Annotated in this window: 54 protein-coding genes (2 of these 54 running past the window's edge); 31 read left to right on the forward strand and 23 right to left on the reverse strand. The window is 71.3% G+C overall.

The genetic code is table 11. The features are described from left to right. The 8 genes in view from AB0C19_RS22145 to AB0C19_RS22180 are tightly spaced (at most 30 nt apart) and all read left to right on the forward strand, a layout consistent with a single transcriptional unit that may run on beyond the window. Nucleotides 1–678: the 3' portion of a contractile injection system protein, VgrG/Pvc8 family gene (locus AB0C19_RS22145; RefSeq protein WP_357188176.1), read on the forward strand. 915 nt of this gene lie to the left of the window's left edge; the window shows 678 of its 1593 coding nt (coding positions 916–1593); the start codon falls outside the window, past its left edge; it ends in the stop codon at nt 676–678. Further along, the gene (locus AB0C19_RS22150; protein WP_357188178.1) at nt 678–1016 is read left to right on the forward strand and encodes a hypothetical protein; all 339 of its coding nucleotides are present in this window, start codon (nt 678–680) and stop codon (nt 1014–1016) included. Before AB0C19_RS22145 ends, AB0C19_RS22150 begins: the two co-directional genes overlap by 1 nt. Continuing rightward, the gene (locus tag AB0C19_RS22155; RefSeq protein ID WP_357188180.1) at nt 1013–1447 is read left to right on the forward strand and encodes a GPW/gp25 family protein; all 435 of its coding nucleotides are present in this window, start codon (nt 1013–1015) and stop codon (nt 1445–1447) included. The genes AB0C19_RS22150 and AB0C19_RS22155 overlap by 4 nt, the downstream gene beginning before the upstream one ends. Then, on the forward strand, nt 1444–4113 hold the full coding sequence (locus tag AB0C19_RS22160) for a putative baseplate assembly protein (protein WP_357188182.1): 2670 nt from the start codon (nt 1444–1446) through the stop codon (nt 4111–4113). The genes AB0C19_RS22155 and AB0C19_RS22160 overlap by 4 nt, the downstream gene beginning before the upstream one ends. Further along, nucleotides 4094–4609 carry a phage tail protein gene (locus tag AB0C19_RS22165; protein WP_091398506.1) on the forward strand — a complete coding sequence of 172 codons (516 nt, stop codon included), beginning with the start codon at nt 4094–4096 and terminating at the stop codon, nt 4607–4609. The genes AB0C19_RS22160 and AB0C19_RS22165 overlap by 20 nt, the downstream gene beginning before the upstream one ends. Further along, on the forward strand, nt 4606–5535 hold the full coding sequence (locus AB0C19_RS22170) for a hypothetical protein (RefSeq protein ID WP_357188185.1): 930 nt from the start codon (nt 4606–4608) through the stop codon (nt 5533–5535). The genes AB0C19_RS22165 and AB0C19_RS22170 overlap by 4 nt, the downstream gene beginning before the upstream one ends. Continuing rightward, the gene (locus tag AB0C19_RS22175) at nt 5532–5993 is read left to right on the forward strand and encodes a hypothetical protein (protein WP_357188186.1); all 462 of its coding nucleotides are present in this window, start codon (nt 5532–5534) and stop codon (nt 5991–5993) included. The genes AB0C19_RS22170 and AB0C19_RS22175 overlap by 4 nt, the downstream gene beginning before the upstream one ends. Before the next feature lie 30 nt (nt 5994–6023). Then, on the forward strand, nt 6024–6806 hold the full coding sequence (locus AB0C19_RS22180) for a hypothetical protein (RefSeq protein WP_357188188.1): 783 nt from the start codon (nt 6024–6026) through the stop codon (nt 6804–6806). A gap of 45 nt (nt 6807–6851) precedes the next feature. Here AB0C19_RS22180 and AB0C19_RS22185 read toward each other — a convergent pair whose 3' ends face one another. From AB0C19_RS22185 to AB0C19_RS22210, 6 genes are read right to left on the reverse strand one after another with little or no spacing between them, the layout of a single operon-like run. Continuing rightward, nucleotides 6852–7718 (reverse strand): PmoA family protein, encoded by an 867-nt coding sequence (locus AB0C19_RS22185; RefSeq protein WP_357188190.1) that lies wholly within the window; start codon nt 7716–7718, stop codon nt 6852–6854. Next, nucleotides 7715–8395: a hypothetical protein gene (locus AB0C19_RS22190; protein WP_357188192.1), complete on the reverse strand. Its 681-nt coding sequence runs from the start codon at nt 8393–8395 to the stop codon at nt 7715–7717. Before AB0C19_RS22190 ends, AB0C19_RS22185 begins: the two co-directional genes overlap by 4 nt. A 4-nt stretch (nt 8396–8399) precedes the next feature. Next, complete coding sequence (locus AB0C19_RS22195) at nt 8400–9299, reverse strand: carbohydrate ABC transporter permease (RefSeq protein ID WP_357188194.1); 900 nt, start codon at nt 9297–9299, stop codon at nt 8400–8402. Then, nucleotides 9299–10282 (reverse strand): sugar ABC transporter permease, encoded by a 984-nt coding sequence (locus AB0C19_RS22200; protein WP_357188196.1) that lies wholly within the window; start codon nt 10280–10282, stop codon nt 9299–9301. Before AB0C19_RS22200 ends, AB0C19_RS22195 begins: the two co-directional genes overlap by 1 nt. Nucleotides 10283–10313: 31 nt before the next feature. Continuing rightward, a complete protein-coding gene (locus AB0C19_RS22205) occupies nt 10314–11663 on the reverse strand; it encodes an extracellular solute-binding protein (RefSeq protein WP_357188197.1) in 1350 nt (449 codons plus the stop codon). 19 nt (nt 11664–11682) lie between these two features. Then, a complete protein-coding gene (locus AB0C19_RS22210) occupies nt 11683–12813 on the reverse strand; it encodes a LacI family DNA-binding transcriptional regulator (protein WP_357188198.1) in 1131 nt (376 codons plus the stop codon). A 236-nt stretch (nt 12814–13049) separates the two neighbouring features. Between AB0C19_RS22210 and AB0C19_RS22215 the strand changes: the two genes are divergently transcribed. The 8 genes from AB0C19_RS22215 to AB0C19_RS22250 all read left to right on the forward strand — a co-directional run bounded on the left by AB0C19_RS22215 (nt 13050) and on the right by AB0C19_RS22250 (nt 23686). Then, nucleotides 13050–14378, forward strand: coding sequence for a Gfo/Idh/MocA family oxidoreductase (locus AB0C19_RS22215; RefSeq protein WP_357188200.1), 1329 nt, complete (start codon nt 13050–13052; stop codon nt 14376–14378). Between the two features lie 25 nt (nt 14379–14403). After that, nucleotides 14404–15834, forward strand: coding sequence for a glucuronate isomerase (gene uxaC / locus AB0C19_RS22220; protein ID WP_238686132.1), 1431 nt, complete (start codon nt 14404–14406; stop codon nt 15832–15834). Nucleotides 15835–15836: 2 nt separating this feature from the next. Further along, entirely contained in the window at nt 15837–17141 is a 1305-nt protein-coding gene (locus AB0C19_RS22225; protein ID WP_238686131.1) for an enolase C-terminal domain-like protein, read from the forward strand. Then, nucleotides 17132–18625 carry a mannitol dehydrogenase family protein gene (locus AB0C19_RS22230; RefSeq protein WP_238686130.1) on the forward strand — a complete coding sequence of 498 codons (1494 nt, stop codon included), beginning with the start codon at nt 17132–17134 and terminating at the stop codon, nt 18623–18625. Before AB0C19_RS22225 ends, AB0C19_RS22230 begins: the two co-directional genes overlap by 10 nt. Further along, nucleotides 18615–19829, forward strand: coding sequence for a Gfo/Idh/MocA family oxidoreductase (locus tag AB0C19_RS22235; RefSeq protein ID WP_238686129.1), 1215 nt, complete (start codon nt 18615–18617; stop codon nt 19827–19829). The genes AB0C19_RS22230 and AB0C19_RS22235 overlap by 11 nt, the downstream gene beginning before the upstream one ends. 52 nt (nt 19830–19881) lie before the next feature. Beyond that, nucleotides 19882–21234 (forward strand): polysaccharide lyase family 1 protein, encoded by a 1353-nt coding sequence (locus AB0C19_RS22240; RefSeq protein WP_357188203.1) that lies wholly within the window; start codon nt 19882–19884, stop codon nt 21232–21234. A gap of 82 nt (nt 21235–21316) precedes the next feature. After that, nucleotides 21317–22042 (forward strand): HD domain-containing protein, encoded by a 726-nt coding sequence (locus AB0C19_RS22245; RefSeq protein ID WP_357188205.1) that lies wholly within the window; start codon nt 21317–21319, stop codon nt 22040–22042. Nucleotides 22043–22192: 150 nt separating this feature from the next. Then, nucleotides 22193–23686: an FAD-binding oxidoreductase gene (locus tag AB0C19_RS22250; RefSeq protein WP_357188207.1), complete on the forward strand. Its 1494-nt coding sequence runs from the start codon at nt 22193–22195 to the stop codon at nt 23684–23686. Nucleotides 23687–23763: 77 nt separating this feature from the next. Here AB0C19_RS22250 and AB0C19_RS22255 read toward each other — a convergent pair whose 3' ends face one another. Together AB0C19_RS22255 and AB0C19_RS22260 are read right to left on the reverse strand one after the other, a co-directional pair. Further along, entirely contained in the window at nt 23764–24129 is a 366-nt protein-coding gene (locus AB0C19_RS22255) for a barstar family protein (protein WP_357188209.1), read from the reverse strand. A gap of 77 nt (nt 24130–24206) precedes the next feature. Further along, on the reverse strand, nt 24207–24656 hold the full coding sequence (locus tag AB0C19_RS22260) for a ribonuclease domain-containing protein (protein ID WP_357188211.1): 450 nt from the start codon (nt 24654–24656) through the stop codon (nt 24207–24209). A 245-nt stretch (nt 24657–24901) separates the two neighbouring features. On the opposite strand from AB0C19_RS22260, the gene AB0C19_RS22265 reads away from it, so the two are divergent. The 3 genes from AB0C19_RS22265 to AB0C19_RS22275 all read left to right on the forward strand — a co-directional run bounded on the left by AB0C19_RS22265 (nt 24902) and on the right by AB0C19_RS22275 (nt 27915). Continuing rightward, nucleotides 24902–25732, forward strand: a complete 831-nt coding sequence (locus AB0C19_RS22265) for a hypothetical protein (protein ID WP_357188213.1) — start codon at nt 24902–24904, stop codon at nt 25730–25732. A 442-nt stretch (nt 25733–26174) separates the two neighbouring features. Beyond that, nucleotides 26175–27272 carry a hypothetical protein gene (locus AB0C19_RS22270; protein ID WP_357188214.1) on the forward strand — a complete coding sequence of 366 codons (1098 nt, stop codon included), beginning with the start codon at nt 26175–26177 and terminating at the stop codon, nt 27270–27272. Nucleotides 27273–27522: 250 nt separating this feature from the next. Further along, nucleotides 27523–27915, forward strand: coding sequence for a hypothetical protein (locus AB0C19_RS22275; RefSeq protein ID WP_238686122.1), 393 nt, complete (start codon nt 27523–27525; stop codon nt 27913–27915). A 611-nt stretch (nt 27916–28526) separates the two neighbouring features. Here the strand turns inward: AB0C19_RS22275 and AB0C19_RS22280 are convergent. The 8 genes from AB0C19_RS22280 to AB0C19_RS22315 form a co-directional block, all read right to left on the reverse strand. Then, a complete protein-coding gene (locus AB0C19_RS22280; protein WP_357188217.1) occupies nt 28527–28703 on the reverse strand; it encodes a hypothetical protein in 177 nt (58 codons plus the stop codon). A gap of 13 nt (nt 28704–28716) precedes the next feature. Then, nucleotides 28717–29433 carry a hypothetical protein gene (locus AB0C19_RS22285; protein ID WP_357188219.1) on the reverse strand — a complete coding sequence of 239 codons (717 nt, stop codon included), beginning with the start codon at nt 29431–29433 and terminating at the stop codon, nt 28717–28719. A gap of 12 nt (nt 29434–29445) precedes the next feature. Beyond that, nucleotides 29446–29709: a hypothetical protein gene (locus tag AB0C19_RS22290; protein ID WP_357188221.1), complete on the reverse strand. Its 264-nt coding sequence runs from the start codon at nt 29707–29709 to the stop codon at nt 29446–29448. A 237-nt stretch (nt 29710–29946) separates the two neighbouring features. Further along, nucleotides 29947–30129 carry a hypothetical protein gene (locus AB0C19_RS22295; RefSeq protein ID WP_357188222.1) on the reverse strand — a complete coding sequence of 61 codons (183 nt, stop codon included), beginning with the start codon at nt 30127–30129 and terminating at the stop codon, nt 29947–29949. Nucleotides 30130–30213: 84 nt separating this feature from the next. Continuing rightward, nucleotides 30214–30471: a hypothetical protein gene (locus AB0C19_RS22300; protein ID WP_357188224.1), complete on the reverse strand. Its 258-nt coding sequence runs from the start codon at nt 30469–30471 to the stop codon at nt 30214–30216. A gap of 206 nt (nt 30472–30677) precedes the next feature. Further along, complete coding sequence (locus AB0C19_RS22305) at nt 30678–31250, reverse strand: hypothetical protein (RefSeq protein ID WP_357188226.1); 573 nt, start codon at nt 31248–31250, stop codon at nt 30678–30680. Between the two features lie 114 nt (nt 31251–31364). Further along, nucleotides 31365–32990 (reverse strand): anibiotic ABC transporter, encoded by a 1626-nt coding sequence (locus tag AB0C19_RS22310; RefSeq protein ID WP_357188228.1) that lies wholly within the window; start codon nt 32988–32990, stop codon nt 31365–31367. Beyond that, the gene (locus AB0C19_RS22315) at nt 32987–33952 is read right to left on the reverse strand and encodes an ABC transporter ATP-binding protein (RefSeq protein WP_357188230.1); all 966 of its coding nucleotides are present in this window, start codon (nt 33950–33952) and stop codon (nt 32987–32989) included. Before AB0C19_RS22315 ends, AB0C19_RS22310 begins: the two co-directional genes overlap by 4 nt. A gap of 109 nt (nt 33953–34061) precedes the next feature. On the opposite strand from AB0C19_RS22315, the gene AB0C19_RS22320 reads away from it, so the two are divergent. Beyond that, a complete protein-coding gene (locus AB0C19_RS22320) occupies nt 34062–34856 on the forward strand; it encodes a TetR family transcriptional regulator (protein WP_357188231.1) in 795 nt (264 codons plus the stop codon). 44 nt (nt 34857–34900) lie between these two features. Here AB0C19_RS22320 and AB0C19_RS22325 read toward each other — a convergent pair whose 3' ends face one another. Beyond that, nucleotides 34901–36694 carry an ABC transporter ATP-binding protein gene (locus tag AB0C19_RS22325; RefSeq protein WP_357188233.1) on the reverse strand — a complete coding sequence of 598 codons (1794 nt, stop codon included), beginning with the start codon at nt 36692–36694 and terminating at the stop codon, nt 34901–34903. 82 nt (nt 36695–36776) lie between these two features. On the opposite strand from AB0C19_RS22325, the gene AB0C19_RS22330 reads away from it, so the two are divergent. Together AB0C19_RS22330 and AB0C19_RS22335 are read left to right on the forward strand one after the other, a co-directional pair. After that, nucleotides 36777–37208 carry a MarR family winged helix-turn-helix transcriptional regulator gene (locus AB0C19_RS22330; protein ID WP_112590140.1) on the forward strand — a complete coding sequence of 144 codons (432 nt, stop codon included), beginning with the start codon at nt 36777–36779 and terminating at the stop codon, nt 37206–37208. A 97-nt stretch (nt 37209–37305) separates the two neighbouring features. Then, complete coding sequence (locus AB0C19_RS22335; RefSeq protein WP_357188236.1) at nt 37306–39090, forward strand: N-acetylglutaminylglutamine amidotransferase; 1785 nt, start codon at nt 37306–37308, stop codon at nt 39088–39090. A gap of 19 nt (nt 39091–39109) precedes the next feature. On the opposite strand, the gene AB0C19_RS22340 is transcribed toward AB0C19_RS22335, so the two are convergent. From AB0C19_RS22340 to AB0C19_RS22350, 3 genes are all read right to left on the reverse strand, one after another. Further along, entirely contained in the window at nt 39110–40243 is a 1134-nt protein-coding gene (locus AB0C19_RS22340; protein WP_357188238.1) for a glutamate--cysteine ligase, read from the reverse strand. 66 nt (nt 40244–40309) lie between these two features. Continuing rightward, nucleotides 40310–41518, reverse strand: a complete 1209-nt coding sequence (locus AB0C19_RS22345) for an RNA polymerase sigma factor (RefSeq protein WP_357188240.1) — start codon at nt 41516–41518, stop codon at nt 40310–40312. 2 nt (nt 41519–41520) lie between these two features. Beyond that, nucleotides 41521–41877 (reverse strand): YciI family protein, encoded by a 357-nt coding sequence (locus AB0C19_RS22350; RefSeq protein WP_357188242.1) that lies wholly within the window; start codon nt 41875–41877, stop codon nt 41521–41523. 313 nt (nt 41878–42190) lie between these two features. On the opposite strand from AB0C19_RS22350, the gene AB0C19_RS22355 reads away from it, so the two are divergent. After that, nucleotides 42191–43513: an FAD-dependent oxidoreductase gene (locus AB0C19_RS22355; protein ID WP_357188244.1), complete on the forward strand. Its 1323-nt coding sequence runs from the start codon at nt 42191–42193 to the stop codon at nt 43511–43513. 108 nt (nt 43514–43621) lie between these two features. Here the strand turns inward: AB0C19_RS22355 and AB0C19_RS22360 are convergent, their stop codons facing one another. Both AB0C19_RS22360 and AB0C19_RS22365 read right to left on the reverse strand, forming a co-directional pair. After that, a complete protein-coding gene (locus AB0C19_RS22360; protein ID WP_357188246.1) occupies nt 43622–46255 on the reverse strand; it encodes a discoidin domain-containing protein in 2634 nt (877 codons plus the stop codon). Between the two features lie 229 nt (nt 46256–46484). Next, nucleotides 46485–47684, reverse strand: coding sequence for an ROK family transcriptional regulator (locus AB0C19_RS22365; protein ID WP_357188248.1), 1200 nt, complete (start codon nt 47682–47684; stop codon nt 46485–46487). Nucleotides 47685–47919: 235 nt separating this feature from the next. Here AB0C19_RS22365 and AB0C19_RS22370 point away from each other — a divergent pair, with 235 nt between their 5' ends. The 4 genes from AB0C19_RS22370 (at nt 47920) to AB0C19_RS22385 (ending at nt 52519) form a co-directional block, all read left to right on the forward strand. Next, on the forward strand, nt 47920–49218 hold the full coding sequence (locus AB0C19_RS22370; protein ID WP_112673017.1) for a sugar ABC transporter substrate-binding protein: 1299 nt from the start codon (nt 47920–47922) through the stop codon (nt 49216–49218). A 70-nt stretch (nt 49219–49288) separates the two neighbouring features. Beyond that, a complete protein-coding gene (locus AB0C19_RS22375) occupies nt 49289–50281 on the forward strand; it encodes a sugar ABC transporter permease (protein WP_357188250.1) in 993 nt (330 codons plus the stop codon). Continuing rightward, nucleotides 50274–51113 (forward strand): carbohydrate ABC transporter permease, encoded by an 840-nt coding sequence (locus tag AB0C19_RS22380; protein ID WP_357188252.1) that lies wholly within the window; start codon nt 50274–50276, stop codon nt 51111–51113. Before AB0C19_RS22375 ends, AB0C19_RS22380 begins: the two co-directional genes overlap by 8 nt. A gap of 29 nt (nt 51114–51142) precedes the next feature. Further along, the gene (locus tag AB0C19_RS22385) at nt 51143–52519 is read left to right on the forward strand and encodes a GH1 family beta-glucosidase (RefSeq protein WP_357188254.1); all 1377 of its coding nucleotides are present in this window, start codon (nt 51143–51145) and stop codon (nt 52517–52519) included. Nucleotides 52520–52578: 59 nt separating this feature from the next. Here AB0C19_RS22385 and AB0C19_RS22390 read toward each other — a convergent pair whose 3' ends face one another. Then, the gene (locus tag AB0C19_RS22390; protein WP_357188256.1) at nt 52579–53142 is read right to left on the reverse strand and encodes an NTP transferase domain-containing protein; all 564 of its coding nucleotides are present in this window, start codon (nt 53140–53142) and stop codon (nt 52579–52581) included. A 126-nt stretch (nt 53143–53268) separates the two neighbouring features. On the opposite strand from AB0C19_RS22390, the gene AB0C19_RS22395 reads away from it, so the two are divergent. The 4 genes in view from AB0C19_RS22395 to AB0C19_RS22410 are tightly spaced (at most 28 nt apart) and all read left to right on the forward strand, a layout consistent with a single transcriptional unit that may run on beyond the window. Then, entirely contained in the window at nt 53269–53766 is a 498-nt protein-coding gene (locus tag AB0C19_RS22395; RefSeq protein WP_357188311.1) for a 2Fe-2S iron-sulfur cluster-binding protein, read from the forward strand. After that, nucleotides 53763–54746 (forward strand): xanthine dehydrogenase family protein subunit M, encoded by a 984-nt coding sequence (locus AB0C19_RS22400; RefSeq protein WP_357188258.1) that lies wholly within the window; start codon nt 53763–53765, stop codon nt 54744–54746. Before AB0C19_RS22395 ends, AB0C19_RS22400 begins: the two co-directional genes overlap by 4 nt. Continuing rightward, nucleotides 54743–56833 (forward strand): xanthine dehydrogenase family protein molybdopterin-binding subunit, encoded by a 2091-nt coding sequence (locus AB0C19_RS22405; RefSeq protein WP_357188260.1) that lies wholly within the window; start codon nt 54743–54745, stop codon nt 56831–56833. The genes AB0C19_RS22400 and AB0C19_RS22405 overlap by 4 nt, the downstream gene beginning before the upstream one ends. 28 nt (nt 56834–56861) lie before the next feature. After that, nucleotides 56862–57181: the 5' portion of a metalloregulator ArsR/SmtB family transcription factor gene (locus AB0C19_RS22410; protein ID WP_357188262.1), read on the forward strand. The gene runs 46 nt beyond the window's last position; only the first 320 of its 366 coding nucleotides appear in the window; it begins with the start codon at nt 56862–56864; its stop codon lies off the right edge, out of view.

Genomic DNA, 57181 nt, shown 5'->3' on the forward strand with positions numbered 1-57181 from the left:
CCCGACCCGGTCGCCGGGACGTACGTGCTGACCGAGGTGGTGCACACGGTGGACGGCAACGGGCACCTGACCCGTTTCTCCACGGTGCCGCCGGCCACCCCGACAACCCCGACCGGCGGCGCGGTGGTCACCCTCGGCAGCGTCACCGACGTCGCCGACCCGGACGGGCTGGGCCGGGTCCGGTTGACCCTGCCGGCGTACGGGGACCTGGACGCCGGCTGGCTCGCCGTGCTCTGCCAGGGCGCCGGGCCGGGCAAGGGTCTGGTGGCGCTGCCCGATCCGGGCGACACCGTGCTGGTGGTGCTGCCGGGCGGCGAGCCGGCGTCGGGCATCGTGCTCGGTTCGCTGTTCGGCGCCGTCGAGCCGTACGACGCGGGCATCGACGACGGAAAGGCCCGCCGCTGGACGATGCGCACCGCCGGCGGGCAGTCGATCGTCGTCGACGACGTGCGGCGCAGCCTGCGCCTGGGCACCCAGGGAGGCAGCTTCCTGGAGCTGACCCCCGACCTGGCCGTCCTGCACGCGGCGTCCGACCTGGTGATCTCCGCACCCGGCCGGGCCATTGTGGTGCGCGCCCGCAGCGTGGACTTCCTGCACGCCGAATCGACCGAGGACCCGACCACAGCGGCGGAGCGGGCCCGTTCGCTCGCCCGCGCCCACCACGAAGGAGGCGGCTGATGCGCTGGATCCACAGTGACTCTGTGATCACCTGCGATCACGACGGCCGGGTCGAGAACCGACCCTCACGGCAGTGGGTGACAGTGACCGGTGTGCCAGTGCTCGTCGACGACGACCCGGAGGGACGCACAATCATCGCCTGCCCGAACTACGGCCCGACCATCAAGCCGTGCACGACGACGCTGACCGTCCGGGTCGGCTACAGCGACTGGGTCCGCGTCGACGGGCACCGGCTGGTGCTGTCGCACCTGGAGGGGTTCACCAACGGCACACCGCCGGGGCTGGTCAAGCACACGGTGCGCGACCCCCGCCAGCAGTTCCTGGGGGCGGACCGATGAGGGCCTTCCGCTTCGTCGGCGCCGGCTTCGACGCCGGCCGCACCGGCGGGTTGGCGCTCACCGCGGCCGGCGGCCTGGCGATGACCGACGGCGACGAGAGCGTCCGGCAGGCGCTGTTCCTGCTCCTGTCGACCACGCCGGGCGAGCGGCTGATGCGACCCGGGTACGGCTCCCGGCTGCACCGGTTGGTCTTCGCGCCCAACGACGACACCACTGCCGGTCTGGCCATCCACTACGTCCGGCAGGCCATCGCCCGGTGGGAGCCCCGGGTCGAGGTGATCGACGTGGACGCCGGGCCGGATCCGGACGACGCGTGGCGGCTGGTGATCCGGTTGGACTACCGGGTGCGGGCCAGCCTGACACCCGGGCAGCTGGTCTTCTCAGTGGATCTACTCCCGGTCGACGAGCCCGCTCAGGGAGGAGCGTCATGACGCTGCCCGTGCCGCACCTGGACGATCGCGGCTTCCTCGACCTGGTCACCGAGGCCCGGGAACGGATCCGCCAGTCCTGCCCGGCGTGGACCGACCTGTCGGCGCACGACCCCGGCATGGCGCTGGTGGAGACGTTCGCGCACCTCACCGAGGTAATGATCTACCGGTTGAACCAGTTGCCGGAGAAGGCGTACGTCTCGTTCCTGAACCTGCTCGGGGTCACCCGGCACGCCCCGACCGCGGCCTGGGCGGACGTCCGTTTCACCCGTACCGGCACCGACCGCGGCGCGGTCCGGATCCCGGCCGGGCTGCGGGTCGCCGCGGCCCGGGGCGCGGACCCCCGGCCGGTCGTGTTCGTCACCACTGAGCCGACGCTGCTGCCCGCCGACGAGTCGTCGGTGACGGTACGGATGCACCACTGCGAGCCGGTCGAGGCGGAGCTGCTCGGGGTGGGCACCGGCCAGCCGGGGCAGGTGCTGCGCGCGGCGCACGCGCCGCTGACGCACACCGCCGAGGCGCTGGACCTGCTGCTCGGGGTGGAGGTGCCGGCCGGCACTGTCGAGCTGGGCGCGGCGGCCCGCGAGCACGACGGTCGCACGTTCGAGATCTGGCAGCCGGTGGACAGCTTCGCCGGGCTCGGCCCGCAGGCCAAGGCGTACCTGGTCGACCGCTGCTCCGGCACCGTCATCTTCGCCCCGGCCCTCGACCTGCGACCCCCCGCCGGGGCGACCCCGCCCGGCGAGGTCACCGCCGACGCGACCGCACCGACGAGCACCGTGCCGCCGGTGACCGTCGCGGCGGTGCCGCCGGCCGGACGGCAGATCCGGCTCTGGTACCGCGCCGGCGGCGGACCCACCGGCAACGTGGCGGCGGGCACGCTGACCAGTCTTCGCGACCCACTACCGGGGGTACGCGTGGACAACCCCGCCCCGGCGGCCGGCGGCCGGGACATGGAGGCGCTGGAGTCGGTGCTACTGCGCGGCCCGTACGAGTTCTTCGCCCAGCAGCGGGCGGTCACCGCCCGCGACTTCGAGGTCCTCGCGACCAGCTCCGGCGCGGTGGCGCGGGCGCGGGCGTTCACCCGCGCCGCGGTGTACAGCTTCGCCCGCCCGGGTGAGGTCGAGGTGGTGCTGGTGCCGTACGTGCCGGAGGCGGCCCGACCGGGCGGGCGGCTGCCGGTGGCGGTGCTGCGCGAGCACGAGGTGCCCGAGGCGCGGCACCGGGTCGAGGCGGACCTGGAGGAGCGCCGGATGGTCGGCATCCGCTCCCGGGCCACCTGGGCACGGTTCAAGGCGGTGTCGGTGCGGGCCCGGGTGGTGGTCCGCCGCGAGGAGGACGTGGACGCGGTCCGTCGCCGCATCCACGACCGGCTGCACCAGACGTTGAGTCCGCTGCCCACAGCGCTCAACCCGACCGGCTGGCCGTTCGGCGAGCCGCTACGGGCGTCAAACGTGTACCGACTGCTGGAGCACGCCGAGCCGGGGGTGCGCTACGTCGAGTCGGTGCGGTTCGTTGTCGACGAGGCCCCCGACGCCGACGTCCGCGCACTCGCCGTGGACCAGTACCAGCCGCGCACCTGGTACGCCGGGCGCGGCCCGGTGCTGTTCCGCTCCAGCAACGGCGGCGCGGGTTGGGAACCGGCCGGTCGCTTCGACGACGAGACGGTGCTGCGGGTGGCGCCCGCGCCCGCGCCGGTACGGCCGGGCATCGTCGCGCGTCCCGGCTCGGTGGCAGTGGTGACGCTGCGCGCCTCGGGCGGCTCCCGGGTGCACCTGAGCACCGACCTTGGCGAGACGTGGTCACTGCTCACCGACCTGGACTCACGGATCTCCGACGTGGCCTGGCTGGATCGCGACGGCGCGGGCGCGCTGCTGGCGGCCACCGACACCGGCCTGTACGAGGTGTCGCTACTGCCCGGGGCGGTGCCGTTGCAGATCCTGGTCGACCCGTCGGACGCCGACCGGGGCTTCTACGCGGTCCGTACGTTCGTCTCCGAGCGGGGCGCGCCGGGGGTGGCGGTGGCCGCGCAGGCCAGCTTCGGGGTGTACCTGTCGACCAGCGGCGGCCGACCCGGCAGCTTCACCCACGTCGGTCTGGCCAACGTGGACAACCGGGTCCTCGCCGTGCAGTACGACGGCCCGGCCACCCTGCTGTGGAGCGGCGCCGGCGAGCCGGATCCGAAGAAACCCGGCCAGGGCTGTCATCGCACCCGGCTGTTCGAGTCCGACGTGAAGTGGCAGTCGATGCAGGCGGGGTGGAGCGGCGGCACCTGCCGGGACCTCGCGTTCGCCGGTCAGCAGGCGGTGGCGGCCACGCAGAGCGGCGGGGTGCTGCGGCTGGACACCCTGGCCGCTCAGCCGCAGTGGCAGGCGGTGTCGGTCAACTGCGGGTTGCCGTTGCGGGACCGCACCCGGTTCGTGCCGGTCGACGCCATCGCGGTGAGCGGCCCGACGGCCGGGAGCGCCGCGCCCGGCACCGGCGCGACGGAGCGGCTGATCCTGGCCAGCGGCGAACGCGGCGTGCACCGCAGCGCCGACGCCGTCACCTGGACGCCCAGCGCCAACCAGGCCACCGCCGACGTGGTGACAGTCCCCGATACCTGGCTGCTCTGCTCCGGCGAGCACGACATCGAGGTGGTGCGCCAGGATGCGACGCTCGGCGATTGAACGGCTGCTGCCCGCCGCCTATCAGCGGGCCTGCGTGCCGGGCAGCGTGCTCTGGGCGCTGCTGGACGTGATGGAGGGGCTGCACGCCCCGGACGAGGCGATCCTCGCCGAGGTGGACGCGCTGTTCGACCCGTACCGGGCGCCGGACGGGCTGGTCGTGCGGTTGACCCGCTGGGTGGCGATGGACCACGTGGTGGCCTCGCCCCGACCGGACACCCCGCTGCCGCTGCCGGTGGGTCGGCTGCGCGACCTGGTGGCCAACGCCGCCCTGCTGGCCCGATGGCGCGGCACCCCGTACGGGATGCGCAGAGCCCTGGAGTTGGCCACCGGGATGTCGGGCTTCGCCATCGACGAGCCCGCCGAGCGGGCCTTCCACGTCGTGGTGCGGGTGCCGGTCGCCGCCGCCGGTCAGCTCGCCGTGATCACCCGCATCGTCGAGGCGGAGAAACCCGCCTCGGCCACTGTCGAGATCGTCCTGGAAGAGGAGTCGTCATGACCACCGAGTGGGCGGTCGTCGCCGCCGCCGAGCAGTTCACAGTCGATCCGCGCAACAGCGGTGAGCTGACGTTCACCGTCTCCAACCCGGGAAACGCGCCGGACACCGTGGTGTTCGACGTGGCGCCCGGTGACGGCTCCCAGCGGGTCTGGTTCACCGTCGCCGAACCCCAACGGGTGGTACCCGGCCAGGGCTCGGTGTCGTTCCTGGTCAAGCTCGCCGTGCCGGCCGGCACCCCGCCCCGGCGCTACGACATGACCGGGTTCGCGTACTCGGCGAACACCGCGCCGGAGGAGAGTTCCCGCTCCAGCGGCCGGGTCACGCACGAGGTGCGGGCGGTCGCGCCGCCACGGCGTACCCCGTGGTTGTGGATCGCCGCCGCGGCGGCGTTGGTGCTTGTGGTGGTCGCCGTGGGGGTGGTGTTGCTGACCCGCGACGGCGAGCCGGCCCCCGGCGAGCCGCGGGTGGTCACCGTCGAGGCGGAGAGCCTGGTGCCAGGGGCGGTGGTGGACTCCCCGGCGAAGAACGGGGCGAAGGTGGAGGCGCAACCCAACTGCTGCGGAGTGACCTGGTCCGGCGACAGGCAGCTGTTCTTCCAGGGGCTTGCCATCGGCGACAAGGTCACCGTGACGGTGCAGATCCCGGCCGACGGCACCTGGCGTTTCGCAGCGGTACGCACCACCTCCCTCGACTACGCCAACACCGTCTTCGCCATCGACGGCAACCAGGTCGGCGGCACGTTCCTCGGCTTCACGCCGACAGTGCGCAAGACGGAGTTCCTGGACGTCGGCACGGTCCAGCTCGCCAAGGGCCCCCACCAGGTCACGCTTCTGGTGGTTGGTAAGACGCAGGGCTCCAACCGCTACTTCGCGGGCATCGACGAGATCCGGTTCACCGAGATCGTGGCGAAGGCCGTGGCGCGATGAGTGGTCGGCAGAAGGCGCTGCTGGGGCTGTTCGCCGTCCTGCTGGTGGCGTTGTTCGTGGTCGCGGTCAGCACGGGTCGCAACCAGCCGGGTGATCCGGAGGCTCGGCACGGGTTCGTCGACCGGTTGGGCGCGCTGGGCGGCGAGCGTTCCGCCGTGGATCCGGCGACGGTCAGCGCCGACTGCGCCGACGAGGCGGGCCGGCTGGAGTTCTCCGGCGGCTGCGTGGTGCGGGTCGCGGACCCCGGCGGGCTGCGCACCCTGGTGCTGCGCAGCGCGGCGCGCTTCACAGTCGTCGCCCGGGCGCCCGGCGACGCCGACCTCACCATCCGCGACGAGGTCGAGCCGGCGGCGGACGGCACCGGCGCGGTGGCGAAGATCGCCGTCGACCAGGCCACCGAGGTGGGCCTGGTCTGCCCCGGCCTGGGCGGCTGCACTGTCGTCGTGGCCACGTCCTGACCCGACCCGGGCTGAGAGGAAGGTGCCGCCGTGGGTGACCTGCGCAAGCCGTTCCTGCTGCTGGCCATGCTCGCCATCGTCCTGGCGATCGGGGTGGAGCTCGGTGCCGGGCTGCTGCTCGGCGGCGCCGACGCCGGCGCGGCCCTCGCCGACACCGCCGGGGCGCTGGACGTGGAGATCGACGACGTGTCCGGGGTCAGCGAACCGTCCGGACGAGGCACCGGCTACCTGGCGTTGATCGACGCGGTGGCGGTCTGGAGCACCGGGCTGTTCTGCCTGGGCCTGCTGCTGCCCGAGCGCGTCCAGGGGCGGGTGCAGGGCGTCGCCAGCCTGATCTTCTCGATCATCCTGATCATCGTCGGGCTGGTCGCGCTGGTCGTTGCGTTCGTGGAGCTGTCCATCATGGTGTCGCTGTTCCTGGCCGTCCCGTTCGGCACGCTGGCGTACCTGGCGCTGTGGGGGTTCTTCCCGGTCGGCGAGGCGGCGGTGCTGCTCGGGCTGGTGCTGCTACTCAAACTGGTGTGGGCCCTGATGCTGGTGCTGGCTCAGCCGCGCTTCCTACAGAACAAGGGTCTCGTCCTGCTCATCCTCACCACCCTGCTGTGCACTGTCGTGCTGGAGTTCCTGCACAACCTGGTGCCGGTGATCCTGGTCAGCATCGTCGACGACGTGGCGGCGCTGGTCTTCGCGATCATCGCGATCATCTGGGGGTTGGTGCTGTTGATCGGCTCCATCCCGGCGATCGTCAAGGCCATCCGAGTCACCGCCGCCCTACCGACCCGTGCCGCGACCACCCGCCCCTCGCCCCGTTGATCATGAAGTTGTTGCCATGACACGCCGGGCGGAGTGGCAACAACTTCATGACCAACCTGAGCGGGTTGGGGCCACCGTCGCGACCAGGGCCGCTACGGCATCCCGGTCGAGGGTTCCGTCGGCCACCCACACCTGGTACCGGCCGTGCCTGCTCCCACCGGCCGGCACCACCGCCGGGCGGTCGAACGCGAACGCCACACAGACTCCCGGATACATCCCGGTCCGCACGAACCACCGGTCGCCGCGGCCGAGGCCCGCGAAGACCAGTGTGTACGCCCCGCCACCCGACCCGGCGCCGGTCAGCGCGAGCCACGGCGCCGCGCTGCCGTTGACAGTCTCCTCCCCGGCCGCATCGGCGGTGAACACCACCGGTTCGCCGTCGGCGACTGCCCGCCAGAAGAACCCGCCGTAGCCGGCCCCGCCCGGGCGGCCGTTGGTGGCCGGGCTGCCCAGCCGGATCTCACGGTCGTCCGGGGCGACGAGGACGGACTCCACATCGAGCCGCCAGGCGTCCGGCGCGACCGCCGACGCGGCGAGCCACCTCCGCTCGGTCAGCAGCACCCCGCCGGCCCGGTCGCGCCACTGGAGATCGTGCGCGTACCGGCCCGGGGACCGTTCCACCTCGCCGGTGTGCGCGATGACGCCGTGGTCGTCCCGCCAGGTGTAGCCGACGTCGCGGACGTAGGTGCGCCCGCCCCAGAGGTTGCTGCCCTCGACGTCCTGCACCGCGAGGGACGCGCCGAGGTGCCACACGTGGTCGGCGGGAAGCGCGTCGGTGACCACAGTTCCGCCGAGCGTGCGTACCGGGTGCAGGTACGGTCGGGGCCCGTGTCGCGCGTCCAGCGCCGGGTCGAGGATGTACTCGGCCACCTCAGTGGTCCCGACCGCCAGCCGAACCGGCTCCCCGCTCACGGCAGCTCCCGACGGCCGGCGACGGCGACCGACACCCGCCGGCGGGCGTTGGGGTCGGCTGGTCTCTGCCGGCCGCCGACGACGGCGACCGACACCGGCCGGCGGACGGTGACGGCGTGCAGGGCGGCCACCGTGTAGCCGGCGAGGATCGGCACCGCGACCGGGGTGACCAGGACGGTGAGCAGCCCGGCCAGCGCGACGACACCGGTGAGCGCCGCCCAGCGGGTGGGCGCGTCGAGGCAGGCGCGGGCGGCGGAGCGGGCCGAGGCCCACCACCGCCCGCCCCCGTTGCCGCCCACCTCGACGACGACCAGCCCGGCGTACCCGGCCAGGCCGGCCGCGATCAACGCCGTCACCAGCAGCGCGACCGGGCCGCCCGGCACCCGGCCGGTGGCCAGCGCCGCCAGGTCGGCGGCGAGCAGCGCGGCGCCGGCGAGCGCGAGCAGGCTCACCGGGACACCGGGCAGCACCGCGCGGCCGAACCGGCGCAGTGTCGTGCGCGCCGACGGCCAACTGCCGGTACGCGTCCAGTCGTGCACCGCCGCGCTGGCGGTGCCCGCCGCCGCGGCGGCGGTGAGCAGGGGCACCGCCGCGAGGGTCAGCAGGATGCCCAGCAGCGCCAGGTCGGCGGCGTCGCGGGCGACGTCGCGCCAGTCCCGCCGCCCGCCGGTGTCCACGGGTTCAGCCCTTGATGCCACTGGTGTTGATCCCCTCGACGAGCATCCGCTGGAACGCGACGAAGAACAGGAAGACCGGCAGCAGCGACAGCACCGACATGGCGAACATCGGGCCGACCGCGCTCTGGCTGGTCGAGTCGATGAACAGGGTCAGCGCGACCGGAACGGTGTAGTCCTCCAGTTGGGACAGGAAGACCAGCTGGCGGAAGAAGTCGTTCCAGGTCCAGATGAACGAGAAGATCGCCGTGGTGACCAGCGCCGGGCGGCTCAGCGGCAGGATGATGTGCCGGAAGATGCCGAACGGACCGGCGCCGTCGATGCGGGCCGCCTCGTCCAGCTCCCGGGGGACGCCCCGCATGAACTGCACCATGAGGAAGACGAAGAACGCCTCGGTGGCCAGGAACTGCGGGATGAGCAGCGGCAGGTACGGCCAGTCACCGCCGACCAGCCCGAGCGTGCGGAACAGGATGTACTGCGGAACGATCAGCACGTGCTGAGGCAGCAGCAGCGTGCCGATCATGACGGCGAACCACATGCCGCGCAGCCGGAACCGCAGCCGGGCGAAGGCGTACGCGGCCAGCAGGCAGGAGAGCCCGTTGCCGATGACGGTGAGCAGGCTGACCATGGCGCTGTTGAGGAAGAACCGACCGAAGCTGACGTCGAAGTTGGACCACCCGGCGGTGTAGTTGCCCGGGGTGAAACGCTCGGGCAGCAGCCCGACGTTGTTGACGATCTCCTCCTGGGACTTCAGCGAGGTGCCCACCATCCAGATCAGCGGGTAGAGCACCACGGCGACGATCGCCACCAGGATCAGCAGTCGCAGCACGGGCCGTCCGCCGGGTCGTCGGCGCGCGGTCGGCGGCGCTGCGGTCGGCGCTGCTGTCGTCGGGGTCACCGTCACCATCACCGGTCCTCCCCGTCGGAGTAGTGCACCCAGAACCGTCCGGTGCTGAAGAAGATCGCGGTGATGACCGCGATGGCGAGCAGGAACACCCAGGCCATCGCCGAGGCGTAGCCCATGTTGAGGTCGGTGAAGCCGGTGATGTAGAGGTTCAGCGTGTACATCAGGGTGGAGTCGACAGGGCCGCCGGTGCCGTTGCTGAGCACGAACGCGGCGGTGAAGCCCTGGAAGCCGTTGATGGTCTCCAGCACCAGGTTGAAGAAGATGACCGGGGAGAGCATCGGCAGTGTGACGTTGCGGAACTGACGGAACCGGCCGGCTCCGTCGACCGACGCGGCCTCGTACAGCTCGGTGGGCACCTGCTTGAGCCCGGCCAGGAAGATCACCATGGGTGCGCCGAACTGCCAGATGGCCAGCACCATCAGTGTCTCGAGGGCCCAGTCGGGGTCGTTGACCCACGGCTTGCCGGTGATGCCGACGAGGCTCAGCAGCGAGTTGAACGCGCCGTCGCGGTTGAACATGTTGACCCAGACGATGGCCAGCGCGACGCTGCCGCCGAGCAGGGACGGCAGGTAGAACAACCCGCGGAACAGCCCGACGCCGCGCCAGGCGCGGTTGAGCAGCAGCGCCACGCCGAGCGCCGCGGCCAGCTTCAGCGGTACGGCGATCAGCGCGAAGGTCAGTGTGACCCGTACCGCGTGCCAGTACGACGGGTCGGCGGTGAACATGCGTTCGTAGTTGGCCAGCCCCACCCACTCCACCTCGGAGAAGGGGGTGAGGATGTCGTAGTTGGTGAAGCTCAGGTAGAGCGACAGCACCATGGGGACTGCCGTGACACCCATCAGGCCGATGAGCCACGGCGACAGGAAGACGTACCCCGCCAGACCTTCGCTGTTCCGGAAGCGTCCGGGCCCACGCCTCTCAGCGTGGGCCCGGTCGGATCCGGGGCCGCGTCGGGTCGGGTCGGGTGCCGTGGTCAACGCCACGAACAGCTCCTCTCCTCGCCTCGCGGCGCGGTCAGGCGATGGCGGACTTGCACGCCTCGATGAACTGGGCGGCGGCCTCGGCGGGGGTCGCCCGGCCGTACTGCGCGTTCTCGGCGGCCTTGATCAGCTCGGACTTCACCTTGCTGTGGCCCTTGATCGGTACCTGCGGCGACTTGCCGAACTTCTGGGTCAGCTCCGCCTCGACGGCGATGGACTGCTTCATGGCCGGGTCGGTGGTGTCGTCGCTGACCACGCGGCGCAGGTCCAGGTTGGACGGCAGACCGCGGTCGGTGCCGAGCAGCTTGACCGCCTCCTGGTCGTTGTTCAGGAAGTTGATCACGTCGACCGCGACGTCCTTGTTCTTGCTGCCCTTGAACACCGACCAGTACATGGAGGCTCGGGCCCACTGCGCGCTCGGGTCACCGGGGTAGGCGATCACGCCCAACTCGTCCTTGGTGTTCTTCTTCAGGTCCGGCATCTGGTTGGCCCAGACCCAGGAGGTCGCCGACTTGCCGGTGACCACCAACTGCTTGGTGACGTCGCTGGAGTTGCCCTCGTGGATGACGTCGGCGCTCGGGGTGGCCTTGCGGTCCCGGGCGCCCTTCCACAGGTCGAACCACTTGGTCACGTCCTCGGCGGTGAAGCCCAGCTCCTTGCCCTGGTAGAGGTCCTTGCCCTGTTGGCGCAGCCAGACCCAGAACGCCTTGTAGTCGGCGCTCGGGTCCTGGGTGCCGGGCACCTTGGTCTTGGCGGTGACCTGCTCGGCCCAGGCGATGTGCTGCTCCCACGTCATCCCGGTGGTCGGCTCGGGCAGGTTGTTAGTGGTCAACAGCGTCTTGTTGTAGACCAGGCCCTGGGTGTTCTCCCCGGCGGCCAGCCCGGCGAGCTTGCCGTCGACAACGCCGTACTGCCAGAGGCTCTCCGGGAACTTGGACGTGTCCAGCTTCCCGGACTCCTGGTACGAGGTCAGGTCGAGCGTGGTGTTGCGGGCCGCGTACTCGGCGAGGTAGTTGTCGTCGATCTGGAACAGGTCCGGCGGGTTGCCGCCGGCGGTCAGCGTGGCCAGCTTGTCGAAGTAGCCCTGGTTGGCCTGCCAGGTCTTCTCGAAGGTCACGTTCGGGTGCTTCTTGGTGTAGAGGGCCAGGGCGTCCTCGGTCAGCTTGGCCCGGGCGTCGCCACCCCACCAGAAGATGGAGAGTTTGACCGGGGCGTTCGGGTCGGCGGCGCCGCCGTCGTCGTCTCCGCAGGCGGCGGCGCCGAACATCAGCGGTGCGGCGACAGTCACGGCGAGCAGGCCACGCAGCAGGCGCCGCCGAGGCAGCGGGGTACGGTGGGCGCGCCCGACGGGCGCGGCAGTGGTGGGGGGCGTTGCGGGGTGCATGTGCGCTCACTCCTCGGCATTAGGAGGCGACGGCGTCACCGGTGGCCGCAGTCGGGATGCCCGGGTCCGCAGGGCAATGCGGGCCCGGGCCACGTGGTGCGGCCAGGGGACGTGCCGGTCGGGCGTACGGGCCCGGGCCGGTCGAGTCGCGGATGACCAGGTCGGTCTGGAGCATTACCTGTGCTGTGGTACGACGGACGCCGAGCGCCGTGCCGGCACCGGACCCCCGCGCACCGCGCGGTGACTCGATGTCCTGTTGCAGCAGCATGTCGACGGCCGTCCGGCCGGCGGCCCCGGTGGGTGTGGCCACCGTCGTCAGTTTGGGGCGGGTCAGCCGGCTCAGGGTGATGTCGTCGACCCCGACGACGCTCACCTCCTGCGGCACCCGAACCCCGAGCGCGTCCAGCCCCTCGATCAGGCCGATCGCCATCAGGTCGTTGTAGGCGAGCACTGCCGACACCCCGCTGCGTCGCACCTGCTCGGCGACGGCGGAGCCGCCGACCTCGGTGGGCGCGTTGGGGCCGAGCATGGTCAGCTCCGCGCCACCGGCTCGGGCGGCCACGCCGGCGGCGCGGCGCATCTCCCGGTTGGTCCACGAGCTGCGCGGGCCACCGAGCAGCGCGATGCTGCGGTGCCCCAGGCCCACCAGGTGCTCGATCGCCGACCGGGCGCCCTGTCCGACGTCCATCAGCACGCAGGGCAAACCGGTCACCTGGCGGTTCACCACGACCAGTGGCACCTCGCGGCTGAGCTGCTCGATCAGGCTGTTGCTCATCCGAGGGCTGCACAGCAGCACCCCGTCCACCTGCTTGGCCAGCGCGTGGACCAGCTCTTCCTCGGCGGTCGGGTCCTCGTTGGTGTCGGCCACGAAGACGTGGTAGTCGCGGTGCCGGGCCTGACTCTCCGCCGCCTTGATCAGCGGCGGGAAGAACGGGTTCGCGATGTCCGCGATGATCAGCCCGATGTTGTGCGTCCGCCCGGTGATCAGGGCCCGTGCGGCGCGGTTGGGCCGATAGCCCAGGTCCTCCGCGCAGGCCAGTACCCGGACCCGGGTCTCCGGGTTGACCAGGTGTGGAGCGGAGAACGTGCGGGACACGGTGGAGATGTGCACACCGGACGCCCGAGCGACGTCCCGAATGGTGACTGGCACGGCGGCCCCTTCGTCCGATGTGGTGGCGGTCACGCAGGTGTGGCCCATTAATGCAAACGGTTGCGCCAGTGTCAACGGTCAATGATTACGGCTTCGTTGCACCCACACTCCCCTTGGTCACCTGCGGCCCCCCAAACGCTGACAAATGACGCCGATCCCGCTGTCGTCGTTGACGCGAACGGATCGATCGTGATTACTTCATTGCAAACCTTTGCAGCACCACGGGAGGCGACCGCATGTCACCGAGAGCCGCCGGACGAGTCCGGTACGCCGTCGTGGGCACCGGCGCGCGGGCCGAGATGTTCGTCCGGGCGCTGGTGCTCGACCACGCCGACACCACCGAGCTGGTCGCCTTCGCCGACGTCAACCAGGCCCGGATGGACGCGCACAACCGCTGGCTCGGCGAGCTGGGTCACCGCCCGGTGCCCACGTACCCGGCCGGTGACTTCGCGGCCATGCTGGACTCCGAGCGCGTCGACGTCGTCCTGGTCACCAGCGTGGACGTCACCCACGACGAGTACGTGGTGGCCGCGCTGCGCGCCGGTCGGGAGGTCGTCACCGAGAAACCGATGACAGTGGACGCGGCCCGGTGCCGGCGGATCCTGGACACCGTCACCGAGACCGGTGGGCGGGTGACTGTCGCCTTCAACTACCGCTACAACCCGCTGCACGAACAGGTTCGCCGGTTGCTCGCCGAGGGCGCGGTCGGCGAGATCGGCTCGGTGCACTTCGAGTGGTTGCTCGACGTCCGCCACGGCGCCGACTACTTTCGCCGCTGGCACCGCGACAAGGCCACCTCCGGCGGGCTGATGGTGCACAAGGCCAGCCACCACTTCGACCTGGTCAACTGGTGGCTGGCCGCCACGCCCGTCGAGGTGTACGCGGCTGGCCGACTCTTCTTCTACGGCGAGGACGGTCGCCGGCACGGCTACGCCCGCGACTACGACAGGGCGCACGGCTCCCCCGCCGCCGCCGACGATCCGTTCGCGCTGCGCCTGGACGCGCACCCCCGGCTGCGTGAGTTGTACCTCGACGCCGAGGCCGAGGACGGCTACCAGCGCGACCGCAACGTCTTCGCGCCCGGGGTGAGCATCGAGGACGACATGGCGGTGCTGGCCCGCTACTCCACCGGCGCCACCATGACCTACCACCTCACCGCCTACGCGCCCTGGGAGGGCTACCGGGTGATGGTCAACGGCAGCCGGGGCCGACTCGAGTTGGACGTGGCCGAGAACGACCACGTCGACAGGGGCACCGCCGGCGCGGTCAAGGGCGCCGCCCTGCACGGCGCCGAGGCGCCGGCCGAGGGTGGTGGTGCGACGCTTACCCTGCGCCCGTTCTGGGCCCCGCCCCGGCAGATCCCGGTGGAGGGTCGCAGTCGGCACGGGCACGGCGGCGCGGACGCCCGGATGACCGGGGTGCTCCTCGGCGGTCAACCCGACCCGTTGGGCCGCGCCGCGACCGCCGACGACGGCGCGTTGGCCCTGCTCACCGGTCTGGCCGCCAACCGGTCCTTCGAGACCGGCCAACCCGTTCGCGTCGCCGACCTGCTCACCCCCCGCTGACACAGGAGACGAGGAGCCCCACTCCGTGCCCACGTTCGACCACACCGACCTGCTCCTGCCACCCGAGCCGGGCCAGCGCGCGCTGGCCCGGGAGCTGTACGCCCTGGCGGCGGAGCAGCCCATCATCTCGCCGCACGGGCACGTCGACCCGGCCCTGCTCGCCGAGGACCGCCCCTTCCCGGACCCGGCGCAGCTGCTCATCGTGCCCGACCACTACCTGACCCGGATGCTGCTCAGTCAGGGCGTACCCCCGGCGGATCTGGGGGTGCCCACCCGCGACGGCAGCCCGGTGGAGACCGACGGCCGGGTGATCTGGCGACGCTTCGCCGCGCACTGGCACCTGTTCCGGGGCACCCCGTCGCGGCTCTGGCTGGAGCAGACCTTCCGCACCGTGTTCGGGGTGCACACCCCGCTTCGCCCGAGCACCGCCGACGCCCTCTACGACGAGATCGCGGCCCGGCTCGCCGAGCCGGACTTCCGACCCCGGGCGCTGTTCGAGCGATTCAACATCGAGGTCCTCGCCACCACCGAGTCGCCGCTGGACGATCTCGCGCAGCACGCCAAGCTCGCCGCCGACGGGTGGGGTGGGCCGGGCGGCCGGGTGGTCACCACGTTCCGCCCGGACGACGTCGTGGACATGGAGTTCGAGGGTTGGTCGACGAACGTGGACCGTCTCGGCGACCGTGCCGGTGAGGACACCGGCACGTACGCCGGCTACCTGGCGGCGCTGCGGGCCCGACGCGCCGCGTTCATCGCCGCCGGCGCCACCTCCTCCGACCACGGCCACCCCACCGCGCGCACCCTGGACCTGACCCCGGCCGAGGCCGGGCGACTGTACGACCGGGGCCGACGCGGCGAGGCCGACGCCGCCGACGCGGAGGCGTTCCGGGCGCACATGCTCGTGGAGTTCGCCCGGATGTCGCTCGACGACGGCCTGGTCATGCAGCTGCACCCCGGCGCGGTGCGCAACCACAACCGGTGGTTGCACGCCCGGCACGGCCGTGACGTCGGCGGCGACATCCCGCAGGCCACCGAGTACGTGCACGCGCTCGCCCCGCTGCTGGAGCGCTACGGCAACGACCCCCGGCTGCGGCTGGTGCTCTACACCCTCGACGAGGACACCTTCACCCGCGAGTTGGCACCCCTCGCGGGTGGGTACGCCGCGCTGCTGCTCGGCGCGCCCTGGTGGTTCCTGGACTCCCCGGAGGTGCTGCGCCGGTTCCGGGAGACGGTGACCGAGAGCGCCGGCTTCTACAACACCACAGGGTTCGTCGACGACACCCGGGCGTTCTGTTCCATCCCGGTACGCCACGACGTGGCCCGCCGGGTGGACGCCGGCTTCCTGGCCCGGCTCGTCGCCGAGCACCGGCTACCGATGGACGAGGCCGCCGAGACCATCGTCGACCTGGCGTACCGGCTGCCCAAGCGGGTCTTCAACTTCGGGAAAGGTGAGTAACGGTGACGGTGACCATCACCTCCGTCGAGGTGCACGACGTGCGGTTCCCCACCGCCGCCCGGGGCGACGGCTCCGACGCGATCAACCGGGGCGACTACTCGGCGACGTACGTGGAGCTGGGCACCGACGCCGGCCCGACCGGTGCCGGGTTCACCTTCACCAACGGCCGGGGCAACGAGATCACCTGCGCGGCGGTGCGTGCCCTGGCCCACCACGTCCAGGGCCGCACCATCGAGGAGATCACGGCCGAGCCGGTGGCGTTCTGGCGCTCGCTCAGCGCGGACGTGCAACTGCGCTGGCTGGGCCCGGAGAAGGGCGTCATCCACATGGCGACCGGCGCGCTGGTCAACGCCGTGTGGGACCTGCGGGCCACACTGGCCGGCAAGCCGATGTGGCGCTTCCTCGCCGACCTGCCCACCGAGGACCTGGTGGCCAGCGTCGACTTCAAGCACATCACCGACGCGCTCACCCCGGACGAGGCAGCCGCCATCCTCGACAAGGGACGCGACGGGCTGGCCGACAGGTTGGCCATCCTCGAACGTGACGGTTTCCCGTCGTACACCACATCGGTCGGGTGGCTCGGCTACCCCGACGACAAGGTGCGGGCGCTGACCCGGCAGGCGTACGCGGACGGCTGGCGGGCGATGAAGATGAAGGTCGGCGGCCCCCTCGCCGACGACCTGCGGCGAGCCCGGATCATCCGCGAGGAGATCGGCCCGGACGCGCTGTTGATGATGGACGCCAACCAGGTCTGGGACGTCGACGAGGCGATCACCGCGATGGCGGCACTGGCCGAGGTGGACCCGTACTGGATCGAGGAGCCCACCCACGCCGACGACATCCTCGGGCACGCCCGGATCGCCCGCGCCGTGACCGAGTTGACCGCCGGCCGCTGCCGGGTGGCCACCGGGGAGGTGGCCGCCAACCGAGTGATCTTCAAACAGCTGCTCCAGGCCGAGGCGATCGGGGTGATGCAGGTCGACGCCTGCCGGGTCGGCGGCGTCAACGAGGTCCTGGCCGAGCTGCTGCTGGCGGCGAAGTTCGGCGTACCGGTCTGCCCGCACGCCGGCGGCGTGGGCCTCTGCGAGTACGTCCAGCACCTGGCGATCTTCGACTACCTGCGGGTGGGCACCGGTCTGGATGGTCGGATGATCGAGTACGTCGACCATCTGCACGAACACTTCGTCGATCCGGTGCGGACCCGCGGTGGCCGCTACCTGCTGCCCGAACGGCCCGGTTACAGCGCCACGATGAAGCCGGCGTCGATCACCGAGTTCCGCTTCCCGGACGGTCCGGCATGGCGGTGACCGTCGGGGCCTCCCGGCTCGGCATGGGCATGCTGCGCCGGCTGCCCGCCGAGGCCCGCCCGCTGATCCGGCCGGGCACCGTGCCGACCGGCGTCGTACACCTGGGGTTGGGCGCGTTCCACCGGGCCCACCAGGCCGTCTTCACCGAGGCCGCGGTCGGCGCGGCCGGGGGTGACTGGGGCATCGTGGCCGTCGCCCCGCGCAGCACCGCTGTGGTCGAGGCGATCGCCGCGCAGGACAACCTGTTCAGCGTCAGCGCCCTCTCCGCGGCCGGCAGTTCCACCCGGGTGGTGGGCGCCCTGAGCGGTGTCCGGCACGCGCCCAGCGACCCGGACGCCGTGGTGGCGTTGCTCGCCGACCCGGCCGTCCGCGTGGTGACCCTGACCGTCACCGAGAAGGCGTACCAACTCGACCCGGTGACCGGCCGACTGTCCCCGGACTCGGCGCTCGCCGCGGACCTGGCCGGCGGCGGACCGCCGACCACGGTGCCGGGGCTGCTGCTGCGCGGGCTGGCCGCCCGGGCCGCCGCGGACGCCGGGCCGGTGGCCCTGGTGAGCTGCGACAACCTGCCGGCCAACGGTCGACGACTGCGCGGCATGCTCGACCAGGCGGTCGGCCGGGCCGGCGGGATGCCCGCCGGGCTGGTCGAGTGGGTGGCCGGCAACGTCACCTGCCCCGGCACCATGGTGGACCGGATCGTGCCGGCCAGCACCCCGGAGACGATCGCTGCGGCCCGGCGGGCGCTCGGCGTGACCGACCTGGCAGCGGTGGCCGCGGAGCCGTACGCGCAGTGGGTGATCGAGGACGACTTCCCCGGCGGTCGGCCCGGTTGGGAGTTCGCCGGGGCTGTGCTCACCGACGACGCCGGCCCCTGGGAGCGGTTGAAGCTCCGCGCACTCAACGGGGTGCACTCCGCCATCGCGTACCTCGGAGCGTTGGCGGGTCGGGAGACGATCGCCGACGCGTTGGAGATCCCGCACCTGCGTGACGTGCTGCGCCGGCTGATCGCCGAGGACGTGGCGGCCAGCTTCACTCCCCCGGACGGGGTGCGGGTGGTCGACTACGGCGAGCAGGCCCTCGCCCGGTTCGGTAACCCGGCAATCCACCACCGCAACCTCCAGGTGGCGATCGACGGCTCCCAGAAGCTGCCGCAGCGCGTCCTGCACACCATCGCCGACCTGCGCGCGACCGGGCGGTCCGCGCGCTGGGGCGCGCTGGTAGTGGCGTCCTGGTTGCGCTTCGCGCTGGGGTACGCCGACGACGGCCGGCCGTTGCCGCTCCAGGACCCACTGGCCGGGCCGATCCGGGCCGCGCTGGATGCCGGGGCGCAGAGCCCGGCGGGAGCTGTCGACGCGGTATTCGCGCTGCGCGACGTCTTCCCGATGGAGGTGGCCGAGGACGACGAGGTCCGCGCCGACGTGATCGCCTGGCTGACCGCGTTGGAGCGGCACGGCGTCGAGGCCACACTGGCCGGTGCCCGGTGACCGCATCCACCCGGACCGGTCGGCGGTGAGCGGGGCCATCCCGCCGCCCCGGGTGGCGGTGATCGGGGCGAACGGGCACGGTCGCTGGCACCGGCGGGTGATCGCGCCCCTGCACGACGCCGGTCGGCTGCGGTTGGTCGCCCTGGTCGACGTCCGGCCGGTGGAGGACGACCCGGCCGCCCCGGTGCCGCCCGGGGTAGCGGTGTTCACCGACCACCGGGCGATGCTCGCCGCCACCCGACCGGAGGTGGTGGTGATCTGCACGCCACCGCACACCCACCTGGCGATCGCCCGCGACGCCCTGGCCACCGGCGCGGATCTGCTGCTGGAGAAGCCGCCGGTGCTGTCGCTGGCCGAGCACGAGGAGCTGACCTGGGCTCTCACCGCCGCCGGTCGGGTGGCCCAGGTCGGCTTCCAGGCGCTCGGTTCGGCGGCCCTCACCGCGCTGACCGACGCGCTGGCCGCCGGCCGGCTGGGCACTGTCACCGGCATCTCCACCATTGCCGCCTGGCAACGGCCGGACGCCTACTACGCCCGCTCCCCCTGGGCCGGTCGACGGAGTGTGGACGGCCGCCCGGTGCTGGACGGCGCGCTCGTCAACCCGCTCGCGCACGCGGTGATGCAGTGCCTGGCGATCGCCGAGGCGCTCGCCGGGGCGACGCCGTGGCCGGTCGCGATCGAGGTGGAACGCTACCGGGTCCGGCCGATCGAGGTGGAGGACACCGCAGTGTTGCGGGTCCGGTTCCGCGCCGGGCCGCCGGTGCTGGTGGCGGTGACCCTGGCCGCCGAGGAGTTCGTGGCGGGCGAGGTGGTGGTGACCGGTACGACGGGGCAGGCGGTGCTGGAGTACCCGACCGACCGGCTGCGCCTGCCCGGGGACGTGGTGACCCGCCGGGTGCCGGGGCGGCTGGGGCTGCTGGAGAACCTGCTCGCCCACCGGGTCGACCCGTCGGGCGTGCCACTGATCGCACCGCTGGCTCGTACCGCGCCGTTCACCGCGCTGCTGGACGCGTTGCGGCCCGCGCCGGAGCCCCGGCTGCTCGACGGCGAGCTGGTGACCATCCTCGGCGAGGGCGGGGAGCGGATCCGCCACCTGCGGGGCGTCGTCGACGTGTTGCGGCGGGCGGCCGAGCGGGGGGCGCTGCCCAGCGAACTGGGGGTGCCGTGGGCGTCCGGCGCGTACCGCGCCGAGCTGGCCGGATAGCGGCAGACACCACCTGGGACGGACCTCCACCACAAACGAATGGAGTGAGTCGATGCGCAGAATCCTCGGCGGCGCCACAGTGGTCGCCCTCCTCCTCGGCACCACCCCTGCCGCCGCCGCCCGTCCGGACGTCCCGTCCGCCGACCGGCTCTCCCGGTTGGCCGATCACCTCGGCCGGCAGACGCTGCCCGAGGGCGACGGTTGGGCGGCCGACGGACCCGGCACCACCGGCGGCTCGGCGGCGACCCCCGAGCGGACCAGGGTGGTCCACGACCGGGCGGGGCTGGTCGCCGCGCTGGGCGGCGACAACGCCGGCAACGCCACCGACGCCACCCCGAAGCTCATCTACGTCGACGGCGCCGTCGACGGCTTCGACGGGCCCGGCGGCACACCGCTGAGCTGCGCTGAGCTGGCCGACCCGGCCTACCGGTTGGACGCCTACCTGGCCGCGTACGACCCGGCGGTGTGGGGACGGGTGCCACCGAGCGGGCCGTTGGAGGAGGCTCGGGTGCGCTCGGTGACCAACCAGACCCGGCAGACCCAGATCAACGTCGGGCCGAACACCACCATCGTCGGGTTGCGCGGCGCGCGGCTGACCGGGCTCACCCTCATGATCGACCGGGCGTCGAACGTCATCGTCCGCAATCTGACCCTCGTCGACGCGCGGGACTGCTTCCCCGCCTGGTCGCCGACCGACGGCGAGGCCGGCAACTGGAACAGCCAGTACGACCAGATTTCGGTACGCCGCAGCGGGAACGTCTGGGTCGATCACAACACCTTCACTGACGGCGACAACCCGGACAGCGTCCAGCCGGTGTACTTCGGTCGGCCGTACCAGGTGCACGACGGGTCGCTGGACGTCACACACACCGCCAGCCTGGTCACCGCCTCCTGGAACCGCTTCACGGGTCGGGACAAGCTTCTGTTGATCGGCTCGTCCAACACCGTCGGCCCGGACGTGGACCGGCTGAAGGTCACACTGCACCACAACCTCTTCGACAGCGTCCTGCAGCGGCTGCCCCGGGTGCGTTTCGGTCAGGTCGACGTCTACAACAACCACTACCGACTCGGTGGGGACGACTTCCAGTACGCGCTCGGCGTCGGTGTCCAGTCGGCGATCTACGCGCAGAACAACTTCTTCACACTGGACGCGGCTGTCGACCCGGCGGACCTGCTCTACGACTGGGGCGGCACCGCGTTGACCGAACGAGGCTCCTGGGTCTGCCAGGGCGGTGGCGCGGCCCGACCGGTCGACCTGCTGGCCGCGTACAACGCGACCCACGATCCCGACCTGGCCGCGGACGCGGGCTGGACGCCCACCCTGCGCCGCGACCCGGTCCTGCCGACGCGGCTGGTCCCCCTCCTCGTGAACCCACTAGCCGGCGCCAACCGCCTGCCGACCTGACGGCTCGGCGCGCCCGCGACTCGCCGTCGGGTCGGCGACGTACGGGCTCATCGATGTGGGGAAGATCGGCTATAAGTGACGCATGGACTTCCCGCCGCACCTGGGCAGCATGCCGATGCACGCGATCACCGAGATCCACGGCGAACCGGGCCTGCTGGAACGTTTCCGGTTGGAGGTCCAGCAGTTCGACGACGCAGCCCGGGCGCGGTTGACCGCCGCGCTCGACCTCGCCGCCGAACTGCACCGCGACGATCGACGCGTCCGCGAGCCGTACCTGAACCACCTGCTGCGGGTGGCGATCAGGCTGATGCACCACTACCAGGTGCGGGACGTGGACGTGATCGTCGCCGGTCTGCTGCACGACGCCGTCGAGGACCATCCGGTCGAGCTGGCCGGCGGCGACCCGGGCACCGACCCGACCGGGGCCGCCCTGGCCGCGCTCGCCGCGCGGTTCGGGCCACGGGTGGCCACCCTGGTCGCCGCCGTCACCAATCCGGTTTACGACCCCGAGCGGGACCGCAACGCGCAGTACCGGGAGCATCTGGCGGTCAGTCTGGACAGGGAGCCCTGGGCCCGGGTGATCAAGGTGTCGGACTTCACCGACAACGGGGTGGGCGTGATCCACACGGTCGGGCCGAAGGTGATCTCGTCGGCCCGGAAGTACCGGCCGCTGGTGCCGCTGTTCCGGGACCTGATCGGCCGACCGGACACCCCGTTGTCGCCCGCTGTGAAGCGGCACATCTTCGGCCAGCTTGACCTCGCCGAGGAGCGGTTCAGCGCCATCCTGGACCAGCCCGCTCCGAACTGATCCGTCCCCGGATCACCCGACCGGGTTCCGTGACAAGTTCTCAGATCTGCCCGATGGCTTCGGGCATTACGGTTGGTTTGCGCCAGATGAGAGGAAACTTCCCTCTCGGTTCATCTTTCGGGCGTGTCACCAATCGAGAGGATTCGGACCATGCGCGACCTTTCCCGTCGTGATCTGCTCAGGGCGACGGCCGTCGGCGCCGGAGCGGTCGCCATCCCGAGCGTGATCGCCGGCAGCTCGGCGATCGCGGCCGACGGTCCCGGGTGGCCCTCCGACACGAAGTTCCCGCCGGCACAGCTGACCGGCCGGATCGTCCGCCCGCAGAGTCCCAACTACGCGGAGGCCAGCCTCGGCTGGGACGAGCTGTTCGTGCACTATCCGCTGGTCATCGTCTTCGCTCAGGAGACCCAGGACGTGGTCAACGCGCTCACCTGGGCGCGGCAGCACAACGTCGCGCTGCGGGTACGCAGTGGCCGACACAACCTGGAAGGCTGGTCGAACGTCGACAACGGCATCGTGATCGACGTCAGCGAGCTGAAGGACGTCCACATCGACACCGCCACCGGCACGGCGAAGGTCGGCGCGGGGCTCACCCAGTCGGAGGCGGTGACCGCCCTCGGCGAGCACGACCTCGCGGCGACGACGGGCACCGAGGGCACAGTGGGCCTCTCCGGCGCCACCCTCGGCGGCGGCTTGGGCTTTCTCACCCGCTACCTCGGGATGGCCTGCGACAACCTGATCGGCGCGGAGATCGTCGTGGCGGCCGGCGCCGACGGGGCGAAGGTGCTCGAGGTGGACCCGTGGAACTACTCGGACCTGCTCTGGGCGCTGCGCGGAGCGGGCAACGGCAACTTCGGGATCGTCACCTCCCTGACCTACAAGGCCGCTCCGCTCACCAGCGTCGCGTACCTGCAGGTGACCTGGCCCGGTCTCGACGACCTGCACGAGGTCTTCGACACCTGGCAGCGCATCGCACCCTTCACCGACCCGCGCCTCGGCAGCCAGCTCGAGGTCCACCCGGAGGAGATCCTGTTCTTCGCGGTGCTGGCGGAGGGTTCCGAGGCGGAGGCCAGGAAGCTGCTGGCGCCGATCCTGTCGATCGGCAACCCCACAGTCACCGTGCAGATCGGCAACTGGGGCGACGTCTACGCCGGCTTCCAGACCCCGAACGAGGACGATCCGGCGAACTGGAAGTTCTTCTCCCAGTTCACCCGCGAGCCGTTCCCGGAGAAGGCCGTCAGCATCGTCCGTGAGTTCATGGAGAAGGCACCCTCGCCCGACAGCAACTTCTTCACCCAGGCCTTCGGCCGCGGGGCGCAACGCCAGGAGCCCTTCGGCGGCTCGGCGTTCCCGCACCGCGACGCGCTCTTCTACTCGGAGCCCGGCGCGGGCTGGGGCAAACGCGGCGAACCCGACAGCGACGATGCCATCACCCCGCTCGCCCAGACCTGGATCGCCGAGTTCAGCCAGGCGCTGCGGCCCTACGTGGACGGCGCCTACGTCAACGTGCCGAACATCGGCATGGCCGAGTGGGAGAAGGCCTACTGGGGGCATAACTTCCCCCGGCTGCGCAAGATCAAGGCGAAGTACGACCCGCACAACGTCTTCCAGTACGAACAGAGCATTCCGCCCGCGACGCACTGACCCGGATGACCGGCGGTGCGGGTGGCACCCGCCCGCACCGCCGGGCACCGCGGCCGACGGCGGGCTCGAAGCACCGGTCAGGAGGGCACCGCTTCGTCGAGGACGATGCGCAACGGGTGCGGGGCGCTGGCGGCGAGGTCGCCGAGCACGGCGAGCAGCCGACCGTACTGATCGGACGGCTCATCGACGAGCAGTTGGCCGGCGTCGGTGATCAGCACTGTGAGCGGACCGGCGTCGAGCTGGTCCCGGAGGACGTCGGAGAGGGCGTCCCAGGTCTCCCCCAGGTACGCCGGCAGGGCCAGTACGGCGGCGAGCGCGGCGAACAATCCGGCCCTGGTCCGCGTCGTCGCTCCGGCCAACACCACAGCGCCGGGCACGTCGAGGCCGCCGTCGGGGGGAACGATCAGCCAATCGGGCACCCGACCGTCGTGCTCGTCGACCATCACGTTCCTCCTGATCTGATCGGTACGACGACCCACGGCGGGGCCGACCGGTTGCGGCCGGCCGGCCCCCAGGTCGGTCAGAGCCGGTAGAAGTCGGTGTAGTGGTTGGGCGAGAACCAGGTGACCCCGGTGCTGCGGTTCACCACGATCCGGTACGCGTCCCGGGCGGCGCCCTGGGTGCGCGGGTAGACGTCGTACTCGTGGTAGGTGGCGTTGGTGGGGAGTTGACCCTCGTAGTTGTAGAACTGGCCGCCGGCGAAGTTGGACTTCCCGCCGCTCCAGGAGTACCAGCCTCGGCTGGTCGGGAACCCCTTCGCGGACCAGCCCGAACGGGCGGTGCGGGCGTCCGCGCAGCGACTCATGGTGCAGGAGCTGTAGACCGCCGCCGAGGCCGGGTCGGTCAATCGAGGGGAGACCACGGACGGGCCGACCAGCGCGGCGGCGACCATGGCGAGGAGCAGGGCGAGGGTGGTGGTACGCCGGCGGATCGCGCCGAGCGTGGCCAGCGGGGACACGAGGGTGGACACAGGCTGCCTCCAGACCATCCAATCCATCGATCCGCATGATTGTCGGACCGAACCTAGTCTCACCGCTGCCGGTCGACGACAACACCCCTCGGCACCCCAACTGCTCCGCAATGGTGGGTTAACCCCGAATGATCACCAGTCTGGTTGGTGTCGATATGCCGTCTGCTCGGTGACGGCGTGGCGGCAGGCATATCGGGCACCGGTTGTTAGCGTGAAACGCGGATCCGTGACCGTGGAGGGGTGCCATGACGGACGCCCCCGACGGGAGGCCGAGGCCCGCGGACCAGTGGCGGCGCCGGGGCGTACGCGGGTTGACCATCGCCCGCGACGCCGGTGTGCGCGGTTGGCGGTGGTGGGCGCGTAGCTGGGATCGACTGGTCGCCGCGCTTCAGGACGAGGCGCCCGTCGGCCCCGCTGCCGCGCCGTCGCCGTCCGGTCCACTCGTCGAACAACGCGACGCACCCCGGCTGATCGCGGTCCCCGCACGCGGGTACGTGTACTCGTTCTACATCCGCGCCACGTTCGCCTGGTCGTCACCGGCGAGCCTGCGGTCCGAGGTGCTGAGCTGGTACGTGCAGTACTTCCAACCGAACGCGATCCAGCGGCTGAGCCGGCTGGCCGCCGACGCCGCCCGGGACCTGCCGCCGAACCGGGCAGCGGACCTGGAGGTGGCGTTGCAGCGGGTGCTCGCGGACGATCCCGTTTGGCGCTACAGGCGGGGCGAGGTCGTCATCACCTGCCGACCCGACGCCGCCGTCCGGCTCGACGACCGGATCCTGCCGGCACTCAAGCCGCACATCGACCGGCTGGTCAAGCTGGAGTACCAGTTCGACGAGCAGCTCCGGCAGGCCAGGTACGCCGAGGAGCTGAGCCGTCGGTGGACGGCGATCCTGAACGAACACGTCGATGAGACAGCTGACCAGGACATCACCGACGCCCGTGACCACATGCTCACCGCCCAGCAGGACGCCGCACGCTGGATCAACGAACTCCTCAGCCACCACCCCGACCCGACCCCCTCTCCCTCCGTCCCACCCCAACAGACTCGCTCGGCCCCTGATTCATCCCCTTCATGATCACTCGATGGTGGGTGGTTCGGTGGGGCTCTTGCGGCGTTCCGGGGTCAGGTAGCGGGGAGGTACGTCACTCGGGCGGGTCCCCCGGAGCAGCGGGCAACAATCGGCAGAGGCACTGTCTGGTAAATGTCATTGACAGGGCGTCACGAAGCTGACAAGACTTTGCATTCCCACGCCGCCGATCAGCCACAAGCCGACGGTCGCCCCTCGTGATCCGGTCACTCTGTGCGACCCGCGCTGCCACTACCGCCGCTGCGCTCGCCGATGGGCAGGCCATCGGCCAGCCACCTCAGCGTCCTCGAGCTCCGTCCAGAAGCGATGCGAAGTGCTGCGCCAAGTCCGGTGTGGACATGTGGAGCAGAAAGGGAGCTCTCGTGGAACTTCATCCCCGCGGCGCTGTTCGAGTTCCGCATCGGCGCGTAGGGAAGCGGGCGGTGGGCTGATGCTCCGAATCATGTTGTGCGGCGCCCACGACACAGAGCGCTACCGCGAGGACTTCATCCACGTCGCCAACGGCTTCGACGCGGAGGTCTGGCACTACCTGTCCGGAGACATCCTGCACGTCAACCATGCGCAGGCAAGCTGGGAGACCAACTCGCGCGACACCGTGCGGCACGCTCATGTGTGCGTGTTCGTCATCGTCGAGGCGTACGGAGAGATCACTTGGAGGACGGAGCTGCGGGAGGCGCTGGTCATCGGGAAGCCGACCCTGGTCTTCTGCCTGGATCGGACCTACCAGGTGTACAAGACTCTCACCAGAGAGGCCGTTGGAATCCTCGACCCGGACAAGCAGAAGCTTGTCGACATCCTCAGCGAGGTGGAGTCAGAGCGACGGCTGACCGTCATCCCGTTCTCGTACGGAGGCTTCAAGGACCGCTTCAAGAGTCAGCTGTCCAGACTGACGGAACTGGCCCTACGCCAGATGGAGGAACGCAACAAGCGGGCTGCTGTGGTCCGGCTGTTCAATGAGCGCACTCGGCTCAGCCGGTCCGAACTACTGGTCGGCGCTGAAATCGCTGTCGACGAGTTCGAGAACAAGATCGCCCGTAAGCAGGCGATCCGCGTGCTCGCCGCGCACCGTGCCGCGGACGAGGAGATCATCATCGAGCTGATGTCCAGCATGGAGCAGGGCGTACAGCGACTCGCGATCGAGCTGCTACCGCAGCTCTACGCACCCCGGCCCGCCGATCCGGACTTCTTCGCGCACTGCATCTCGGTGGCGAACCGGGCCGCTGACGTCGGCGTCGCCAGACGCCTCATCCCGGCGCTGGTCGACATCGATCTGCCCGCCGCCGTTCGCGCGATGGCCACGCTCGAACTTGTCGAGTCCGGTGCCCGCCGCCGGCTGGCCGAAACCCTCGAGACGTACGAGCAGCACATCAGCGATCCCGCGGTGGTCGACGGCGTGTGTTCCCTGCTCACGCGCTGCCTGACGAGCGAGGCGGAATTGGACTGGAAAAATCGCTGTCGCGCGTTCTACGAACGGCTGACCTCGGGTCGGCCCCGCGAGCGCGGCCACTCCGGCCACAATGGGGATTGACGGCCGCAACCTCCGGACGACGGCAACCGAGCGGCTGATTGAGCCCACCGAAGCTCCACCGCATTTTCGTCCGAAAGTCGTCGTCGAATGACAGATCTTGTATAGCGCGTGAATCAGGGGTTGCGATTTCTCTGTAAGTGGAGTGCACTCACTTTTGCCCCGGACGATGGGCAGAAGGCCGGTGCGACCGAGAAATTAGTTCTGACGCATGAGCGCCTTCTCCGCCAAGAAACGGCATAGGAGGGTCAACATGGCGACTTGGGCCGACCTCAAATCCTACGTACGGTCGAACTACAAGATTTCCGATGACCAGCAGGACCTGATCAAGCTCGTCTTCGAGACCGGGAACCTCCGTTCGCAGGTGGTGCTGCTCTGGCATGTCACCCTGGCGGACGGGTCCGAGGAGTGGGTGCAGATCGAGTCGTCCTTCGGGGAGTTGCACTCGGTCAACGTGGTGCAGGCGCTGCGCGAGATCGGAAACACGGTCTGCGGTGGGATGTCCGTCCTGGGCGACATGGTGACGTTCCGCCACGCCGTGCCGCTGCTCAACCTGAACATCAACGAGTTCGAACGGCCACTCGCGCTCGTGACCTCGACCGCCGACCGCCTTGAGCAACTTCTCACCGGGGCCGACCGGTACTGAAGCGTGACACGTCGAGGGCAGGCAGGCGAAGCTGGGCGGCTGCATCCAGCCGGAGCATGTCACTCGAAGGGCCGATAGGGTGCCTATTGTCGATCAGCATTCTGTGACGGCAGACAAAGGCGCGCTGCCCTCTGAACGACCATCCATCACTCGCACCCCTGGGCGCCGTCTCCGCTGAGAGCGTGTTCGAGAAGGTCCGTTGAAAACGGTGTGGCGGGATGACATCCGCCGGCGGCGAGATATCAGCCTGGAACGATTCGACCGCCGACACGAAGCAGGCGTGGCGGCTGGTGTTCGAGAAGAACTTGTGCGGATGACGCGCGGCGACGTGAAACAGGAGGCAAAGATGGGCTGTGCATGCGTCAAGGCAGGCAAACCGAAGTGCGCGTGGTGCAAGGAAGCTGAAGGGCTCAGGCGGAAGCCCTCGGGCCACAACTGTCAATGGGGAACTTGTTCCTGACAACCGCCGAGCCGTAATGCCCCTGGCCTGTCCGAGCTGGCGAGGTCAGGGGCCTTCGGAGCTGGGCGAACCTGCTCAGTATTCGTGAGCAGTCGGCCATCAGCATCCGAGTGAGTCGCACCTCTGCCTGCTGATCCACAGTCCTATACCGTCAGCGGTGGTTGCGGTTGCCGGCGGCGGACTTGCCACCGACTCCGCGGCAGGTCGGGCAGGTTTCGTCGACGTAGTAAGCGTTGCCCCGGTCCAGGCGCGTACGCCGCACGACATCGGCGCCCCGGCAGGTTCCGCACTTCATGCAGTTGTCGCAGTTCGGGTCATAGCCAGGCATGGTTCCTCCGTCATCAGATGCTCGGCCGGGGAAGCGGGATGTACTGCTCCAGCTCTGCGCTCACCCAGTGGGGCGGTGACTGCAGCGCCAGGCCGACATTGACGAAGACCTCGTAGAGCGAGGCGGCCTGCTTCCACTGACTGCGAGAGCGGGTCGGGTCCTCGTCGCTGTACCGCGCGTCGATCAGAGCGAGGTACGCCCCTGAGTCGTCCCGGCACACGTGGACGGTGTTCGAATCGCGGTCGGCGGTCAGCGTGGCGACGTGGCGCACCTCGCCCGGTGCCAGCTCACGCAGCCCGGACCGCTCCGGCGGCGGCGGCGGGATCGTCGGGAGCCAGTTGTTGACATCGCCGCCGGTGTCGACCCATCGACTCCACTCGTAACCACGCACCCGCAGCGGCGGAACGCCGTTCTGGCGCAGGAAACGGATTCCACCGTCCAGCACGGCCTTTGCGTCGTCGCCCTCGAAGCCGAGGCCGAGCAGCTCGGCCACCGCCCGGCTCGCCCCGTACGCCGACCAGCCGCCCTGCGGGGCCACCTCCCAGGCGAGCGCGGCAGTCAGGCCGGCCGGGTCGGACCGGCTCAGCGGCAGCAGCGTCGACAGCATCCCCCATGCCTGTTCGGGCCCGATGCCGCTGCGCTCGCCGTACCACTCGTAGCGGGCGAAGTCCGCCAGCATGGCGGCGGTGCCAGGCGGCAGTTTGCCCGGATGGCCGCGGTGATTCGCCATACCCGGGTCCTCTCACATCCCGGCGGCGCGCCGACGCCGCTCCCTCGCCTTGTCGTTGAAGACAATCGGTGGCTCCGGGCGACCCCGGGCAAGCCAGACAATCAGGCTGACCGGCCAGAACATCAGAGTCAGCAGGGACCCGACGAACCATTCCAGACCGACCCCGCCGTCACCAATGATCTTGATCCGGCCCTGCCCGAGCCCCGCCCTGGCTCGCACGAAAATCAGGCCGATGAAGAAGCCGACGAAATAGATCAACGGCAGGACACATTCCATTGACGCGCTCCCATCGCACACAGGCCCGTGGTGGCCGAGGGGCTGAGACTGATCTTCTGTCGATCCATGCCGCATCGGCGCTGACGGTCAAGCCACGCTCACTGTGCGGCGGGTGGAGGCTCACCGTACGGAGCCTCACGCAGCGACATCAAGAACTTCGGATGAGTTACCGTCGGGTATGGACGGTCCGGTCCCGTAGACGGGACCGGATCGGATTGGGCAGGCGGGAGACGGCCATCAGGAACTGACCGGTCGGCCGGCCACTTCACCTACCGGCCCGGCCGACCAGGCCGACTCGGTTGCTGACAGCAGAATGCTGCGGTGGGCGACCACCCAGGCGTCCGGCAAGCCGATCCACTCGTTGTCGCCCACCCGCACCACCACACCGTCCAGCTTGGGCAGCAGCGCCGGGTCCTCCATCAGGCAGAGCACCCACACGCCCCCGCCCCACCGCGCGCCGCGTCGGCCAGCTCGTAGAGCCGGTCCCGTCCGAGGAGGGAAGCGCTAGGAGGTGAAGGTCCAGAGGAAGTAGAAGCCGGGTGCGTTGGGGCCGTACTGGCGGTACTCGCAGTAGTACCGGATCCACAGGCCGGTCCGAACGCCTTCGCTGCCATAGCTGTTGCAGAACTGACCGTCGGAGTAGACGTTGCGCAACGTGCCGCCCGGCGGATCCGCCGCAGCCGGAGTAGCGCTGACCCCGACCAATCCGCCCAGCGACAGCGCCACCGCCGTGACCAGGGTCGCCCATCTGCGTCCGCGCATGAAGCCTCCTCGCATCACTGTCCACAGTGCATAACGGCGCCACGCCGAGCCGAGACCAGGACATCGAAGTTCGTGAAAGTAGAGGCTCGCATGGGCGCGTGTGGTTCGACTCCCGACAACGGGCGGCGCTACCGCGACGATCCGCCAGCGATCTCCGTCGAATGGGCATCCGCCCTGAACACGCGTCAGCCGCGGCACCGCCGCACTCAGGCGGCTGGCACCTCAGGCGCTGCGGTGGAGCGGTCAACCAACGCCTGCCGCAGCATGGCGGACTGCTCCACCGACCCCCCGCGCACCCCGAGACTGCGCCGGGCCGCCCGGTAGTAGCCGTCGCGGGCCTCGTCCACGCAGGTCAGCATTTCCGCCACGTCCGATGGCGGCTCGACGATTCCCCGGGCGAGCCGTTCGACCTGCCAGATCGCGTCCCGCCAGCTAGCGGCGGCGGCGACAGTCGGCTCGTCGCCGAGCAGCAGCAGGTTCTCCCAGACGATGGTGCGCCGAGCGTCCGCCTCAGCTAGCCGGACCAGCCCCTCCTCGCGGTCGATGGGGTGGCTTCGCGATCCCGGCCGGTGCTCGGCCGTGAGTCGCAACGCCACCGCGTGACTCTCCTTGAGGGCGTGCGCGTAGTCGACGTACGCGTCGAGCCGCCGCTCGTCCCAGCGGACGCTCTGGCTGCGACGCCATCGGGCGCGGTCGGCCAGGGAGGTGGCCAGGATCGTGCCTAGGGTGCCAACCAGGACGCCGAGGAGAGCCGGAAGCTGCGTCAGAAGGTCGCTCACCCGGTCGAGGCTGCCAGCACCAGGCAACCCCCGCAGCCCCGACCCACGCCCGCGAGCTGTGCGGCACTGGTTGCGGTTATCGACGGCAGTTCAGCAAGGTTCAAGGAACAGGGCTCAGGACGGGACGTCGCGGTGGCGGAAGGCGGCCACGCCGACGGTGAGCAGGGCCGCGGCCACCGCCGCCAGCACCACCAGGGGAAGTACCGCCGGGTCGACGGCGGGCACGGCCGGCACATGGGTGTACGGCGAGACGTTGAGCGCTGCCTGCGGCAACTTCAGCACCGCGCCGAGCTGCCCGAGGAGCAGGAAGACCAACAGCGCCGTCCAGGACAGCACTACCGACCAGCGGGGCAGCAGCCCAAAGATCGCGGTCACCACGCCGGCGATCACCAGCAGGGCGGGTAGGCGCAGCAGCGCGGCGCCGCCCAGCTCGACGGCCTGGCCGAGCGGGTCTCCGGTGACGATGCCGTAGCCGAGGCCGGTGGTCACGCCGGCGAGCAGCAGCAGGGCGAGCGCGCCGAGTGTCGCGGCGAGCACCTGGGTGCCGAGCCAGCGGGTACGGCTGACCGCCGTGGCGAGGGCGGCCTCCAGCACCCCGTCGGCTTCGTCGCCGCGTACGCGCAGCAGGGCCTGCACGACGTACGCGCCGATGGTCAGGGCGAAGAGGCCGAGCATCGCGGCCAGGTACGCGTTGATCAGGTCAGCGCCGCCACCCATCGCGTTGATCGCTTCGGCGGCGGCCGGATTCGCGTCGATCATGTCGTTGAACTCGTCGGCGGCGACGCCCATGGAGAGGCCGAGCACGGCCACCCCGACCGCCCAGCCGAGCAGCGTGCCGCGCTGCATCCGCCAGGCCAACCCGGTGGGGTTGAGCAGCTGTGGCGCGCCGGTGGCCGGGCCGCGTCGGGGGGCGATCAGCCCGGCGCCCTGGTCGCGTCGCTCGGCGAGGGCGTACGCCAGCGCCACCCCGGCGAGCAGCAGCGCGACGGGCAGGGCGAGCACCCACCAACGTTCACCGTCGAAGGCTCGTACCTGGTTGCCCCAGCCGAGCGGGGAGATCCACGACGGCCAGGCGCTGCGCACGCGGGTGCCGTCGGCGCTCTGTTCGCCGAGGACGTCGCCGGCGGCGCGCAGCACGAAGGCGAGTCCGACGGTGGCGGCGGCGAGCGCGTTGGCGCCGCGCGAGGTGACGGAGAGCTGGGCGGTCACCGCGGCGATCGCGGTGAAGGCGACCCCGACGCCACCGATCGCGGCCGCTGCCGCGACGGAGCCGGCGAGCGGCAGACCCGCGCCGGTCAGCGCGACCGCGAGCAGCACGGCGGCCAGTGTGTTCGCCGCGACGATGACGAGCAGCGCGGCGGTGAGCGGCGCGTACCGGCCGACCACGTTGGCGCCGAGCAGTTCGGCCCGCCCGGTCTCCTCGTTCTGGCGGGTGTGCCGGGTCACCGCGAAGGTGCTCAGCAGCGCGACGATCAGGGCCAGCGTCACGTACGTCTCGGCGACGACCACGGCACCGAGGTCGGTGCCGTGGATGGGGCCGTTGAAGGCGCGGGCGACCAGACTGGACGCCGAGGTGGTGGCGTAACCCAGCCGGGCCTCCTGGTCCGGGTAGATGCCGGCGACGCTGCCGGCGAGGGCGTAACCGAGCAGGGGTGTGCCGAGAATCCAGATAGCGAGGCGGATCCGGTCGCGGCGCAGCACGAGCCGGGCCAGAAGGGTCGTACCCGTGAGGGCGCTCACCGGGCACCACCCTGGGGGGCGTCAGCCTGCACATCGGCGTCCGAGGAGCCGGACACGGGAGCACCCGGGGCAGCGGCGGCGGGGTTGTCGCCGTAGTGGCGGAGGAAGAGCTGCTCCAGGGTGGGTGGTGTGCTGGTCAGCGCGCGGACGCCGAAGCGGATGAGCTGGCCGAGCAGCTCGTCGAGGTGGGCGGGCTCGACCTCCAGGTGGGTACGGCCGTCGACCTCGTGCACGTCGTGCACGCCGGGCAGCGCGTCCAGGCCGGTGACCGGGCGGGCGGTCTCGACGGTCACCGCCGTGCGGGTGAGGTGGCGCAGCTCGGTGAGGGTGCCGGACTCGACGGTACGGCCCTCGCGGATGATGCTGACTCGGTCGCAGAGCGCCTCGACCTCGGCGAGCACGTGGCTGGAGAGCAGCACTGTGGCGCCGGCCTGCTTGACCCGCCGGACCTCGTCCTGGAACACCGCCTCCATGAGGGGGTCGAGGCCGGAGGTCGGCTCGTCGAGCACGTACAGCTCCACCGGGGAGGAGAAGGCGGCGACGATGGCGACCTTCTGCCTGTTGCCCTTGGAGTAGGTGCGGCAACGGCGGGTCGGGTCCAGGTCGAAGCGGTGCAGCAGCTCGTCGCGGCGACGCCGGTCGAGGCCGCCGCGCAGTTGACCGAGCAGGTCGATGGCTTCTCCGCCGGTGAGGTTGGGCCAGAGGCTGACGTCGCCCGGCACGTACGCCAGCCGGCGGTGCAGGCGGACCGCGTCGCGCCACGGGTCGCCGCCGAGCACCTGGGCGTCACCGGAGTCGCGTCGGAGCAGCCCGAGCAGGATCCGGATGGTGGTGGACTTTCCGGAGCCGTTGGGCCCGAGGAAGCCGTGCACCTCCCCCTGCTCCACGTGCAGGTCCAACCCGTCGAGTGCCCGGATGGCGCCGAACGTCTTGACCAGGTTGCCGATCGAGATGACGGGCATGGCCCCTCCTGCCGTTGGCTACGTCGACCATCACCACTGTACTGACCGATGGTCAGTCGAATCAACGGTGATCGTGCCCACCGGTCAGGACGTCGCTAGGCTTGCCGGCATGACCGCCGATCCCGCGGACGACACCCGCACCCGGATCCTGCGCGCCGCGCTCGACCTGTTCGCCGAACACGGCTACCAGCGCACGTCGCTGCGCCAGATCGGCGAGCGGCTGCGGCTCACCAAGACCGCCATCCTGTACCACTTTCCGGCCAAGGAGCATCTGCTCGCCGCCCTGGTCGAGCCCTTGGTCGCGGACCTGGAGGCACTGCTCGACTCGGCCCAGAAACAGCCGACCGAGCGGGCCCGGTGGACGGTGCTGGAGGGCTGGCTGGACATCATGCTCACCCACCGCCGGCCACTCGGCATGCTCTTCCACGACATCGCGCTGATCGGTCGGGGCGACACGTACCACCGCCTGATGGAGGTCGCGATGCGGGCCAACGACCTCATCGCCGGGCCGAACGCGGGGCGTCGCGAGCGGGTCCTCGCGGTCCAGGCGGTGGGCGCGTGCAGCGATCCGGTCGTCTTCTTCACCGACGTGTCCGACGAGGTGCTGCGCGCCGACATGCTCGACGGCGCACGCCGACTGCTGGCGCCGCTGCCCGCGGACAGCGCGGCCGAGCCGCGCACTGACGCCGCATCCGGGGCGCCCACGGACGCGCCCCTGGGGAGCGCGACCCCGGCGGAAGCGGCGAGCCGACGTCGGCGGCCGGGACGGCCGCCCGCGCTGGGTCGGGAGCAGATCGAGGCGGCCCGGCGCATGCACGCGGCGGGCACCCATTCAGTGGACGCCATCGCCGCCGCGCTGGGTGTCTCGCGGGCCACCGTCTACCGCCACCTGACCACGCCTTAACGAGACAATTCCAAGATAGTTCCGAGACGGTTGTGATCTGGTGTTCAGGCCGCCAGCGTGGCGTATCGGCCGTTGCGGTCCAGCAGGCTGGCGTGGGTGCCGGCCTCGACGATCCGACCGTGGTCGAGCACCGCGATCTGGTCGGCGTCGCGCACCGTGGAGAGCCGGTGCGCGATGGTGATCGTGGTGCGCCCCTGGGCGAGCACGTCGAAGGCCCGCTGTACGGCGCGTTCGGTCTCGGTGTCCAGCGCGCTGGTGGCCTCGTCGAGGACCAGGATGCGCGGGTCGCGCAGCAGCGTCCGGGCGATGGCGAGGCGCTGCTTCTCACCGCCGGAGAATCGGTGCCCACGCGAGCCGACCACCGTGTCGTACCCGTCGGGCAGCCCGGCGATCAGGTCGTGGATCTGGGCGGCGCGGGCGGCGTCCTCGATCTCGGTGTCGGTGGCCTCCGGCCGGGCGTAGCGCAGGTTCTCCCGGACGGTGGTGTGCAGCAGGTACGTCTCCTGGCTGACCACGCCGACGATCGCGGCCAGGTCGGCCAGGCGCAGGTCGCGCAGGTCGACACCGTCGACGGTGATCCGGCCGGCGGTCGGGTCCTGCAGTCGGCTGACCAGCCCGGCGAGGGTGCTCTTGCCGGAGCCGGTCTCGCCGACCAGGGCGAGGCTGGTGCCGGCGGGCACGTCGAGGGTGACCCCGGCGAGGGCGGCGGTGTCGCTGCCCGGGTAGCCGAAGGTGACGTCCTCCAGGCGCAGGTGGCCGCGTACCTGGGAGGGGTCGAGGCGGATTGGCTCGGCGGGGTCGGCCACGTCGACCGGTAGGTCCAGGTATTCGAAGATCCGGGCGAAGAGCGCCAGCGAGGCGGTGAGCGAGACACCCACGTTGAGCAGGCCCATCAGCGGTCGGAACAGGCCGCCCTGCAGGGCCGTGAAGGCGACCAGGGTGCCGATGCTGAGCGTGCCGGCGGTGCCGGGCAGCCCGGCGGCGAGGTAGATGACCGCCGGTACGGCGGCGAAGATGATGCTCATCGAGGCCATCCGCCAGCGGCCGGCCAGCTCGCTGCGCAGCTCCAGGTCGACCAGGCGGGCCGAGGAGGCGGTGAAGCGCTCGATCAGCGCGGGGCCGGTGCCGAGGGTCTTGGCCAGCTGTACGCCACTGATCGAGAGCCCCTCCTCGACCGTGACGTTGAGGTCGGCGAGTTCGCGTTGCCGTTGGGCGGTGATCTCGCGGCGCATCCGCGCGACCCGACGGGTCAGCCAGATGGCCGGCGGCAGCACCACTAGCGAAACCAGGGAGAGCTGCCAGGAGAGCGCGACCATGGCGACAGTGGTGGCGACCACAGTGGTGAGGTTGGCGGCGACGGCGGTGGCGGTGGAGGTGACCACCGACTGCATGCCGCCGATGTCGTTGGTGATCCGGGACTGCACCTCGCCGGTGCGGGTGCGGGTGAAGAAGCCGAGCGACTGGCGCTGGAGGTGGCTGAAGACGTCGGTGCGCAGCCGGTGCATGACCCGCTGGCCGACCTGGGTGGAGATCCAGGTCTGTACGACGCCGAGGGCGGAGGTCACCGCCGCGACGGCGACCATGCCGAGGACCAGCCAGACCAGCAGCGTCACGTCGCCCTGCGGCAGGGCCCGGTCGATCACGGCACGCAGCAGGAACGGGGTGGCCATCGCGATGATCGAGGAGACCACGATGATCGCGGTGACGGCGGCCAGCGCGGGCCGGTGGGGGGTGAACAGGCGACCGATGCGGCGCAGCGACACCTGACGGGCCTGCGCCTTCTCTTCGGCGCTGAGCGTGCGGTGGCCGCGGTCGCGGCCCTTCGGGGTGGGTTCCAAGGGGGCACTACCTTTCGTCGACAATATTGCTGAGGTTACCTCATCATGAGGGAGCAACCACATATCCTGCTACCGTATTCCGGTGACCGAGCACACCGTCGAGAGCGCCGACGACGAGAGCCTGGCGGAGACGTTCTGGGCCGTGGCGTCCCGTCTACGCCGGCAGAGCCGCGACTCACTGGCGCCCTGGGACGTCACCCCCAGCCAGTCCCGGGCCCTCGGCGTGCTGGCCCGGCACGGTGAGGTACGCCCCGGCACCCTCGCCGAGCACCTGCGCATCGCGCCCCGCTCGGCGACGGAGGTCGTCGACGACCTCCAGACCCGAGGGCTGGTCGAACGCCGACCCGACCCGGCCGACCGTCGGGCGACGCTGGTCGCGCTCACCGAGGAGGGCGACCGGGTCAGCACCGCCATCCGGGCCGCGCGCCGGGCCGAGGCCGACCGCTTCTTCGGCCACCTCAACGACACCGACCGCGCCGAGCTGGCCCGCATCCTGCGCACCCTGCGCGGCTGACGGGTTTGCTCCCCCCGCCCACGGGTAGCCAGCGGCCCCGTCCGGTCGGCGGGACCGGCCGACACCGGTCGGGGCGAGGTGACGGGAGGCCCGGCTGATGTGCGGGATCAGCGGGGAGGCGCGGTTCGACGGCCGCTCGCCCGACGCGGCGGCGGTCACCCGGATGACCGAGGCGATGCGCTCACGCGGCCCGGACGACGAGGGCCTGTTCGCCGACGATTGGGTGACCCTGGGGCACCGCCGGCTGACCATCATCGACCTGTCCGACGCGGGTGGGCAGCCGATGGTCCGCGACGACCTGGGCCTGGCCCTGGTCTTCAACGGCTGCATCTACAACTACCCGGAGCTGCGCGAGGAGTTGCGCCGGGCCGGGTACGCCTTCCACTCCACCAGCGACACCGAGGTGATCCTGGTGGCGTACGCCCACTGGGGTGAACGTTTCGTCGACCACCTGGTCGGCATGTTCGCGATCGGGCTGGTTGACCGGGTGCGGCGGCGGCTGATCCTGGCCCGCGACCGGCTCGGCATCAAACCGCTCTACCTCGCCGAGACACCGGGACGGCTGCGGTTCGCCTCGACCCTGCCCGCGCTGCTGCGGGCCGGGGACGTCGACACCGGCATCGACCCGGTGGCGCTGCACCACTACCTCTCCTGGCACTCTATCGTGCCCGCGCCGCGGACGGTACTGCGTGGCGTGCGCAAGCTGCCGCCGGCCACCCTGCGGGTGATCGAGGCGGACGGGAGCAGCCGCGAGGAGGTCTACTGGCGACCCGACTACGTGCGGGAGCCCGTCGACGCGGGGATGGACGCCGCCGACTGGCGGGCCGCGATCGGCGACGCGCTGCGCGCGGCGGTACGCCGACGGCTGGTCGCCGACGTGCCGGTGGGGGTGCTGCTCTCCGGAGGGCTGGACTCCAGCCTCATCGTGGCTCTGCTCGCCGAGGCCGGCCAGCAACACCTGCGTACGTTCAGCATCGGCTTCGACAGCCGCGACGGCGAGTCCGGCGACGAGTTCCACTACTCCGATCTGGTGGCCCGCGCGTACGACACCGACCACCATCGGATCCGACTGGCCGACGACGACCTGGTGCCCGCCGTCCGACGGGCCGTGCTGGCGATGACCGAGCCGATGGGCAGCCACGACGTGGTCGCCTTCCACCTGCTCTCCGAGCAGGTGGCGCAACACGTGAAGGTGGCCCAGTCGGGTCAGGGCGCCGACGAGGTGTTCGCCGGCTACGGCTACCACCAGCCACTGGTCGAGGCGCCCCGGCACGGCGCCGCCGAGACGTTCGCCGCCGCGTTCTTCGACCGCGGCCACGACGAGCTGCGCCGCATCGTCGGCCCGGCGTACGCGCTGGAGCACGACGCCAGCCGGGACCTGCTCACCGGGCACCTCGCCGCGCCCGGGGCGCAGACCGCGCTGGACGCCGTGCTGCGCCTGGACACCCACCTGATGCTCCCCGACGACCCGGTCAAGCGGGTGGACAGCATGAGCATGGCGTGGGGTCTGGAGGTGCGTACGCCCTTCCTCGACCAGGACCTGGTCACCCTTGCCGCGCACTGCCCGCCGGAGCACAAGGTCAGCCAGGGCGGCAAGGGCGTGCTCAAGGACGTCGCCCGGGAGGTGCTGCCCACCGAGGTGATCGACAGGCCCAAGGGCTACTTCCCGGTGCCGGCGCTGCGCAACGTGGACGGCCCGGTGCGCGAGCTGGTGGCCGAGGCGTTGCAGGCGCCGGCCGCGCGCGAGCGGGGGCTGTTCCGTCCGGAGTACGTGGCACATCTGCTCGCCGAGCCCGACCGGGCCGAGGCCGCGGCCGGCAGCAACAAGCTGTGGCAGCTCGGCCTGCTGGAGCTGTGGCTCCAGACCCACGACATCCGTTGAGCCGCCGGCCCGGCGCGTGTCAGCCGGCGGCGGTGCGGGCGACCAGGTCGTCGAGGACCACGTGCAGGTCCCCGGCGCGCTCCAGCACCCGCCGCTGCCGGGTGGCTCCGGTGCCGTCGCGACGCAGCCGGGCGAGCTGCGCCAACACGTACCCGAGGTCGCCGTGGCGCAGCAGGGCCGGGGCGATCACCGCCATCAGCTCGTCGACGAGTGCCCACGCGGGGCGGGCGCCGCCGGCACGCAGGTCGATCAGCTCGCCGTCGAGACCGTCGTGGGCGGCCCGCCAGTGCGCCGCGGCGACAAGGCAGTCCCGGACGTGCGGGGCGCTCACCCCGGCGCGTACGTCGTCGGCGAGGGTGGCCACGAGGGAGCGGACCAGCGCGGCGACCAGCACCGCGTCGTCCACTTCGGTGCAGACGTCACCGACCCGCACCTCCACCGTCGGGTAGGTCGACGACGGCCGGGCGTACCAGTAGACCATCGCCGCGTCGAGCATGATGCCGGCGGCGATCAGCTCGTCGACAGTGCGGTCGTAGTCGGCGGCGGAGTCGAAGTACGGCGTCGGACCGATGCTGGGCCAGCGTTCCAACTGCATCGAGCGCCAGCTGGCGTGCCCGGTGTCGTACCCGTCGTGCAGCGGCGAGTTGGTGGTGATCGCCTGCACCACCGGCAGCCACACCCGCAGGTGGTTGCAGACCTGCACGGCCAGTTCCCGGTCGGGCAGCCCGACGTGCACGTGGCAACCGCAGACCGCCGGGTCGTGCGCCACCGGCCCGTACCGGCGCGACATCGCGTGGTAGCGCGGCTCGTCGGGGACCGTCCGGTGCGGCTCGGCCACCGGGGTGGCGCCGACCGCCACCAGCCGGGCCCCGGCCGCCGTGGCGGCCTCGGCGGCGGAGCGGCGCAGCGACACAAGGTGCGCGCGCAGGTCGGCGAGGTCGGCGCAGACCGGGGTGACCATCTCCACCATGCTGTGCCGGAACTCCTGGCGGCTCTGGTCCCGGGCGGGGCCGCGCAGCGCGGCGAGCACCTGGTCGGCGACCGGCAGGTTCCGGCCGCTGTCCGGGTCGAGCAGCAGGTACTCCTCCTCCACGCCGAGCGTGAGGGTGGACAGGTCGGGCACGGTGTCGACGGCTGTCGGTCGGTACGCCATGGCCCCTCCCCATTCCCTGCTGCGGCGGTGCCTCGGGTTCCCGGCCGCCCCTGCGGCAAACCGCCCTCAGGGCGTCGCCAGGGCCGTCGCGCGTGCGGTGAGGAAGGCCCGTTCGGCCGCGTTGTCCGTCAGGGCGACGGCCGTCCGGTACGCCTCGACGGCCTCCCCGCCCCGGCCGAGCCGGGCCAGCAGGTCGGCGCGGACCACGTGGTACACGTGGAAGCCGTCCAGGTCGAGCCGATCCACCTCGGTCAGCGCCACCGCCGGTCCGGCCACCTCGGCGAGCGCTACCGCCCGGTTCAGCGCGACCACCGGGCTGGGTGCGACCACGGTCAGTTGGTCGTACAGCTGAAGGATCTGGCCCCAGTCGGTGTCGGCGGCGCGGCGCGCGGCGCTGTGCACGGCGGCGATCGCGGCCTGGATCTGGTACGGCCCGGGTCGGTCGCGGCGCAGGCAGCGACGAACCAACGCCTGCCCCTCGGTGATCAGCTCGGCGTCCCACCGGGCCCGGTCCTGGCTCGGCAGCGCCACCAACTCACCCTCGGTGGTGGTCCGCGCCGCACGACGGGACTCGGTGAGCAGCATCAGAGCGAGCAGGCCGAGCGCCTCCGGCTCGTCCGGCATCAGCTCCACCAGCAGCCTGGTCAACCGGATCGCCTCGACGCACAGCTCGACGCGGATCAGGTGCGGACCGGCGCTGGCCGAGTACCCCTCGTTGAAGATCAGGTAGAGCACCGCGAGAACCGCGTGCAGCCGGTCGGGCAGGTCGGCCTCGCGCGGCACCCGGTACGGGATGCGCGCGTTGCGGATCTTCGACTTGGCGCGGACCAGCCGCTGCGCCATCGTCGGCTCCGGCACCAGGAAGGCCCGAGCGATCTCGGCGGTGCTCAGTCCGCCGAGCAGCCGCAGGGTGAGAGCGACCCGAACGCTCGGGGCGAGCGCCGGATGACAGCAGGTGAAGATCAGCCGTAGCTGGTCGTCGCGCACGGGTCCCTCCTCGACGGGTTCGTCGGCGGCGAGCAGCAGGGCCGCCTGGGCCTGCCGCTCGGTCCGGGACGCCTCGCGGCGCAGCCGGTCGATCGCCCGGTTCCGGGCGGTGGTGATGATCCAACCGGCCGGGCTGGGCGGCGGGCCGCTGATCGGCCACCGCTCCACCGCGACGGCGAAGGCTTCCTGGACGGCCTCCTCGGCGAGGTCGATGTCGCCGAGGAGGCGAACCAGGACGGCTACCGCGCGGCCGTACTCCGCGCGGAACACCGCCTCCACGTCGGGCACGGTCAGTCGCCGGCCCCGCCCTGGAAGGGGCGCACCTCGATCGGCAGGGTGGTCGCCAACGCATAGCGGCGGCCCCAGTCCAGCGCGGCGTCCAGGTCCGGCACGTCGATGATGGTGATGCCGCCCAGGTACTCCTTGCCTTCTACGAACGGGCCGTCGGTGACCAGGACGTCGCCGTCGCGGGCGCGCAGCACGGTGGCGGTCTCCGGGCCGTGCAGTCCCTGACCGAAGACCCACGAGTCGGTGGACGCCAACTCGGCGCGCAGCTCGCCGAGCTGACGCATCACCCCGGCCAGGAACTCCGGCTCCGGCGGCAGCTCACCCTGCGGCTGGTGGATGCTGAGCAGGTAGAGCGTCATCGTTCCTCCTCGCAGGCGGCCGGCCCGTCGCCGACCTCTCATCCTCCACACGATCGGCCGCGGCTCAGATCGACAGGCCGCTGCTAGAAATCTCAAGGGCGGCTCCGCCCGCACTATCGGGCGCCCCCTTTGCTCTGCCGCGTCCTTTGCTCTGCTTCAACGGACGCGACGATAAAGGCGACCGAGTGTCGCGTGGGTTGAAGCAGAGCAAAGGACGCGGGGCAGGGGTCGACCCTGCGCTGCCGTGACGTGATCAGCCGTCCGATCAGCACCGGGAGTAATGTGCCGGGCGGTGGCGGGTAAGCAGCGCGCCGTGACCGACGGCTTGCGGGTGGTCGTGGTCGGCGCCGGCTTCTCCGGGCTCGCCGCCGCGCTGGCGCTCACCCGTGCCGGCGCCCAGGTGCGAGTGCTGGAGGCCCGCGACCGGGTGGGCGGTCGCGTGCTGACCCGATGGCTGCCCGAGCTCACGCAACTCGACCTGGGCGCGCAGTGGATCGGCCCGACCCAGGACCGGATGTACGCGTTGGTCGCCGAGCACGGGTTGGCCACCTTCGCCTCGGCATCGGTCGGCGCGCCCACAGTGCTCTGGGCCGGTGCGCCCCGGGCCGAGCCGCCCGCACAGGTGGGCCGGGTGCTCGGGCTGCTCGACGAGTACGCCGCACGACTGGACCCGGCCGCACCCTGGGCGACGCAGGAGGCCGCACTGTGGGACCGGACGACCCTCGGCGGGTGGCTCGCCGCCACGGCCGGGGACGACGACACCGCCGACTACCTGGGGCGGGTGCTCGCCGGAGGGCTGCTGGCCACCGGCGCGGACGAGCTGTCCCTGTTGCACCTGCTGTTCTACCTGCGCAGCGCTGGCGGGACCGGGCCGTTGCTGGGGATGGCCGGCGGCGCGCAGCAGGACCGGATCGTGGGCGGGCCGCCGGCGCTGGCCGAACGGATGGCCACCGCCCTGCCGCCGGGCGCGCTGACGCTGGCCGCGCCGGTGCGGGCCATCGAACAGACAGCCGCCGGCGCGACGGCGTGGACCGACACCGGGCGCGTCGACGGCGATGCCGTGGTGGTCGCGCTGGCCCCGGCACTGGCCGGCCGGATCCGGTACGACCCGCCGCTGCCCCCGTTGCGCGACGGGCTCACCCAGCGCATGCCGATGGGTTCGGCGCTGAAGGTGCACGCCGTCTACCCGGAGCCGTTCTGGCGTGCCGACGGGCGCTCCGGGGTGGCCACCACCAGCGTCGGTCCGCTCACCGAGACGGTCGACAACTCCACCCCCACCTCACCGACCGGGGTGCTGACCGGGTTCAGCTACTCCACCGACGCCGCCACGCTGCGCGGCATGTCCGCCGCGCGGCGTCGACGATGCCTGCTGGAGGCGTTCGCCAGCGTGGTCGGGCCGCGCGCCGAGGGCCCGGTGGATCTCGTCGAGTACGACTGGTCGGCCGACGAGTGGACCCGGGGCTGTTTCTCCGGTGCGTTCACCCCGGGCACGTGGCGGACGTACGGCCCGCACCTGCGGACGCCGGTGGGGCGGGTGTACTGGGCGGGCACCGAGACGGCCACCCGCTGGAGTGGCTACCTGGAGGGCGCGGTGCTCGCCGGTGAACGGGCGGCGGCCGAGGTGCTGGCCGGCTGAGCGGCACGACCGCGCCGGCCCGGTCTCGGCGGGACCGGGCCGGCCACGGCCCTGGGTGCTACCCGGCCGACCCGGTCACAGAGGACCGGGCCGGCGCGGGCGCCCCGGTCAGGGATAGGTGGTCAGATACACCTGCTGGTTGGCCGCGTTCGCGGTGCCACCGGCGTTGTTGATCACCCGGTTGATGGTGCCGACGCCTCCGAGCGAGACGGTGACCATGTTCGTGAAGCGCACGTTCGGGTTGGTGGGCACCTCGAAGGCCCGCTCCTCCACGACGGCGGGGTTGACGTTGAAGTAGCTGTAGCTGCCCAGCCCGAACGCTTGGTGGCTGGTCACCGAATCGGCCACCTTGTACGCGGCGTAGCCCCGGGTCGACCCGTTCATCCAGGCCGCCTGGTTGGGCGGGTCGTAGGGCAGTTCGTTCTGGTAGAAGTACGTCCGCCCGCCGTTGCCGTTCCAGATGGTCTGGTACTTCTGGTAGTGCTCGACGAAGAGGCCGTACATGGTGACGTTGTCGCCGTTGACAGTGAGCCCGGTGTCGGCGGTGTTCAGCGTCCACCCGGTCGGTACGCCGCTGGCCGCGTGGTCGGCCCGCCACAGCCACATGTGGTCGCCGATCACGTTGTCGCTGTTGACGGTCAACGTGTTGGTGGCCTTGCCGACGTGGGGCCCGCCGATGCGGAAGAACACATCGTGCAGCGAGGTCGGGTTGCTGGCGTGGCTCGCGGACGAGCCGGACGGCCCGACCTCCATCAGCACCGGCGAGTTCGTCGTGCCGGCCTCGAACATGATGCCGGCCACCTTCACACCGTCCACATCGGCCACCCGCATGCCCACCGCGCCGTTGTCGGCCTGGATGGTGGCCAGGCCGAGACCGAGGACGACGGTGTCGGCCCGGTTGACCTGGATCGGCTCGGTGACGTGGTGCACGCCCGGGGTGAAGAGCAGGTGCCGCCCCTGGGCGAGGGCCGCGTTGATGGTGGCGGCGCTGGTGCCGGGCTGGACCACGAAGAACTGCGACAGCGAGATGGACGAGCCGGCCGGGGTCTTGTTGTACCAGCTGGTGCCTGTCGAGTTGGTGCGCAGCGCGGGCACGAAGACCCGGTACTCACCGGTGCCGTCGACGTAGAGGAACGGCTTCTCCCGTATCTGTGGGGTCTGCGGGATGACGGTGTGCGACGGGTTGGGGAAGCTCGGCGCGGGAGCGCCGTTGACGCCCTGGAAGACCATGTTCCACACCGAGCCGGTCCAGCCGTTGCCGAACTCGCTGTTGCGGGAGTACCACTGCTGCTGCGAGCCGGAGACGACCAGGCCGTCGATGCGGGTGTCGGCCATCAGGCCACCGCTGGACCAGCCGTCGCCGCCGTTCCAGAGTTGGATCTGGTTCTGCGCGCCGCGCAGGTGCATCCGTCGGTACGGCGCAGCCTGGGACACCGCCCAGCGCTCCACTGTCTGCCCGGCGGGCAGGGTGACCGACAGGTTCTCGGCGGCGCGCCAGAAGTTCTGGGTGGCGTTGCCGCCGAACCAGAACGCCTCGGCACGCACGTGGCCGTTGAGGTTGACGTCGTCGGGGCTCATGCCGAGGCCGGCGACCTGGGTGAAGAAGCCGAGGTTGACGTCGGCGGTGTAGTTGCCGGGCTTGAACAGCACCGCGTAGCGCTGCGGGCCGAACTGGTTGGTCTCCTGCTGGGTGAAGAGGGTGTTCAGTCGACTCTGGATGGTCGACGTCGGCGTGCTCGGGTCGAAGACGAACGTGTTCGGCCCGAGGTTGGGGTTGTACGGGTCGGTCGTGCCGACCGGGGGTTCACTGGTGCCGCCGGTCGTGTTCACCGCCAGCTCCCACAGCGAGTAGCCGTAGGCGGTGCCCCGGGCGGTGCCGTACATCCGCAGGTAACGCCCGCTGCCGGTGACGGTGAGGGACTGCGTGCCGCCGGTGGCGGTGGTGGTGGAGTAGATCGTCGTCCAGGTGGCACCGTCGGCCGAGGTCTGGAGCTGGAAGGCCCGGGCGTACGCGGCCTCCCAGGTGAGCACCACCCGGCAGATGGTGCGGGTGCTGCCGAGGTCGACGCGCAGCCACTGCGGGTCGCTGGCGGTGCTGGCCCAGCGGGTGCCCGTGTTGCCGTCGACCGCCGCGGACGCCGCGAGGCCGGCGTCCTGGCTGGACGAGGCGGTCGCCGGGCTGCCCTGCGCGACGTTGGTGCTGCCGCAGGTCGGCGTGCTGCCGCCGGTCTCGCCGTACACCTGGAACTCCCAGAGCGAGTAGCCGTAGCCGGTGCCCCGGGCGGTGCCGTTCATCCGTACGTAGCGGCCGGCGCCGGTGACCGTGAGGTTCTGGGTGCCGCCGTTGCCGGTGGTGGTCGAGTAGATCGTCGTCCAGGTGGCACCGTCGTCGGAGGTCTGGAGCTGGAAGGCCCGGCCGTAGGCGCCCTCCCAGAGCAGGTTCACCTGGCTGATGGTGGCCCGAGCGCCCAGGTCGACCTGGAGCCACTGCGGGTCACTGAACGCGCTGGCCCAGCGGGTGCCGGTGTTGCCGTCGACTGCCGCGGAGGCCGGGGTGCCGGCGTTCTCGCTGGACGAGGCGGTGGCGGGGCGGCCCTGGGACAGCAGGGTGGGTGCGGCCTGCGCGGGCGCAGTGGCACCGGTCGGGGTGAGCGCCGCGACCAGGGCCACGGTGAGCCCGACCAGCAGGTGCCGGACGACGCGTCGAGGACGCGGGCGTACGGATGTTGCACGAGATGTCATGACATCGCCTGTCGATAGGGGGCTACGAGGGGGTGCCGCGTGGGTGGGATCGGCTCGCCCCGTGGCGCCGTGGGTGGTGCCGCCGATGCGGCGTCGCGGGTCGGAGAGCGCTCTCGTAGGAGTGTTGCGGCGAGATTGCGACGGCGTCAAGACATCGATCTATAACTTCGTTATTTATCCCGAGAATTCTTTTTGGGTAATTTGCCGACGGCGCAGCAGTCGTCCCCGCTCAGCGGCGGACGCCACCCTCGGTGAGGAAGCGGGCGATCGGGAGGGTTGCCGCGCCCAGCGCCACCGCGTCCACCCCGAGCCGGCACAGCTCGATCGACGCCTGCTCGTACGGCTGGCGCAGCGCCTGCCGGCCGGCGGCCTCCCGCACGGCCGGCAGCAGGCCGCCGAGGGCCATCGCCGCCCAGCCGCCGAGCACCACGCGCTCCGGGTTGAACAGGTTGATCAGGTTGGCCACCCCGGCACCGAGGTAGCCGGCGGTGTCCTCCAGCACCCGCCGGGCGGTGGCCGAGGTCTCGGCGGCGGCGACCAGCGCGCCGATCTGGGACTCCTCGTCCTCACCCGGCACCGGTCGACCCCGACGCGCCTCCCGGTAGCGATCGATGATCGCCTCCGCCCCCACGTACGCCTCCAGGCAACCGCGCGCGCCACACCGGCAGACCCGCCCGCCGTACACCAGGGTCGTGTGCCCCCACTCCCCCGCGCTGCTGGACGCGCCCCGGTAGGTGGCGCCGTTTGTCACCACCGACGCGCCCACCCCGGAGCCGACAAGCGCGAAGACGGCGTGCCGGGCGCCTCGGCCGGCGCCGAACCACATTTCGGCCTGGCCGAGGGTCTTCGCGCCGTTGTCGATGTGCAACGGCAGGTCGGTGCCAGCGCCGATCAGACGCTCCAGCGGCACCCGGTCCCAGCCGAGGGCCTGGGCGTGCACGACGGCCTCGGCGCCCTGCTCGACCACGCCGGAGACACCGATGCCGACGCCGAGCACGTCGCCGGGGGCCACCCCGGCCTGGCCGGTGACCGCCTCGATGCCGGCCAGCACGTGCCCGGCCACCAGGTCGGGCTCGGTGCGGGCCGGGTCGAGCGGGTACTCGACGCTGGCCAACAGGGTCATCGCGAAGTCGAACAGCTCCACCCGGACCCGGGTCTCGCCGACGTCCACGCCGATCAGGAACGCGAAGCGGGGCGCGATCCGCAGCAGCATGCTGGGCCGGCCGCCGTCGGACTCGGCGGCGCCGACCTCGGCGACCAGCCCTTCGTCGATCATGTCGGCCACCACGTTGCTGACAGCGGGCTGACTCAGCCCGGTGCTGCGCACCAGGTCCTGCCGGGTGAGCGGACCGTCCAGGAAGAGCTTGGTCAGCAGGGCGGACCGGTTGCGCAACCGCACGCTGCGGTTGGTGGCACGCGCCAGCTCCACTCGTCACCTCGTTCCCGTCGGCCGTTCGAGGCGACTGTAACCGCCTCGTGCTTGACGACCCACCGGCCAGCAACTTTAATGACGACATAATTTAAGCCGTGATGTAACTCCCGGGAAACGCCGACGGACCCCGACGGCGCACCCCCGAACCCTGTCCGCAGCCGGCCCCCGTCGCCCGACCCCTATCGGTGACGAAGGTCGGCGGACCCCCACCACGCACCGGAAGGGCTGAACCGTGTCGAGACGACACCTCGGGATATTCACCGCCGCCGTACTGGCGGCCGCCTCGCTGACCGCCTGCGGAGGCTCCGGCGACGACTCCGCCGCATCGCCCAAGACGCTCACCTACTGGGCCAGCAACCAGGGCGCCAGCCTGGAGGCCGACAAGACCACCCTCCAGCCGGAGTTGGACAAGTTCGAGAAGCAGACCGGAATCAAGGTCACCGTCGAGGTGGTCCCCTGGTCGGATCTGCTCAACCGCCTGCTGGCCGCCGCCGCCTCCGGCAAGGGCCCGGACGTGGTCAACATCGGCAACACCTGGTCGGCGTCGTTGCAGGCCACCGGCGCGCTTGTCGAGTTCGACGACGCCGCCCTGCAGGCCGTCGGCGGCAAGGACCGGATCGTGCCCGCCGCGCTCGCCGCCGCCGGCGCCCCCGGCAAGCCGCCGGCCGCCGTGCCGCTCTACAGCATGGCGTACAGCCTGTACTACAACAAGAAGTCGTTCGCCGACGCCGGCATCACCGCGCCGCCGACCACCTGGGAGCAGCTCGCCGAGTACGGCAAGAAGCTGAGCACCGGCGGCAAGTGGGGCCTGGCGATCGAGGGGGCCAACCCGTCGGAGAACGCCCACCACGCCTTCACCTTCAGCCAGCAGTACGGCGGCGAGTGGTTCGACTCGGCAGGCAAGCCGACCTTCGACACCCCGCAGAACGTCTCGGCGATCAAGCGGTACATCGACTTCATGGCCGCCGACAAGATCACCAATCCGAGCAACGCCGAGTACGCGCAGAACCAGTCGGTCTCCGACTTCGCCAACGGCAAGGCCGCCATGCTGCTGTGGCAGTCCGCCGGGTCGAACCTGAAGACGCAGAACATGCCCGCCGACGCGTACGGGGTGGCCCCGGTGCCGTTCCTGGCCAGCCCGCCGGCCGGAGGCAAGAAGGTCAACAGCATGGTCGCCGGGATCAACATGGCGGTCTTCAAGCACACCAAGAACAAGGACGGCGCGCTGAGCTTCGTCAAGTTCATGACCAGCGACGAGGAGCAGACGATCCTCAACAAGACGTACGGCTCGCTGCCGGCGGTGAAGACCGCGGCCTCCGACCCGGCGTTCAGCGCCACCGAGCAGAAGACCATCCAGGAGACCCTTGTCACGACCGCGGCCCCGCTGCCGCAGGTTCCCGATGAGAGCACCTTCGAGACCCTGGTCGGCACCGCGATGAAGGAGCTGTTCGCCGACGCGGCCAGCGGCAAGCCGGTCACCGAGGAGTCGGTGAAGGCCAAGCTGACCGACGCGCAGCAGAAGATGCGCTGACCCAGGCGTCACCGGTGGCCGTGGTCGGGCGCTGAGCCCGGCCACGGCCACCGACTCCGAGAGGACCCCGATGGCAACCAGCACCACCGCGCCGGACGCCGACCGACGCGAACCCCGGGCCGGGTCGCCGGCCCGGCGGCCGGCCCGCCGGCCCCGCGGCCCCCGCCGCTCGCTCCTGCCGTACCTGCTGCTCGCACCGGCCGTCGTGCTGGAACTCGCCATCCACGTGATCCCGATGGTCGTCGGGGTCTGGATGAGCCTGCTGGAGCTGACCCAGTTCCACATCCGTGACTGGTCCACCGCGCCCTTCATCGGGCTGGAGAACTACCGGGCGACGCTCGACCTGAACAGCGCCGCCGGCAAGGAACTGCTGCACTCGTTCTGGATCACCCTGGCCTACAGCCTGCTCTCGGTCGGGTTCGCCTGGCTGCTCGGCATCTCGGCGGCGGTCGTCCTGCAACGGCCCTTCCGTGGACGCGCGATCCTGCGGGCGCTGTTCCTCACCCCGTACGCGCTGCCGGTCTACGCCGCCGTGATCACCTGGAGCTTCCTGCTGCAACGCGACACCGGCCTGGTCAACCACGTGCTCGTGGACCAGCTCGGGCTGATGAACGAACGGCCGTTCTGGTTGATCGGCGACAACAGCTTCTGGTCGCTGCTGGTGGTGTCGGTCTGGCGTAACTGGCCGTTCGCGTTCCTGTGCCTGATGGCCGGGTTGCAGAACGTGCCCGGCGAGCTGTACGAGGCCGCCGCCATCGACGGCGCCGGGTTCTGGCGCCGGCTGCGCTCGGTCACCCTGCCGATGCTGCGACCGGTCAACCTGGTGCTGCTGCTGGTCCTCTTCCTGTGGACGTTCAACGACTTCAACACCCCGTTCGTGCTGTTCGGCGGCTCCGCGCCGGAGCAGGCCGACCTGATCTCCATCCACATCTACCGCAGCTCCTTCAAGACCTGGGACTTCGGCTCCGGGTCGGCGATGTCGGTGGCGCTTCTGCTGTTCCTGCTGGTCGTCTCGGCCGTGTACCTGCTGATCACCAACCGTCGGAGGGACGACCATGCGTGAGACCGCCGGTGAGCGCTGGGGCCGGCGCATCGTGCTGACCCTGCTCACCCTCTTCGTCGTCATCCCGCTCTACGTCATGGTCACCTCGGCGGCGAAGCCGTTGCAGGACGTGCAGAACGGCTTCACCTGGTGGCCCAGCCGGCCCACCCTGCAACCGTTCATCGACATGTGGAGCACAGTGCCGCTGGCCCGGTACCTGGTGAACAGCCTGGTGGTGTCCAGCATCGCGGCGATCTGCTCGGTGGCGGTGGCCATCTTCGCCGCGTTCGCGGTCAGCCGGTACCGGTTCCGCGGCCGGAGCCTCTTCTCGGTGACGGTGCTGTCCACGCAGATGTTCCCCGGCATCCTGTTCCTGCTGCCGCTGTTCCTCATCTACGTCAACCTGGGCAACGCCACAGGCATCGAGCTGTACGCCAGCCGCACCGGCCTGGTCATCACGTACCTGACCTTCTCGCTGCCGTTCTCGATCTGGATGCTGGTCGGCTACTTCGACTCGATCCCCAGGGGTCTGGACGAGGCGGCGCAGGTCGACGGCGCCGGTCCGCTGCGCACCCTGTTCCAGGTCATCCTGCCGGCCGCGGTGCCCGGCGTCGTCGCGGTCACCGTGTACGCGTTCATGACCGCCTGGGGTGAGGTGCTCTTCGCGTCAGTGATGACCGACGAGGGCAGCCGCACCCTGGCCGTCGGCCTGCAGGGCTACTCCACCCAGTTCAACGTCTACTGGAACCAGATCATGGCCGCCTCGCTGGTGGTCAGCATCCCGGCCGTCGTCGGGTTCCTTGCCCTACAGCGCTACTTCGTCGCCGGCCTCACCGCCGGCGCTGTCAAGTGAGTCATCCAACCCCAGAGGAGAACCGTCCCGTGCCCGACCTGTCCAAGCTGCCACCCGACTTCCTCTGGGGTGTCGCCACGGCGGCGTACCAGATCGAGGGGGCCGTCGACGTCGACGGCCGGGCGCCGTCCATCTGGGACACCTTCTCGGCGACCCCCGGAAAGGTCGACAACGGCGACACCGGCGCGGTGGCGTGCGACCACTACCACCGGTGGCCGGAGGACCTGGCGCTGGCGCGTCGACTCGGCGTGGACGCGTACCGGTTCTCGGTGGCCTGGCCCCGGGTCATGCCCGACGGCGTCGGCCGGGTCAACGCCGCCGGACTGGACTTCTACGACCGGCTCGTCGACACCTTGCTCACCGACGGGATCCGACCGTTCGTCACGCTCTACCACTGGGATCTGCCGCAGGTCCTCCAGGACCGGGGTGGTTGGCCGGAGCGCGCCACCGCCGAGGCGTTCGCCGACTACGCGGCGGTGGTGGCCGCCCGCCTCGGTGACCGGGTCGCCGACTGGTGCACCGTCAACGAGCCGCTCTGCGTGTGCTGGATCGGGCACCTGGAGGGCAACATGGCCCCCGGCGAGCGGGACCTCACGCGGGCGGTGCACGCCTCGCACCACGTGCTGCTCGGGCACGGCCTGGCCACCCAGGCGATCCGCGCCAACGCCGCCCGGCCGGCCTCGGTGGGTCTGGTGGTCAATCTCAGCCCGATCGAGGCGGCGACCGACCGACCCGAGGACGTGGCGGCGGCCCGCCGGGCGGACGGGCACGTCAACAGGTGGTGGTTGGACCCGGTCCACGGGCGTGGCTACCCGGCCGACATGATCGCCACCTACGGGGTCGAGCCGCCGGTACGCGGCGACGACCTGGCGGTGATCGCCACGCCGACGGACTTCCTCGGGGTGAACTACTACTTCCGTCAGCTGGTGGTCGACGACCCGACCGGCGCGGCCCCGTACGCCCGGCAGGTGCCGGTGCCCGGCTCGGTGGAGACCGCGATGGGCTGGGAGATGTACCCGGCGGGCCTGGAGCGGCTGCTCGTCGACGTGCACGAGGAGTACCGGCCGGGCCGGATCATCGTCACCGAGAGCGGCTCGGCGTGGCCGGACGAGATCACCCCGGACGGCACCGTGGAGGACAAGGAACGCACCGACCACCTGGAGCAGCACCTGGCCGCGTGCGCGGCGGCGGTGGCCCGAGGGGTTCCCCTGGACGGCTACTTCGTCTGGTCACTGCTTGACAACTTCGAGTGGGCGTACGGCTACGACAAGCGATTCGGGCTGGTGCACGTCGACTACGCCACCCAGCGCCGGACGGTTAAGGCCAGCGGTCTGCGCTACGCCGAGTTGATCCGCGCCCACCAGCAGCTCGCCCGCACCACCGGCACCGCGACGCCGGTGGCCTGAACGGGGGCGGTGCGAGCGGCCGCCCGGGGTGTCGACCCCGGGCGGCCGTTCCGCGGCGCTCAGGTCCGGGGCAGGTCGGCCGGGATGTCCACGTCGGCCGGGGACCCGACGTCGTCACAGGGCACCTCGACCACCAGGTCCGGTCGGTCGCGCAGCAGGTCGCGAGCGCCCCGGTCGCCGACGGCGTACCCGCTCAGCAGCGGCCAGGTTCGTCGAGTCAGCAGGATCGGGTGTCCGCGCCGGCCGGCGTAGGTGGCGACCGCTACGACAGCGCCGTCGGCGTACGCCGCGCGCACCCGGCGCACCGCGATCGGGCTGAGCAGCGGCTGGTCGACGAGGACCACGACGGCGGCCGGCACGGCGGCCGGCAGCGAGGCCAGGCCCTTCAGCAGCGACGAGCCCAGTCCGTCGGACCAGCGATCGTGCCGGACCGGCACCGCGCCGGGCAGATCGGGCATCTCATCGACGCCCGCGCCGAGCACCACGTGCACCGGTGCGCAGCCGCCGTCGCCGAGCAGCCGTATCGCGCGCCGCACCAGCGGCTCGCCGTCCAGCTCGACAAGCGCCTTCGGCCGGCCGTAGCGCCGCCCGGCGCCGGCGGCGAGCAGCAGTCCGGCGGTCACAGTCGTCACCTCCCGTACGAAGGGCTTTGCGTTATTCGCCCTGAGATATACCGACAAAGCTAGTCTGGGCCGGTGCAGGGCGGACCGGAGAACGCGACGACGATCGACGAGCGCCACTCGTCCCGGGTGACGGTCGAGGTCAACGGCGCGTCCCGTGCGGTGACTCTGGACAACCGCACCACCCTGCTCGACGCGCTGCGCGAGCACCTCGACCTGACCGGCGCGAAGAAGGGCTGCGACCACGGCCAGTGCGGCTCCTGCACCGTGCTGCTCGACGGCCGCCGGGTGAAGAGCTGCCTGGTCTTCGCGGTCACCGTGGACGGCCGGTCGGTGGTGACCGTCGAAGGGCTGGCCGGGCCGGACGAGCTGTCCCCGTTGCAGGCCGCCTTCGTCGCGCACGACGCGTTCCAGTGCGGCTACTGCACCCCCGGGCAGCTCTGCTCGGCCCGCGGCATGCTCGACGAGGTCTCCCGGGGATGGCCCAGCGCTGTCACCGACGACCTGAACACGCCCGCCGAACTGACCGACGCGGAGATCCGCGAGCGGATGGCCGGCAACCTGTGCCGCTGCGCCGCGTACCCGCACATCGTCGCGGCGGTGCGCGAGACGGCGGCGTCCTCGTGAAGGCGTTCCGCTATCACCGGCCCGCCGACGTGGCCGAGGCGGTCGCCATGCTGGCGGCCGAACCGCAGGCCGCCTACCTGGGCGGCGGAACCAACCTGGTGGATCTCATGAAGCTCGGGGTGCAACGCCCCGACGTGCTGGTGGACGTGACCCGGCTCCCGCTCGACACCGTCGAGGAGCTGCCCGACGGCGGGCTGCGGATCGGCGCGACGGTCCGCAACAGCGACCTCGCGGCCCACCCGGTGGTACGCCGCGACTACCCGGTGCTGGCTCGCGCCCTGCTCGCCGCCGCCTCCGGTCAGCTGCGCAACATGGCCACCACCGGTGGCAACCTGTTGCAGCGCACCCGCTGCTTCTACTTCCAGGACACCGGCAAGGCGTGCAACAAACGAGAGCCGGGCAGCGGTTGCGCCGCTCTGCACGGCCAGAACCGCGACCTGGCGGTCCTGGACTGGTCCGAGCAGTGCGTGGCCACCCACCCGTCCGACCTGGCCGTCGCGCTGACCGCCCTCGACACGGTGGTGGAGGTGCACGAGGCCGACGGCCCCCGCGACATCCCGATCGCCGGCTTCTACCGCTCCCCCGGCACCCACCCGCAACGGGAGACCACAATGGCCCGGGGGGCACTGATCACCGCCGTGCGGCTGCCGCCCCTACCGGCCGCGCGCCGCTCGACGTACCTCAAGGTGCGCGACCGGGCCTCGTTCGCGTTCGCCGCCGGCTCGGTGGCCGCGGTGCTGGACCTCGACGGGGACGTGGTCCGCGACGTGCGGCTGGCGTACGGGGCGGTGGCGCACCGGCCGTGGCGGGCGTACCGGGCCGAGGAGGAGCTGCGCGGTCGTCCGTTCAGCCCGGAGCTGGCGGCGCGGGCCGCCGACGCGGAGCTGGCCGAGGCACGCCCCTTACGGCACAACGGTTTCAAGCTGCCACTGACCCGGGCCATCACTGTGCGGGCGCTCACCGAACTGGCGTCGTCGTGAGCGCCGGGGCGGTCGGACGGGCGTACCCCCGCCTCGAAGGCCCGGCGAAGGTCACCGGCACGGCCCGGTACGCGGTGGAGTACCCGGTGGACGGCGTCACCTACGGCTGGGCGGTGCCGTCGGCGGTGGTGCGGGGCCGGATCACCCGGATCGACACGACGGAGGCGTTGGCCTCGCCCGGCGTGCTGGCCGTGGTGCACCACGGCAACGCGCCCCGGATGGCGCCCGGCCCGCAGCCGGAGCTGCGGCTGTTGCAGGAGCCGAATGTGCACTACCGGGGGCAATACGTCGCCGTGGTGGTGGCCACCAGCCTGGAGGCGGCCCGCGAGGGCGCCCGACTGGTCCGCATCGACTACGACACCGGCCCACACAGCACGGTGCTCACCGACGACCATCCCGGCCTGTACAAGCCGGACCACGTCAACCCCAGCTACCCGACGGACACCGCCGAGGGTGACTTCGACGCCGGGTACGCGGCCGCCCCGGTGCGGGTGGACGTCACCTACCGCACGCCGGCGTACCACAACAACCCGATGGAACCGCACGCCACCACCGCGCAGTGGCACGACGGTCGGCTCCTGGTGCACGACTCCACCCAGGGCGCGACACCGGTACGTGCCACCCTCGCCGAGCTGTTCGAGCTGCCACCGGAGTCGATCCGGGTCGTGGCCGAGCACGTCGGCGGCGGCTTCGGCAGCAAGGGGTACGCCAAGGCGTCGGTGGTGCTGGCCGCCCTCGCCGCCCGGCACGTCGACCGCCCGGTCAAACTGGCGCTGACCCGCCAGCAACTGTTCGGGCCGGTCGGCTACCGCACCCCCACCATCCAGCGGGTCCGCCTCGCCGCCGACACCGACGGCCGGCTCACCGCCATCTGCCACGACGCGATCAGTCAGACCTCGACCATCAGGGAGTTCGCCGAGCAGACCGCCGTCTACACCCGCAGCATGTACGCCGCACCGCACCGCCGCACCACGCACCGGCTGGTCCGTCTCGACGTGCCCACGCCGTTCTGGATGCGCGCGCCCGGCGAGTGCCCCGGCGCGTACGCCCTGGAGTCGGCGGTGGACGAGCTGGCCATCGCCGTCGGCATGGACCCGGTGGAGCTGCGCATCCGCAACGACACCGCTGTCGACCCCGACCAGGGGCGCCCGTTCACCAGCCGAAACCTGGTGGCCTGCCTACGCGAGGGCGCACAGCGGTTCGGCTGGGCCGGCCGTGACCCGTCGCCCCGGTCCCGACGCGACGGCCGCTGGCTGGTCGGGACCGGGGTGGCCGGTTCCAGTTACCCGGCCCGGGCCCGGCCGTCCACTGCGACGGCCACCGCCCGGCCCGACGGGAGTTTCCTGGTCCAGATCAACGCCACCGACATCGGCACCGGCGCCCGGACGGCGATCTGGCAGGTGGCCGCCGACGCGCTCGGAGTGCCGCCGGAGCGGGTGGAGATCCGCATCGGGGACAGCGAGTTGCCGACGGCGGCGCTGGCCGGCGGTTCGATGGGGACCGCGAGCTGGAGCTGGGCGGTGATACGGGCCGCGCAGGCGCTGCGCGAGAAGCTGCGCGACGGTGGGCCGCCGACCGGCGAGGTGACCGCCGAGGCGGACACCACCGAGGAGGTGGGCGGGCAGCCCGCGCTGCCCCGGTACGCGTACGGGGCGCAGTTCGTCGAGGTGCGGGTCGACGCGGACACCGGCGAGGTACGGCTGAATCGGATGCTCGGGGTCTTCGCGGCGGGGCGGGTGGTGAACCCGACGACGGCGCGCAGTCAGCTCATCGGCGGCATGACGATGGGGCTGTCGATGGCGCTGCACGAGGAGGGCCTGCTCGACGAGCGCTACGGCGACTGGGTCAACCATGACCTGGCCACCTACCACATCACCGGCTGCGCGGACGTGGAGTCCATCGAGGCGTACTGGCTGGACGAGCGCGACGACGAGCTGAACCCGGCCGGGGTGAAGGGCATCGGCGAGATCGGCATCGTCGGCGCCGCGGCGGCGGTCGCCAACGCGGTGCACCACGCGACCGGCGTACGGATCCGGGAGCTGCCGATCCGGCTCGACAAGCTCATCGGAGTATCAGACTTGGCTTAAATAAGCCGTCAGTGATACAACTGTCGTCGTGCACGCCTTCGACGTGCTGGGCGATCCGGTCCGGCGCCGCATCCTGGAACTGCTCGCCGGTGGCGAGCAGACCGCTGGTGCGGTCAGCGCTGTCATCGGCGATGAATTCGGCATCTCCCAGCCCGCCGTGTCCCAGCACCTCAAGGTGTTGCGCGACAACGGTTTCGCCACCGTGCGGCCGGAGGGCACCCGGCGGCTCTACGCGGTCGACCCACGCCCACTACGCGAGGTCGACGGCTGGCTGGAGCACTTCCGCCGGTTCTGGGCTCCGCCCCTGGCGGCACTCGCCACCGAGCTGGCCCGGGGCCGACGTGAGCG

It is taken from the genome of Micromonospora sp. NPDC048842, from assembly GCF_040649935.1.
Taxonomy (GTDB): Bacteria; Actinomycetota; Actinomycetes; order Mycobacteriales; family Micromonosporaceae; genus Micromonospora; species Micromonospora hortensis.

Bases quoted from the DNA above. Each gene is read 5' to 3' on its own strand.
- AB0C19_RS22150 (WP_357188178.1), top strand. From the start codon at position 678: ATGCGCTGGATCCACAGTGACTCTGTGATCACCTGCGATCACGACGGC.
- AB0C19_RS22155 (WP_357188180.1), top strand. From the start codon at position 1,013: ATGAGGGCCTTCCGCTTCGTCGGCGCCGGCTTCGACGCCGGCCGCACC.
- AB0C19_RS22160 (WP_357188182.1), top strand. From the start codon at position 1,444: ATGACGCTGCCCGTGCCGCACCTGGACGATCGCGGCTTCCTCGACCTG.
- AB0C19_RS22165 (WP_091398506.1), top strand. From the start codon at position 4,094: ATGCGACGCTCGGCGATTGAACGGCTGCTGCCCGCCGCCTATCAGCGG.
- AB0C19_RS22170 (WP_357188185.1), top strand. From the start codon at position 4,606: ATGACCACCGAGTGGGCGGTCGTCGCCGCCGCCGAGCAGTTCACAGTC.
- AB0C19_RS22175 (WP_357188186.1), top strand. From the start codon at position 5,532: ATGAGTGGTCGGCAGAAGGCGCTGCTGGGGCTGTTCGCCGTCCTGCTG.
- AB0C19_RS22195 (WP_357188194.1), bottom strand. From the start codon at position 9,299: ATGGTGACGGTGACCCCGACGACAGCAGCGCCGACCGCAGCGCCGCCG.
- AB0C19_RS22205 (WP_357188197.1), bottom strand. From the start codon at position 11,663: ATGCACCCCGCAACGCCCCCCACCACTGCCGCGCCCGTCGGGCGCGCC.
- AB0C19_RS22215 (WP_357188200.1), top strand. From the start codon at position 13,050: ATGTCACCGAGAGCCGCCGGACGAGTCCGGTACGCCGTCGTGGGCACC.
- AB0C19_RS22230 (WP_238686130.1), top strand. From the start codon at position 17,132: ATGGCGGTGACCGTCGGGGCCTCCCGGCTCGGCATGGGCATGCTGCGC.
- AB0C19_RS22240 (WP_357188203.1), top strand. From the start codon at position 19,882: ATGCGCAGAATCCTCGGCGGCGCCACAGTGGTCGCCCTCCTCCTCGGC.
- AB0C19_RS22245 (WP_357188205.1), top strand. From the start codon at position 21,317: ATGGACTTCCCGCCGCACCTGGGCAGCATGCCGATGCACGCGATCACC.
- AB0C19_RS22250 (WP_357188207.1), top strand. From the start codon at position 22,193: ATGCGCGACCTTTCCCGTCGTGATCTGCTCAGGGCGACGGCCGTCGGC.
- AB0C19_RS22255 (WP_357188209.1), bottom strand. From the start codon at position 24,129: ATGGTCGACGAGCACGACGGTCGGGTGCCCGATTGGCTGATCGTTCCC.
- AB0C19_RS22265 (WP_357188213.1), top strand. From the start codon at position 24,902: ATGACGGACGCCCCCGACGGGAGGCCGAGGCCCGCGGACCAGTGGCGG.
- AB0C19_RS22270 (WP_357188214.1), top strand. From the start codon at position 26,175: ATGCTCCGAATCATGTTGTGCGGCGCCCACGACACAGAGCGCTACCGC.
- AB0C19_RS22275 (WP_238686122.1), top strand. From the start codon at position 27,523: ATGGCGACTTGGGCCGACCTCAAATCCTACGTACGGTCGAACTACAAG.
- AB0C19_RS22280 (WP_357188217.1), bottom strand. From the start codon at position 28,703: ATGCCTGGCTATGACCCGAACTGCGACAACTGCATGAAGTGCGGAACC.
- AB0C19_RS22285 (WP_357188219.1), bottom strand. From the start codon at position 29,433: ATGGCGAATCACCGCGGCCATCCGGGCAAACTGCCGCCTGGCACCGCC.
- AB0C19_RS22290 (WP_357188221.1), bottom strand. From the start codon at position 29,709: ATGGAATGTGTCCTGCCGTTGATCTATTTCGTCGGCTTCTTCATCGGC.
- AB0C19_RS22295 (WP_357188222.1), bottom strand. From the start codon at position 30,129: ATGGAGGACCCGGCGCTGCTGCCCAAGCTGGACGGTGTGGTGGTGCGG.
- AB0C19_RS22300 (WP_357188224.1), bottom strand. From the start codon at position 30,471: ATGCGCGGACGCAGATGGGCGACCCTGGTCACGGCGGTGGCGCTGTCG.
- AB0C19_RS22315 (WP_357188230.1), bottom strand. From the start codon at position 33,952: ATGCCCGTCATCTCGATCGGCAACCTGGTCAAGACGTTCGGCGCCATC.
- AB0C19_RS22320 (WP_357188231.1), top strand. From the start codon at position 34,062: ATGACCGCCGATCCCGCGGACGACACCCGCACCCGGATCCTGCGCGCC.
- AB0C19_RS22335 (WP_357188236.1), top strand. From the start codon at position 37,306: ATGTGCGGGATCAGCGGGGAGGCGCGGTTCGACGGCCGCTCGCCCGAC.
- AB0C19_RS22340 (WP_357188238.1), bottom strand. From the start codon at position 40,243: ATGGCGTACCGACCGACAGCCGTCGACACCGTGCCCGACCTGTCCACC.
- AB0C19_RS22350 (WP_357188242.1), bottom strand. From the start codon at position 41,877: ATGACGCTCTACCTGCTCAGCATCCACCAGCCGCAGGGTGAGCTGCCG.
- AB0C19_RS22360 (WP_357188246.1), bottom strand. From the start codon at position 46,255: ATGACATCTCGTGCAACATCCGTACGCCCGCGTCCTCGACGCGTCGTC.
- AB0C19_RS22375 (WP_357188250.1), top strand. From the start codon at position 49,289: ATGGCAACCAGCACCACCGCGCCGGACGCCGACCGACGCGAACCCCGG.
- AB0C19_RS22380 (WP_357188252.1), top strand. From the start codon at position 50,274: ATGCGTGAGACCGCCGGTGAGCGCTGGGGCCGGCGCATCGTGCTGACC.